General features: G+C 63.0%; 46 protein-coding genes, 1 tRNA gene and 1 other RNA gene. 33 read left to right on the top strand and 15 right to left on the bottom strand.

The window, feature by feature from the left end; genetic code table 11:
• Positions 1-880 (top strand): hydrogenase expression protein (locus tag K9L28_02735; GenBank protein MCF7935247.1); only part of this gene is annotated, 880 nt, incomplete at its 5' end.
• Positions 881-889: 9 nt separating this feature from the next.
• Positions 890-1993, top strand: coding sequence for a Xaa-Pro peptidase family protein (locus K9L28_02730; GenBank protein ID MCF7935246.1), 1104 nt, complete (start codon positions 890-892; stop codon positions 1991-1993).
• Between the two features lie 11 nt (positions 1994-2004).
• On the opposite strand, the gene galE is transcribed toward K9L28_02730, so the two are convergent.
• The gene (gene galE / locus K9L28_02725) at positions 2005-2979 is read right to left on the bottom strand and encodes a UDP-glucose 4-epimerase GalE (protein ID MCF7935245.1); all 975 of its coding nucleotides are present in this window, start codon (positions 2977-2979) and stop codon (positions 2005-2007) included.
• Positions 2980-3115: 136 nt separating this feature from the next.
• On the opposite strand from galE, the gene K9L28_02720 reads away from it, so the two are divergent.
• Entirely contained in the window at positions 3116-3277 is a 162-nt protein-coding gene (locus tag K9L28_02720) for a rubredoxin (protein MCF7935244.1), read from the top strand.
• Between the two features lie 11 nt (positions 3278-3288).
• Here the strand turns inward: K9L28_02720 and K9L28_02715 are convergent, their stop codons facing one another.
• Positions 3289-3813: a hypothetical protein gene (locus tag K9L28_02715; GenBank protein ID MCF7935243.1), complete on the bottom strand. Its 525-nt coding sequence runs from the start codon at positions 3811-3813 to the stop codon at positions 3289-3291.
• Between the two features lie 128 nt (positions 3814-3941).
• Here K9L28_02715 and miaB point away from each other — a divergent pair, with 128 nt between their 5' ends.
• The 11 genes from miaB to fusA all read left to right on the top strand — a co-directional run bounded on the left by miaB (position 3942) and on the right by fusA (position 18256).
• The gene (miaB, locus tag K9L28_02710; GenBank protein MCF7935242.1) at positions 3942-5285 is read left to right on the top strand and encodes a tRNA (N6-isopentenyl adenosine(37)-C2)-methylthiotransferase MiaB; all 1344 of its coding nucleotides are present in this window, start codon (positions 3942-3944) and stop codon (positions 5283-5285) included.
• Positions 5286-5320: 35 nt separating this feature from the next.
• Positions 5321-5977, top strand: a complete 657-nt coding sequence (locus tag K9L28_02705; protein MCF7935241.1) for a ComEA family DNA-binding protein — start codon at positions 5321-5323, stop codon at positions 5975-5977.
• 2 nt (positions 5978-5979) lie between these two features.
• Positions 5980-7389: a ComEC/Rec2 family competence protein gene (locus tag K9L28_02700; protein MCF7935240.1), complete on the top strand. Its 1410-nt coding sequence runs from the start codon at positions 5980-5982 to the stop codon at positions 7387-7389.
• Between the two features lie 39 nt (positions 7390-7428).
• Entirely contained in the window at positions 7429-8196 is a 768-nt protein-coding gene (locus K9L28_02695; protein MCF7935239.1) for a type III pantothenate kinase, read from the top strand.
• Positions 8189-9235, top strand: a complete 1047-nt coding sequence (locus K9L28_02690) for a tRNA-dihydrouridine synthase family protein (GenBank protein ID MCF7935238.1) — start codon at positions 8189-8191, stop codon at positions 9233-9235. The genes K9L28_02695 and K9L28_02690 overlap by 8 nt, the downstream gene beginning before the upstream one ends.
• Positions 9183-10727, top strand: a complete 1545-nt coding sequence (gene lysS, locus K9L28_02685; GenBank protein MCF7935237.1) for a lysine--tRNA ligase — start codon at positions 9183-9185, stop codon at positions 10725-10727. The genes K9L28_02690 and lysS overlap by 53 nt, the downstream gene beginning before the upstream one ends.
• A 6-nt stretch (positions 10728-10733) precedes the next feature.
• On the top strand, positions 10734-12740 hold the full coding sequence (gene ligA, locus K9L28_02680) for an NAD-dependent DNA ligase LigA (protein ID MCF7935236.1): 2007 nt from the start codon (positions 10734-10736) through the stop codon (positions 12738-12740).
• Between the two features lie 35 nt (positions 12741-12775).
• Positions 12776-13072 (top strand): Asp-tRNA(Asn)/Glu-tRNA(Gln) amidotransferase subunit GatC, encoded by a 297-nt coding sequence (gene gatC, locus K9L28_02675; protein ID MCF7935235.1) that lies wholly within the window; start codon positions 12776-12778, stop codon positions 13070-13072.
• Positions 13072-14547, top strand: coding sequence for an Asp-tRNA(Asn)/Glu-tRNA(Gln) amidotransferase subunit GatA (gene gatA, locus K9L28_02670; protein ID MCF7935234.1), 1476 nt, complete (start codon positions 13072-13074; stop codon positions 14545-14547). The genes gatC and gatA overlap by 1 nt, the downstream gene beginning before the upstream one ends.
• Entirely contained in the window at positions 14544-16013 is a 1470-nt protein-coding gene (gene gatB / locus K9L28_02665; protein MCF7935233.1) for an Asp-tRNA(Asn)/Glu-tRNA(Gln) amidotransferase subunit GatB, read from the top strand. The genes gatA and gatB overlap by 4 nt, the downstream gene beginning before the upstream one ends.
• Positions 16014-16171: 158 nt before the next feature.
• Positions 16172-18256 carry an elongation factor G gene (gene fusA, locus K9L28_02660; protein ID MCF7935232.1) on the top strand — a complete coding sequence of 695 codons (2085 nt, stop codon included), beginning with the start codon at positions 16172-16174 and terminating at the stop codon, positions 18254-18256.
• 122 nt (positions 18257-18378) lie between these two features.
• On the opposite strand, the gene K9L28_02655 is transcribed toward fusA, so the two are convergent.
• Genes K9L28_02655 through nuoE form a run of 3 tightly spaced genes read right to left on the bottom strand, consistent with a single transcriptional unit; the run spans position 18379 to position 24036 of the window.
• Positions 18379-21744, bottom strand: coding sequence for an FAD-dependent oxidoreductase (locus tag K9L28_02655; protein ID MCF7935231.1), 3366 nt, complete (start codon positions 21742-21744; stop codon positions 18379-18381).
• Positions 21745-21760: 16 nt separating this feature from the next.
• Positions 21761-23530: a 4Fe-4S binding protein gene (locus K9L28_02650; GenBank protein MCF7935230.1), complete on the bottom strand. Its 1770-nt coding sequence runs from the start codon at positions 23528-23530 to the stop codon at positions 21761-21763.
• A gap of 17 nt (positions 23531-23547) precedes the next feature.
• The gene (gene nuoE, locus K9L28_02645; protein ID MCF7935229.1) at positions 23548-24036 is read right to left on the bottom strand and encodes an NADH-quinone oxidoreductase subunit NuoE; all 489 of its coding nucleotides are present in this window, start codon (positions 24034-24036) and stop codon (positions 23548-23550) included.
• 198 nt (positions 24037-24234) lie between these two features.
• On the opposite strand from nuoE, the gene K9L28_02640 reads away from it, so the two are divergent.
• The 5 genes from K9L28_02640 to K9L28_02620 all read left to right on the top strand — a co-directional run bounded on the left by K9L28_02640 (position 24235) and on the right by K9L28_02620 (position 28134).
• Positions 24235-24486 (top strand): NrdH-redoxin, encoded by a 252-nt coding sequence (locus tag K9L28_02640; GenBank protein ID MCF7935228.1) that lies wholly within the window; start codon positions 24235-24237, stop codon positions 24484-24486.
• Between the two features lie 52 nt (positions 24487-24538).
• Positions 24539-24913 (top strand): dihydroneopterin aldolase, encoded by a 375-nt coding sequence (locus K9L28_02635; protein ID MCF7935227.1) that lies wholly within the window; start codon positions 24539-24541, stop codon positions 24911-24913.
• 9 nt (positions 24914-24922) lie between these two features.
• Positions 24923-26290: a glucose-6-phosphate isomerase gene (locus K9L28_02630; protein MCF7935226.1), complete on the top strand. Its 1368-nt coding sequence runs from the start codon at positions 24923-24925 to the stop codon at positions 26288-26290.
• A 152-nt stretch (positions 26291-26442) separates the two neighbouring features.
• On the top strand, positions 26443-27180 hold the full coding sequence (locus K9L28_02625) for an ATP-binding cassette domain-containing protein (GenBank protein MCF7935225.1): 738 nt from the start codon (positions 26443-26445) through the stop codon (positions 27178-27180).
• 3 nt (positions 27181-27183) lie between these two features.
• Positions 27184-28134, top strand: coding sequence for a SufD family Fe-S cluster assembly protein (locus K9L28_02620; GenBank protein MCF7935224.1), 951 nt, complete (start codon positions 27184-27186; stop codon positions 28132-28134).
• A 60-nt stretch (positions 28135-28194) separates the two neighbouring features.
• On the opposite strand, the gene K9L28_02615 is transcribed toward K9L28_02620, so the two are convergent.
• Positions 28195-28944 carry a tRNA 2-thiocytidine biosynthesis protein TtcA gene (locus tag K9L28_02615; protein ID MCF7935223.1) on the bottom strand — a complete coding sequence of 250 codons (750 nt, stop codon included), beginning with the start codon at positions 28942-28944 and terminating at the stop codon, positions 28195-28197.
• An 89-nt stretch (positions 28945-29033) separates the two neighbouring features.
• On the opposite strand from K9L28_02615, the gene K9L28_02610 reads away from it, so the two are divergent.
• Positions 29034-30176, top strand: coding sequence for a sensor histidine kinase (locus K9L28_02610; protein ID MCF7935222.1), 1143 nt, complete (start codon positions 29034-29036; stop codon positions 30174-30176).
• Positions 30177-30179: 3 nt separating this feature from the next.
• The gene (locus K9L28_02605) at positions 30180-30842 is read left to right on the top strand and encodes a response regulator transcription factor (GenBank protein ID MCF7935221.1); all 663 of its coding nucleotides are present in this window, start codon (positions 30180-30182) and stop codon (positions 30840-30842) included.
• Between the two features lie 108 nt (positions 30843-30950).
• On the opposite strand, the gene fliD is transcribed toward K9L28_02605, so the two are convergent.
• On the bottom strand, positions 30951-33062 hold the full coding sequence (gene fliD, locus K9L28_02600) for a flagellar filament capping protein FliD (GenBank protein MCF7935220.1): 2112 nt from the start codon (positions 33060-33062) through the stop codon (positions 30951-30953).
• 161 nt (positions 33063-33223) lie between these two features.
• Here fliD and K9L28_02595 point away from each other — a divergent pair, with 161 nt between their 5' ends.
• The 5 genes from K9L28_02595 to K9L28_02575 are packed head-to-tail and all read left to right on the top strand — an operon-like array spanning position 33224 to position 36201.
• Positions 33224-33793, top strand: a complete 570-nt coding sequence (locus tag K9L28_02595; protein MCF7935219.1) for an SIS domain-containing protein — start codon at positions 33224-33226, stop codon at positions 33791-33793.
• Positions 33794-33842: 49 nt separating this feature from the next.
• Positions 33843-34448, top strand: coding sequence for a hypothetical protein (locus K9L28_02590; protein ID MCF7935218.1), 606 nt, complete (start codon positions 33843-33845; stop codon positions 34446-34448).
• The gene (locus K9L28_02585; protein ID MCF7935217.1) at positions 34432-35082 is read left to right on the top strand and encodes an HAD family hydrolase; all 651 of its coding nucleotides are present in this window, start codon (positions 34432-34434) and stop codon (positions 35080-35082) included. Before K9L28_02590 ends, K9L28_02585 begins: the two co-directional genes overlap by 17 nt.
• A complete protein-coding gene (locus K9L28_02580) occupies positions 35066-35650 on the top strand; it encodes an isoprenylcysteine carboxylmethyltransferase family protein (GenBank protein ID MCF7935216.1) in 585 nt (194 codons plus the stop codon). The genes K9L28_02585 and K9L28_02580 overlap by 17 nt, the downstream gene beginning before the upstream one ends.
• Complete coding sequence (locus tag K9L28_02575) at positions 35641-36201, top strand: MGMT family protein (GenBank protein MCF7935215.1); 561 nt, start codon at positions 35641-35643, stop codon at positions 36199-36201. Before K9L28_02580 ends, K9L28_02575 begins: the two co-directional genes overlap by 10 nt.
• A gap of 6 nt (positions 36202-36207) precedes the next feature.
• Here K9L28_02575 and K9L28_02570 read toward each other — a convergent pair whose 3' ends face one another.
• From K9L28_02570 to K9L28_02555, 4 genes are read right to left on the bottom strand one after another with little or no spacing between them, the layout of a single operon-like run.
• Positions 36208-37455: an NAD-dependent malic enzyme gene (locus tag K9L28_02570; GenBank protein ID MCF7935214.1), complete on the bottom strand. Its 1248-nt coding sequence runs from the start codon at positions 37453-37455 to the stop codon at positions 36208-36210.
• 18 nt (positions 37456-37473) lie between these two features.
• A complete protein-coding gene (locus K9L28_02565) occupies positions 37474-38667 on the bottom strand; it encodes an aminotransferase class I/II-fold pyridoxal phosphate-dependent enzyme (protein ID MCF7935213.1) in 1194 nt (397 codons plus the stop codon).
• Positions 38668-38723: 56 nt separating this feature from the next.
• Entirely contained in the window at positions 38724-39524 is an 801-nt protein-coding gene (locus K9L28_02560; GenBank protein MCF7935212.1) for an MBL fold metallo-hydrolase, read from the bottom strand.
• Between the two features lie 7 nt (positions 39525-39531).
• A complete protein-coding gene (locus K9L28_02555) occupies positions 39532-40095 on the bottom strand; it encodes an isochorismatase family protein (GenBank protein ID MCF7935211.1) in 564 nt (187 codons plus the stop codon).
• Positions 40096-40275: 180 nt separating this feature from the next.
• Between K9L28_02555 and K9L28_02550 the strand changes: the two genes are divergently transcribed.
• Entirely contained in the window at positions 40276-40878 is a 603-nt protein-coding gene (locus K9L28_02550) for a hypothetical protein (GenBank protein MCF7935210.1), read from the top strand.
• 132 nt (positions 40879-41010) lie between these two features.
• Here the strand turns inward: K9L28_02550 and thiS are convergent, their stop codons facing one another.
• The 4 genes from thiS to K9L28_02530 form a co-directional block, all read right to left on the bottom strand.
• Positions 41011-41208, bottom strand: a complete 198-nt coding sequence (thiS, locus tag K9L28_02545; GenBank protein ID MCF7935209.1) for a sulfur carrier protein ThiS — start codon at positions 41206-41208, stop codon at positions 41011-41013.
• On the bottom strand, positions 41208-43379 hold the full coding sequence (locus K9L28_02540) for an aldehyde:ferredoxin oxidoreductase (GenBank protein ID MCF7935208.1): 2172 nt from the start codon (positions 43377-43379) through the stop codon (positions 41208-41210). Before K9L28_02540 ends, thiS begins: the two co-directional genes overlap by 1 nt.
• A gap of 288 nt (positions 43380-43667) precedes the next feature.
• Positions 43668-46850, bottom strand: a complete 3183-nt coding sequence (gene carB / locus K9L28_02535) for a carbamoyl-phosphate synthase large subunit (protein ID MCF7935207.1) — start codon at positions 46848-46850, stop codon at positions 43668-43670.
• Positions 46843-47886, bottom strand: a complete 1044-nt coding sequence (locus K9L28_02530) for a carbamoyl phosphate synthase small subunit (GenBank protein ID MCF7935206.1) — start codon at positions 47884-47886, stop codon at positions 46843-46845. The genes carB and K9L28_02530 overlap by 8 nt, the downstream gene beginning before the upstream one ends.
• Before the next feature lie 388 nt (positions 47887-48274).
• On the opposite strand from K9L28_02530, the gene K9L28_02525 reads away from it, so the two are divergent.
• The 6 genes from K9L28_02525 to K9L28_02500 form a co-directional block, all read left to right on the top strand.
• Positions 48275-48352: transfer RNA gene (locus K9L28_02525), tRNA-Pro, on the top strand.
• A gap of 123 nt (positions 48353-48475) precedes the next feature.
• Positions 48476-48943 (top strand): SsrA-binding protein SmpB, encoded by a 468-nt coding sequence (gene smpB, locus K9L28_02520; GenBank protein MCF7935205.1) that lies wholly within the window; start codon positions 48476-48478, stop codon positions 48941-48943.
• Between the two features lie 12 nt (positions 48944-48955).
• Positions 48956-49306, top strand: a transfer-messenger RNA (tmRNA) gene (ssrA, locus tag K9L28_02515).
• Positions 49307-49560: 254 nt separating this feature from the next.
• A complete protein-coding gene (locus tag K9L28_02510; protein ID MCF7935204.1) occupies positions 49561-49812 on the top strand; it encodes a hypothetical protein in 252 nt (83 codons plus the stop codon).
• Positions 49809-50228: a DUF2335 domain-containing protein gene (locus K9L28_02505; GenBank protein ID MCF7935203.1), complete on the top strand. Its 420-nt coding sequence runs from the start codon at positions 49809-49811 to the stop codon at positions 50226-50228. The genes K9L28_02510 and K9L28_02505 overlap by 4 nt, the downstream gene beginning before the upstream one ends.
• Before the next feature lie 54 nt (positions 50229-50282).
• Positions 50283-52104: IS1634 family transposase (locus tag K9L28_02500; GenBank protein ID MCF7935202.1), on the top strand; the 1822-nt coding region annotated here is incomplete at its 3' end.

Genomic DNA, 52104 nt, shown 5'->3' with positions numbered 1-52104 from the left:
ATCCGTGATCGCCTGGGAGAAGGGGGGGTACCTGGTGGCCTCCTCGGATCCTGTCGTGGGGGCCCAGGTGGGGGCGGGAGGCCTTCTGGTCCATATCAACGCCAACGATGTGGCGGCAAAGGGGGCCGAACCCGCCTACTTTCTACTGACGCTGATTCTGCCCTCTTCCTGCGGCGAAGCCGCTGTGGAGAGGTTGATGGAGGAGATCCACGGCACCTGCCGGGAGCTGGGGATCGCCATTGTCGGGGGACATACGGAGTTTACCGACCGCTATGAGGCACCGGTCCTTTCGGGGACCCTCTTCGGGAGGGCGGAGCGCTGTCTGCGTGCCGAAGATATCGGGGCGGGCGATGTGCTGATCATGACCAAGCACGCCGGTCTGGAGGGGATGTCCATCCTGGCCCAGGACAGACCGGACCTGCTGCGCGGACTGTTCGGCGAGGACGAACTGCGGCGGCTCCGCGGCTGGAGCGGGGAGCTCTCCATCCTGCCTGAGGCCCGTCTTCTCCGACCCTATGCCTCGTTCATGCACGATCCCACGGAAGGCGGACTGCTGGGCGGTGTGGCCGAGATCGCCTGGTTGCTCGGGGAGCTCCGTCTCACCGTTGACGAGGCAGGGGTCCCCGTGGATGGCCTGACCGCACGGGCCGCTGAACGGCTCTCCTTCAATCCGCTTCAGCTGATCTCCTCGGGGGTGCTTCTGGCTGTGGTGCCCCGACGCAAAGAAGCCCCCGCCCTAGAAGCCCTGGAACAGGCCGGTATCCCCTGGGCCCGGATCGGTGCTGTGGCGCCTCAGTCAGGCGGCGTCTCCCAGTCTCCGCCCAAGGCGATGCACGAAGAGCTGTGGCGGCTTCTGGCCATGCCCAGGGGAAAGGAATGAGTGATGACGATGGTGGACGGACCGATCGAGGAACGGATTGCAGCGGCACGAAAGGCATTGGTGACACGCGGGCTGGATGCCTTGTTCCTGCTCGTCAGGGAAGGGGCGAACTGGGAGAGTGTCTACTATCTCAGCGGGTTCCGCGGGAGCAGCTCGGCTCTGGTGGTCACCGGCGAGGAGGCCCTGCTGATTACGGATGGCCGCTATCTCGCGCAGGCCAAGGAGCAGTCCCCCTGTACCGTGGTGGATCAGGGCAACAGGAGGCTTCTGGCGGTGGTGCAGGGGGAGCTGCTTCGGCGGAAGAGCCTCCAGCGTATCGGATACGAAGCGGAGCGGCTGACCTGTGCCGACTTTGCTCAGCTCCCCGGGGAAGGGGTCGAATGGGTCGATGCCTCGGATGTGGTGCTGGAGCTGCGTCGCCGCAAGGATCCCATGGAGCTTGAGCTGCTCCGGGAAGCGGGACGGATCGCCGGCGAGGCCCTGGCCGCCACGCTTGAGGACGCCCGGCCGGGGATGACCGAGCGCCACTTCGCGGCGTTGCTGGAGTACAACATCGTGCTTGCCGGAGCCGAAGGTGGCTGGGGCGGCCCCTCCTTTATCGTCGCCTCGGGCCCGAGGGGTGCCCTCCCCCATGGAGCACCCACCGAACGGTCGTTACGGGAAGGCGAGTGCGTCACTGTCGATTTCGGGGCGCGCTACAAGGGCTACGTCAGCGATATCACCAGAAACTTCTGTCTCGGTCGCATCGATCCCTGGGCTGAAGAGATCCACGGTCTCCTCAGGGAGGCCCAGCAGCGGGGCATGGATGCCATCGCCGCCGGGAGAAAGGGCAGCGATGTGGACCAGGCGGCCCGCACCTTCCTGGACGAGGCGGGGTACGGCCCGTGTTTCCCCCACGGTCTCGGCCACGGCCTGGGGCTGGAACTGCACGAAGGCCCCCGGCTCTCCAGGGCGGCTCTGGGTGCGCTCCGCTGCAATGACGTTGTTACCGTGGAGCCGGGGATCTACGTGGAGGGAAGAGGCGGTCTGCGCCTCGAAGACGACTGCGTGGTCACCGACCAGGGCTGTGCGGTGCTCTCGTCGAGCATCCCCAGGGAGCTCTTTGTGGTGTGAGCGTGGGAGCGCTATCCGAAGCGCTTCCGGTGCCACCGCCAGGCGCTCCCGATGATGTCCTCCAGGGTGTCGCGGCGGGGTTCCCACCGGAGCTCCCGTTCTGCCGCGTGACGTGAGGCGATGAGCGAAGGGGGATCTCCCGCCCGGCGGGGGCCCCTGTGGACGGGGACGGCGCATTGCGTGACGGATTCCGCAGCGGTGATGATCTCCTGTACGGTGTACCCGTTGCCGCTCCCCAGGTTGAAGGCGCCGAACCCCGGTGTGTCCAGCTGTTGGAGTCGGGTGACGGCGGCGACATGGGCGTCGGCGAGGTCGGTGACGTGGATGTAGTCGCGGATGCAGGTACCGTCTCGGGTGGGGTAGTCGTCGCCGAAGACGGTGATCGATTCTCTCCGTCCCATGGCTGCGTCGAGTACCAGAGGGATGAGATGGCTTTCCGGTACGTGGTGCTCGCCTGTGCGCGCCTCGGGGTCCGCGCCGGCGGCGTTGAAGTAGCGGAGGGCGATGCTCTGGAGACCATAGGCCTGTGCGTAGCGGTGCAGCATGCTTTCGATGAAGTGCTTGGTTTCACCGTAGACATTCTCGGGATGGCGGGGGATATCCTCTGTGATGGGGAGCGTTTCCGGTGTCCCGTAGACAGCGGCGGTGGAGGAGAGCACGAAGCGTCGTACCCCGCTCTGCCGCATGGCCCGAAGAAGCGAGAGCGTTCCGGCCACATTAACGTGATAGTAAAGCTCCGGATCGCGCATGGACTCGCCGACCTGGCTCCGGGCGGCGCAGTGGATGACCGTATCCACGCCGTACCGTTCCATCACGGCCGCCATGGCTGCGGTGTCGCGGATGTCCGCCTCCTCCGTGTCGGCTAGGGCGAGATCCCGATGGCCTGTGGAGAAGTCGTCGGCGATGAGTACCTCCCGGCCGTGTTCCTGGAGAGCGAGGACGATATGACTTCCTACGTATCCGGCTCCGCCGGTGACAAGTAGCATGGCAATCCCCTTTCACGCTGATTGAGTTTTTTGGGCTGTGCATCTATAATGAAGCTGATAACAGGTTTGCCGGGACACAGGGCATATGGCAGCGCTCTGTGAGGTGGCGTTCAAGTCTTGAGAGGAGGTTTTCATCGTGAAGAAATACGTCTGCACTGTCTGCGGTTATGTCTATGATCCTGCAAACGGGGACCCTGATTCCGGTGTCGCGCCGGGCACGGCCTTTGAGGACATTCCTGACGACTGGGTATGCCCTGTCTGCGGCGTGGCGAAGGACATGTTCGAGCCGGCCGAGTAAGGGGCGTTTGCCTACATTGAACGATCTTCCGGCGGGGCCTCTGGTCCCGCTGTTTTTTTGTTCTCGCCGCCGGGAGCGCTCTCCCGGAGCCAGGCTTCTGTCCATCGGATCAGTTGCGCCTTCGTCGCCCCGGGGCTCTCCACCTGGAGTGTGCACGCTTCGGGAAGGCTGAGGGTGATACTGCCGCCGAGGGACGGATGGTGCTGGTAGACGCCGGGACGATCTGCCAGAGCGATGCGCTCGGCTGTCCATCCTGAACCGATGGGGCCGTCGCTTTTCACGCCGGGAAAGATCGGCATATCCCAGGATCCCGGGCCGGAGCCGCAGAGGAGCTCTACATGGATATGCAGGCCGGGGTGTTCGCTGTAGGAGGCCCACTGCCAGCTGCCGACGGAACCCTTGGTGGTTTGCAGTGTCTGTGTGCCGCCCTCATCCATCGTGAAGGTTCCCACCTGTTGCGGGAAGGAGATCCCTTCCGCCGTAGCGGGGAGGACACAGAGAGACAGGAACAGCAAGACCGGAAGAAGCTGTTTCACGGGGACGACCCCTCCATTCGCAGGAAGCTTGGCCTACTATAGCATAGAGGAACCCCTCCTCCGCTCCGGAGAGAGGGCTTCGTGAAATCATGATACAATTCCAATCCGGAACACAGGGAGCTGGTTTGATGGAAGCACGCTTTGCGCTGCGGGTATTCGGCTGCCAGATGAATGTCTACGACGCCGACCGTTTGCGTACCACCCTCTTCCGTGCGGGGTGGCGCGAAGCGGACCCCGGGACGGCAGATGCACTGATCTATGTCACCTGCAGCATCCGCGAGAAGGCGGAACAGAAGGTCTGGAGCGAGCTTGGCCGTCTCAAGGGACGGTGGAGCAGGGACGGTCGGCCGGTAACCGCCGTTGTGGGCTGTATGGCCCAGCGGGTGGGCGGGGAGCTCATGCAGCGCTATCCCTGGGTGCGGATTGTCGCCGGTCCCAGACATCTCGCTGCCCTGCCGGGGGCTCTGGAGCGCTGTGTCCACGGCAGCGGACGGGAGAATCATCTGGATGGCGACCCACGGGCCCTCGATGACCTCCACACGCCTCCGCTCTCCAGGGGCAACCCCTACAAAGCCTATGTCACCATCGCCCACGGTTGCGACAACTTCTGCAGCTACTGTATCGTCCCCTATGTGCGGGGCCGTTTCCAGTCCCGCGAACCCGGGGCGATCCTCGCCGAAATGGAAGAGCTCACAGGTGACGGGGTGCGGGAGATCACCCTGGTGGGACAGAATGTCAACAGCTACGGCGAGGACCGGGAGGATGGCTACCGCTTTGCCCGGCTGCTCCGCGATGCAGCCCGAACCCCCGGACTCCGTCGGCTCCGTTTCGCCACCAATCATCCCAAGGACATGAACGCCGATGTGGTGGCGGTCATGGCTGAGGAACCGGTGGTCTGCCCGGCACTCAATCTGCCTGTCCAGTCGGGGAGCGACCGGATCCTCCGGCGCATGCGCCGCGGCTATACCGTTGCGCAGTATGGACAGGTGGTGGAGATGCTTCGGGAAGCCCTGCCGGAGCTCGGGCTCACCAGCGATCTCATTGTGGGCTTTCCCGGGGAGACGGAGGAGGATTTCCGGGCCTCCATGGCGGTGCTGGAGCGCTCCCGCTTTGATCTGGTGCACACGGCGGCGTTCTCCCCCCGTCCGGGAACCAAAGCGGCGGAACTGGAGGAGACCGTTCCGGAGGAGGTCAAGAAGGCCAGGATGATCGAGGCCCAGCATCTGGAACGGGAGATCGCCCTTTCCATCAGCAAGGGGTACGAGGGGGTTGAGGAAAGGGTGCTCTTCGACGGGTACGCCCCGAAAGGAGAGGGCCTCATCCAGGGCAGGACGCCTACGGACAAGGTGGTCCTTGTCCCGGGAGGAGCGGAGCTGCTGGGGCGGATCGAGAGGGTGCGTATTGAACGCGGAGAACAGTGGTGCCTCCATGGTCGCCTGGCGGACCGGAGCGACGGGCCGCCGGCGACATAGCGGCGAGTCCTGTGACAGAGGGGGTGGCGGACGGAATGTCCAGGGTGCGGGGAATACTGTTTATCGTGGCGGGGGTCGCCTGCTTCCTTGCCGCCTGGGGAATGCTGGGCTACTTCAGCGGCGCCTGGCAGGAGGACGAGGCCGAACGGTCACTGGCCGGACCGGCGTTGCACTATCAGGAGGAGGAAACCGGAGCGGGAGGCGTGCCGGAACCCAGCCGGGAACCCTCGGAGTGGGTGGTCTATGTGACCGGCGGTGTGGAGAATCCGGGGGTCTACCATCTGGAATCCGGGTCCAGGATCTACCAGCTCGTGGCCCGGGCCGGAGGCTTCGCCGCAGAGGCCGATGCGGAGGCCATCAACATGGCGGCGGAGCTGGCCGACGGTGTCCATGTGCATGTGCCCAGAGAGGGTGAAGCCGCTCCCCCTGAGCCGGGAGGTGCCGGGACGGAGACAGTGACCGGCGGAACCCTCCAGGGACAGGAGGACGGGGGTGGCCTCGTACCGGTGAACACCGCGGGACAGAAGGCGCTGGAGACCCTGCCGGGTATCGGACCGGTCACGGCGGCGGCGCTCATCGAGGAACGGGAACAGAACGGCCCCTTTGCGGCTCCGGAGGATCTGCTCAGGGTGCGCGGCATAGGCCCCAAGAAGATGGAAAGCATCGCTCCCCTTGTCTCGTTCGGGCGGTAGACATGCTTACCGAGCTGCCGGCTCTGCCCCTTCTCGCCGGCTGTTGTCTGGCGCTGGCCTTTGCCGGGGAGGGGGTCCCCCTTCTTCCCGCACTCCTTGCGGCGCTCCTTGCCGCCCTTGGTCTGCTCCTGCTCGGTACGGATCGGTTCGATCCCGATTGGTGGCCCGCACTGGGACTGATCGCCCTGTTCATTGTAGGGGGCGCCGTACTGCTTGTGGCGCGGACCGAAGCGCCCGGGCCCCTCCCCGCCCGGGTGGGGGGTGTCGGTACCGTTGTCGAGGAACGCGAATGGGGGGCGGGCCGCGCCCTGGTGGTGGCGCTGGAGGGAACCCGCTACCTCACCACAGTCTTTCCGGTGCAGAGTGTGCCGGAGGGCGAGCGAATCCGCATCGAGGGGAGGATTCGTCCCCTTGAGGAGACACGGAGTGGCTTCTCCCCGCGCCGGTACTGGGGGGCCAGAGGGGTTGCCGGCGAGATCGATGCGGAGAAGATCCGTCCCGCCGGGAAGCGGGCACTGTCGCTGCACAGCTGGCGTTCCCTGCTGCGTCGACGTATCGATCTGGTCCTGCCGCCGCTTGTCCGGGGGCACCTCCTGGCGGTGTTGCTCGGCGTACGCGATCCTGCACTGACCGACTTCAACGCCCGGCTGGGTACGGTCCATCTGCTTGCCGTTTCGGGGTTCCATGTGGGGCTCGTGGCCCTGCTGGGGTATCTCCTTTTTGGGTGGAGCGCCGCCGGCCTTGGCGCCACCTCGCTGCTCCTCTGGGGGTATGTTCTGTTGACGGGTGCAGCCCCCAGTGCGCTGCGGGCCGCCGTGATGCTGCAGCTCTTCCTTGTTGGGGTTCAGCTGGGCAGAGGCTGGACGGTTGCCAATGCCGTGGCGGCGGCAGGTGTGTTGCTGCTTCTGGTTGAACCGTTTCTCTTCTGGAGCGTGGGGTGGCGGCTTTCCATGCTTGCCGCGCTGTCGCTGAGTCTTCTGGCGGGAACGCCGCTTCCCCGGTACGGCAAAACGCTCCTCGTGTCGCCGGTAGCCTGGTCCGCCACGGCGGGGACCATCGCCTCCGTCTTCGGTGCGGTGCCCCTGGCGGGGCTTCTGGTCAACCTGGTGGCGGTGCCGGTGTACACCCTTCTGCTCCCCCTTGCCGTCATCTGCAGTGTGCCCGCCCTTCTGGGGCTGCCTGGCGGAACGGCGGTCGCCGGGGTTGCCGAGCAGGCCTTTGCCTTCTGGATGGGAGGTGCCTCCGCCCTTCCAGTGCTGCTCCCCTGGGAACTCCAGTGCGGAACGCTGCTGCACCTGGTGACGGCCGCAACCCTGGCTCTGCTTCTCGCCGCCAGACTGCGGCTCGGCGGTATCCGTGCGCTTCTGCTGCTGGGTTCCTTTCTCGCTGCAACGGTAGCGGCGACACTCTGACCGAGGGCCCCATCTGCGGGCCCGACTGGAGGGACCGTGATGCTACTTGTGTTGGATGTGGGGAACACCCATACGGTGCTTGGCATCTTCCGCGATCGGGAGGTGGTGGCGCACTGGCGGCTCAGCTCGCAGCAGCGGACAGGCGACGAGCTGTCTGTCTATCTGCTCAACCTCCTGCAGATCGCCGGTGTCACCCGCGGGGAGATCGGGGCTGCGGTGATCTCCAGTGTGGTGCCCCCGCTGGAAGTGGCCTGGCGGGACGGGATCTACGCCTGTCTCGGCATTGCGCCGATCCGGGTCAACGCTTCCTATGTGCCCCTGGAGATACACTACGACTCGCCGGCCGAGGTGGGCGCCGATCGACTGGTCAACGCCTTCGCCGGCAGGGAATGCTACGGTGCGCCGCTGGTGATCGTCGATTTCGGCACCGCCGTTACGCTGGATGTGCTTTCGCCGGAGGGCGCCTATCTCGGCGGCGCCATCGCTCCGGGGCTCAACGTCGGTGTGGAGGCGCTCTTCGGCAAGACCGCACGGCTGCCCAGGGTGGCCCTGGAAACCCCCGAAAAGACCATCGGCACCAACACCATGGGGTCGATCCAGTCGGGGATCCTCTTTGGGTACGCCGGTCTCATCGACGGGCTGGTGCGTCGCATCTGGAAGGAGCTGGGGACAGAGACGCGGGTTGTCGCCACCGGGGGACAGGCCGAGGTGGTGGTGCCCCATACGGAGACGGTGGAACACACCGATCCCTGGTTGACCCTGGAAGGACTCCGGCTGATCTATGCACATGCGGAACGGAATGACTGAGGGCCTCTGCCCGACAACGCCTCCCTGGCGGGGCGGAACGGTAGGCGGGGTAGCTGTGGCCAACCCCTTCTGGCTGGCTCCACTGGCCGGGATCAGTCTCCCTGCCGTGCGGGCCTTCTTCCGGGAGCTCGGCGTCGGCCTCGTCCATACGGAGATGGTGAGCTGTGCCGGTCTGGCCCACGGCAACCGGAAGACCCGGGAGATGCTGCCCGTACCGGGCGAACACCCTGTGGTGCTCCAGCTCTTTTCCGCCGAACCGGAGACGATGGCGGCCGGGGCAGGGCTGGCGCTTGGATGGGGCGAGCGGCCCGATGCGGTGCAGATCAACATGGCTTGCCCGGTCCGGAAGGTGGTCCGCCGCGGCGAAGGCGCTGCGCTGCTGAAGGACCCGGAACGTGCCTTCGCCATGGTGCGTGCGCTCAGGGAAGCCGTTCCGGTACCGGTATGGGTGAAACTGCGGCTTACAGGAGACAATGCCCCCTGTTCCACACTGGCGTTCTGCGAGGGACTGATCGCGAACGGGGCCTCCCATCTCACCGTCCACGGCCGGACGGCGTCGCAGCACTACAGCGGGATCAGCGACCGCCGTGCCGTCTGCCGGATCGCCCGGGCTCTTCCGGGGATGGTGAGCGGAAGCGGCGATATCTTTACCGAAGCGGATGCCTTCGCCCACCTCCGGGAGGGCTGTGTCGCCGTGCTTCTTGCCCGGGGCGTTGTCCGGGATCTCTTCCTCGCCAGGCGGCTTGCCCTCCGGTTGACCGGAGCCCCGGTGCGCCACCCGGCGGTAGAGGAGAGGGCGGCGCTGCTGCAGCGTCTCTACAGGAGGCTTGAGGGCGAAAAGGGCGAACGGGTGGCGATCATCTTGATGAAACGCTTTCTTGGGGGTATGTTCAAAGGGCTGCCCGGTGCGGTCCACCTCCGTCGCAGAATCGGTCCGATGCGGAGCCGCGATGACCTGCATGAGCTTTTGCTACAATGGACGGAATATGTTCACGAAGGGAGCGGACTTGATGGTTGCCCAGGACGGGAACAGCAGTGAAAGACACATGGCCCCGGAGGAGGAGATCCTCCAGCAGCGGATGGAGAAGCTCCGACGCCTCCGGGAGGAAGAGGGATACGACCCCTTCGCCGTCCCCGGGTGGGAACGGGAACACACCCTTGGGTACGTGCTGGAGCACTACGAATCATTGGGAGAAAGCGGCCACGCAGACGAGGAGATCTGCACCGCCGGGCGCGCCATGTCCATCCGGAAGCACGGCAAGGCTTCATTTGTTCATATCGAGGACGAGCGCCACAGGTTGCAGCTCTACTTCCAGCGGGACGCCGTCGGCGAGGAGGCCTACGGGTTTTTCAAGAAATGGGTGGATGTCGGCGATTTCCTCGGTATCAGAGGAACACCCTTCCGGACCAGGCGCGGCGAACTGTCGCTTCAGGTCACATCATACAGCTTGCTCTCCAAGGCGTTGCGACCCCTTCCCGAGAAGTGGCACGGCCTCAAGGATACGGAGGTCCGCTACCGACAGCGCTACGTGGACCTCATCGCCAATCCCCGGGTGCGGGAGGTCTTCCGGGCCCGGAGCCGGATCACCCAGGCCTTCCGCAGGGTGCTGGACGCCCACGACAGCCTGGAGGTGGAAACGCCCATTCTCTCTCCCATTGCCGGCGGCGCCAACGCCCGTCCCTTTATCACCTACCACAACGCCCTCGGCACGGATCTCTACATGCGTATCGCCACGGAGCTCCACCTCAAGAGGCTGATCGTGGGCATGCTGGGGCGGGTCTACGAGATCGGCCGGCTTTTCCGGAACGAAGGTGTGGACACCATGCACAATCCGGAATTCACCTCCATGGAGGTCTACTGGGCCTACGCCGACTACAACGACATGATGGAACTCTGCGAGGAGCTCGTCGTGGCCGCCGCAGACGCCGTGGGAACGCGGAAGGTCTCCTACCAGGGGGTGGATCTCTCCTTCGAGCCGCCCTTCAGGCGGGCCACCATGGTTGAGCTGGTGGAGCAGCACACCGGCGTGGATTTCCGTACCCTCGGCGACGACGAGGAGGCCCGTAGCATCGCCAGGGAGCACGGCATCGAGATCGAGGGCGACGAAACCCGGTTCGGTCTCCTCGCCGAGTTCTTCGAGGAGTTTGTGGAACACCATCTGGTGCAGCCCACCTTCGTGCTCAAGCACCCCGTGGAGATCTCGCCGCTGGCCAAACGCGATCCCGAGGATCCCGAGTTCACCGACCGCTTCGAACTCTTTGTCTATGGTTCGGAGGTGGCCAACGCCTTCAGCGAGCTCAACGACCCCCTGGACCAGAAGGAACGCTTCCTGGCACAGCAGCGCAGGAAGGAAGCAGGCGACGACACCTCCCATCCCTACGACGAGGACTACGTAACCGCCCTGGAGTACGGACTGCCGCCCACCGGCGGTATGGGAATCGGCATGGACAGGCTGACCATGTTTCTCACCGACTCCCGTTCCATTCGGGATGTGATCCTCTTTCCCACCATGAAGCCGAGGGATCTGTAGGCAGCCATGGCGCCGCGGGAGAAGGAACGCCGCGCCCGGGCACTGCGGGAGGAACTCAAGGAGCACGCCTACCGCTACTACGTGCTGGACGCGCCGACCATCGACGACGACAGATATGATGCCATGCTCCGGGAGCTTGCCGATCTTGAAGCGGCCTACCCCGAGCTGCGGACCGCCGATTCGCCGACACAGCGGGTCGGGGGGGCGCCCCGGGAGGCCTTTGTCAAGGTCCGGCACGCCATCCCCATGCTCAGCCTCGACAACGTCTTCAACGATGGAGAGGTGCGGCACTTCGTGGAGCGGGTGCGGCGCGAGCTCCACCGCGATGACGTGGTCTTTGTCTGCGAACCGAAGATCGACGGGCTGGCGGTGTCGCTCCTCTACGAGGACGGCGTATTTGTTCGCGGCGCCACCCGCGGCGACGGCACCACCGGCGAGGAGGTCACCCGGAATCTCAAGACCCTGCGCAGCCTGCCGCTTTCGTTGCGCACCCCCCTTTCCGGGACGCTGGAGGTCCGGGGCGAGGTGTTCATGACCCGCAGGGATTTCGCCGCCCTGAACGAAGCGCGGGAGGAGCGGGAAGAGCAGCCCTTTGCCAATCCGCGGAATGCCGCGGCCGGGGCAGTCCGGCAGCTTGACCCCGCCATCACGGCTCAGCGGCGGCTGCAGCTCGCCACCTACCATGTGGTCCATCCCGAATACCGGGGACTCGCACGTCAGAGCGAGCTGCTCCAGTGGCTCCGGGATGCGGGGTTGCCCACCCAGGGAGAGGAGCGGTGCGCCGACGATGTCGAGGCTGTCCTCGGGTATATCGAGGAGATGCGAGGGCGGCGTTTCACCCTGCCCTATGTGACCGACGGGGTGGTGATCAAGGTAGACGCTCTTCCCGATTGGGGGCGCCTTGGGACAACAGCGAAATCACCCCGCTGGTCGGTGGCCTTCAAATACCCCCCGGAGGAGAAGCGCAGCACGGTGCGGGAGATCTTCGTCTCCGTCGGACGGACCGGAAGTCTGACACCGGTGGCCCGTCTCGAACCGGTCCACCTCGCCGGAAGCACCGTCCGGCGGGCCAGTCTGCACAACCGTGACGAACTGGAGCGCAAGGATGTCCGTATCGGCGACACGGTGGTTGTCCGCAAGGCCGGCGACATCATTCCCGAGATCGTCTGTTCTCTTTCCGAAGAGCGGAAGGGTGACGAAGAGCCCTTCGTATTTCCCGATCACTGTCCCGTCTGCGGGGCCGAGGCGGTACGCATCCCCGGCGAGGTGGCGGTCCGCTGTCCGAACCGCTCCTGTCCGGCGCAGCTGAAGGAGGGGGTCTTCCACTTCGCCTCCCGGGGCGGGATGAACATCATCGGTCTCGGCGAGAAGATCGTCAACCAGCTGGTGGAGAAGGATATGGTCCGGGACTTCGCCGACCTCTACCATCTGACGCCGGAGGAGCTCCAGGGGCTGGAGCGCATGGGAGCCGTCTCTTCGGAGAAGCTGGTCGGGCAGATCGAAGTGTCGAAGGAGCGTTCTCTGGACCACCTTCTCTACGCACTGGGGATCCGGTACGTGGGGGCCAAGATCGCCGCCACCCTGGCCGGGCATTTCCGGGGCATGGAGGCCCTCCGGGGCGCCTCGGAGGAGGATCTCCTCGATGTGGAAGGCATCGGTCCACGGATCGCGGTGTCCCTGCGGGCGTTCTTCGAGGACGGGCAGAACCTGCAGACCATCAGGCGGCTGAAGGAGGCTGGCGTGGCCATGTCACTGCCGGAGGAGCACGGCGCAGAGGAGCGCTCCCTGGAGGGAATGCGGTTTGTCCTCACCGGAGAATTGCAGAGCCACACCAGGCGGGAGGCCCAGGAGCGCATCGAGGCCCTGGGCGGCAGGGTGATCGGTAGCGTGAGCTCCCGTACCGACTACGTGGTGGCCGGCGAGAAGCCGGGGAGCAAGATGACGAAAGCACAGGAACTGGGCGTCGCCGTTCTGGATGAACAGGCCTTTCTGCATTTGTTGGGAGAGGCCTGAGCAAGAGCGAAGAGCCCTTTTTGGGAGGTGCAGTGATGGATGTATCAGCCGAAGATGTGCGGCATGTAGCGCGGTTGATCCGTATGGAGGTAGGCGACGACGAGATCGAGCCGCTCCGGCGGCACTTCAGCTCCATACTGGAACATTTTCAAACCTTGCAGGAGGTGGATCTGCAGGCGGTCCACCCCTTCGCGCTGGACCGGTCCGCGGCTTCCCCGATGCGGGAGGATGAGCCGCAGAGGTGGCCGGAGAGGGACCGTGCCCTCCAGGAAGCCCCAATGCGGGACGGGGATTTCTTCAAGGTGCCCCGCATCGTGAAGGAGGAAGACTGATGGAGTTCTGGGAGTTGCCCGCCTGGAGGATTGTCGAGCAGGTGTGTCGCGGCGAAAGCTCTGTCGCCGAGGTGGTGGACGCCGCCATTGCGCGGATGGAACGCCTCGAGCCTGAGCTCAATGCTGTCGTCACCCCGATGGCCGCATCGGCACGCACGCAGGCCGCAAGGCTGGACAGTGAATACGCCGCAGGACGGGAGCCCGGTCCGCTGGCAGGCGTCCCTGTCCTTGTCAAGGACAACATGTGTACCGAAGGGGTCCCAACCTCCTGTGGGAGCAAGATGCTCGCAGAGTGGCGTCCACCCTACGACGCCACGGTGGTGGAGCTGCTCCGGAGTGCCGATGCCGTGGTGATCGGCAAGACCAACATGGACGAGTTCGCCATGGGAAGCTCGACGGAAAACTCCGCCTTCGGCCCCACCTCGAACCCTCACGACACCACACGGGTCCCCGGCGGCAGCTCCGGGGGAAGCGCCGCCGGCGTGGCCGCCGGGTACGTGCCGCTGGCGCTGGGGAGCGATACGGGGGGATCGATCCGCCAGCCCGCCGCCTACTGTGGCATCCAGGGGCTGAAGCCCACCTACGGCCTGGTCAGTCGCTGGGGTCTGGTCGCCTTCGCTTCGTCGCTGGATCAGATCGGTCCTTTGGCCCGGGATGTCGGCGATCTGGCGCTGGCCATGGATGTGATCGCCAAACCCGACGCCAGGGACGCCACCTGCCGCGGCATGGAACGCCCCCGCTATCTCGACGCCCTGGAGGAGGATTCTCTCCACGGACGGCGGATCGGACTGGTTCAGGAATTCGAGGGCTACGATGTTGACCCCGAGCTGAAACGTTCGGTGGCGCATACGGCGGGCCTCTGCGAGAAGGCCGGCGCGGAGCTGGTTTCCATCTCCCTGCCCAGGACGATCACCTACGGTCTGGCCAGCTACTACATCATCGCCCCTGCCGAAGCGAGCTCCAACCTCGCACGCTACGACGGGGTGCGCTACGGCATGCGCCGGGACGCCGACTCGCTGATCGAACAGTACTACACCACCCGTCGGGAGGGATTCGGTCCGGAGGTCAAGCGCCGGATTCTCACCGGCACCTATGTGCTCAGCTCGGGCTACTACGACGCCTACTACCTGACGGCCCAGAAGGTCCGCCAGGTGATCCTCGCCGAACTCGAGGAGGCCTTCCGGGGTGTGGACGCCATCCTCATGCCGACCTGCCCGTCGCTGCCCGTGAAAAAAGGCGAACTGCTCGACGATCCCATCAGCATGTACATGCTCGATGTCTTCACCCTTCCGGTGAACCTGGCGGGCCTTCCGGGGCTCTCGCTCTATTCGGGCATGTCCGAAGGCGGACTCCCTCTGGGGGTGCAGTTGGTGGGAAGCCACTGGAGCGAGATGACGCTATTGGGCATCGCGTCGGTACTGCAGTCCAGCTTCGGGGTGCCCTCCATCACCCCGAAGGGGGGTGAGCGGGCATGACAGCGCGGCACGAACCCGTTATCGGGCTGGAGATCCATATCCAGCTGGCCACGAAGACCAAGCTCTTCTGCAGCTGTTCCACCGACTATATCGGCGCCACGCCGAACAGCAATGTCTGCCCCCTCTGCCTGGGCCTCCCGGGCACGCTGCCCGTTCCCAACGGGCAAGCCGTGATGTACGCCGTCAGAACGGCCCTGGCCCTGGGATGCACCATCAACGAGCGGACCATCTTCCACCGCAAGAACTACTTCTACCCCGATCTGCCCAAGGCCTACCAGATCAGCCAGTACGATCTGCCCCTGGCCGAACACGGTGCCATTGTGCTCACCGACAGCGATGGGAGCGAGCGCCGGATCAGGATCAAGCGACTGCATCTCGAGGAGGACGCCGGGAAACTCGTCCACAGTGCCGCCGACGGACGGCTTGCCGGGTCCGGTTCCTCCCTGGTGGATTACAATCGTTCGGGCGTTCCTCTGGCGGAGATCGTCTCCGAGCCTGATATCGCTTCCCCAAGGGAGGCCAGGGAGTACGTACTGCAGCTCAGGCGTCTGGTGCGCTACCTCGGCGTCTGTGACGGCGACCTGGAGTCCGGTTCGCTCAGGGTGGATGCCAATGTCTCCGTACGGACGCCCGACGGTCCGCTGGGCACCAGAACGGAAATCAAGAACATGAACTCCCTCCGTGCCCTGGAACTGGGCCTGCACTACGAGGTGGAACGACAGGGGCATATCCTCGACGACGGTGGTCATGTCGTGCAGGAGACCCGGCACTGGGATGACGGCGCAGGTGTCACCCGTTCCTCCCGGGGGAAGGAGGAAGCCCATGACTATCGCTATTTCCCCGAACCCGATCTGCCGCCCATCGTTGTGACGGCGGCAGAACAGGAGTCCGCGCGGGCAGAGCTCCCCGAACTCCCCTGGGAGCGGGTGCAGCGGTATATCGACAGGGAAGGACTGAGTCGGGAGGAAGCGGAGGCCCTGTCCGAAAGCAGAGAGGTGGCGGAGTACGCCGACGCGCTCATGGCCGGCGGCGTGCCCGCCGAGCGGGCCGGCAAGTGGGTCAAAACGGAGATCCTCCGGGTTCTGAACGAGCAGGACATCGGCATGGCTCAGTTCCCCGTTCCCGCAGACCAGCTGGCCCTGTTGCTCAAGAAGGTGGAGGCCAGGGAGCTGTCCACCACAGCGGCTCGGGACGTCTTCACAGCCATGTGCAAGGAGCAGGTAGGTTGTGACGAGGCCATCGAGAAGGCTGGCGTCGCGACGGGGAGCGTGGAAGGCGAAAGACTCCGGGGTATTGTGGAGAAGATCCTGAGCGAACACCCCGATGTGCTGGAGGAGATCCGGTCCGGCAAGGACAAAAAGGGCAAAAAACAGAGGTTTCTGCAGGGCCAGGTGATGCGGGAAACCCGGGGCCAGGCGGACCCCGGGGCCATAGCGGAGCAGTTGAAAGAGCTGCTCGACCAATGATCAGCAGGGCGGCACCTGTGTTGCGTTGACGCTTCGCTGGCGACTCGCGTAGGATATTCGAGGATTGGAACAGGCGAGAGCACACCAGGGGATGGAGGCGCTCCTAAGGGAAACAAGGAATCCTATCTATATAATTGTTCAGGAGGAGGTACATCTTTATGGGGACGAGAAAACCTGAAGATATCCGGACTGTCGCGTTGGTAGGACACGGAGGGGCGGGAAAGACCGCCCTCTCCGAGGCCATTCTCTTTGATACCGACCAGACCACCCGGATGGGCAGTATCGAAAGCGGCAACACCGTTATGGACTTCGACACCGAAGAGCACAAGCGGCAGATCTCGATCAACTCCGCCGTGGCCACGATCCCCTACCGGGAGAAGACGCTCTTCATCCTCGATACGCCGGGCTATGCCGACTTCATCGGCGACATGCGCTCCTCCATGCGCGTCGCGGACAGCGTGGTCACCCTGGTCAGCGCGGTGGACGGCGTGGAGGTCCAGACGGAGAAGGCCTGGGAGTTCAGCGAGGATTTCCGGGTTCCCGTGGCCTTCTTTGTCAGCAAGATGAACCGCGAGAACGCCGATTTCGACGGTGTTGTCGGCCAGATCCAGGAGTATTTCACCGACAAGGCGGTGCCCTTCTTTCTCCCCATAGGCAGCGAGGCCTCCTTCAAGGGGCTTGTGGATATACTCGCCGGCAAGGCCTATTTTTACGGGGCCGACGGAAGCAGGGAGATGACCGAAGGGGAGATCCCCGCCGAACAGGCCGAACAGGCCCAGAGCGCCCGGGAGACCCTTGTCGAGCGGATTGTCGAGTCCGATGACGAGCTGATGATGCGCTACCTCGAGGGTGAAGAGATCGGTATGGAGGAGCTCCGGCCCGCGCTCCTGCAGGCGATTATCGGCCGGGAACTCCATCCGGTCATCCCCGGCGACAGCACCCACAACGTCGGTGTCTACCAGCTGCTGCAAACCATTGTGGATATCCTTCCCTCTCCGGTAGATATGCCGCCGCGGAAGGTCCTGGACGAAGCGGGGGAGGAGGTGGAGTGTTCCGCCGATCCCTCCGGCGACTTCCTGGCCCTCTGTTTCAAGATCATGGTGGATCCCTACGTGGGGAAACTCTCCTTTATCCGGGTCCTTTCCGGCACCACCACCAGCGACGAGAATATCTACAATGTCAACAAGGAAGAGGACGAGCGGGTCAGCTCCTTCCGTCAGATGCTGGGGAAGGAGAGCAGCGAGGTCAAGGAGATCGTTCCCGGAGACATCGTGGCCATTCCCAAACTGCACAGCACAGCCGTGGGCGATACCATGGCGAAGAAGGGGACCAAGCTCCAGGCCCGGCCCATCGACTTCCCCAAACCGGTCTTCAGTCTGGCCGTGTTCCCCAAGAGTCGGGGCGACGAGGACAAGCTGGCCAACTCGGTCCACCGACTCATCGAGGAGGATCCCACCCTCTCCTACGAGAAGAACCCCGAAACCAGGGACAACGTTCTCTCCGGCATGGGCGACCAGCACCTGGACGTGATGCTTGCCCATATCAAAGAACGCTACGGGGTGGATCTCGACACCCGCACGCCGCGGGTTCCCTACCGGGAGACCATTCGGAAAACAGCCAAGGCCCAGGGCCGATACAAGAAGCAGAGCGGCGGCCGGGGGCAGTACGGCGACGTTCATATCGAATTCGCCCCCAAAGAGCGGGGCGAAGGGTTCGAGTTTGTCGACAAGATTGTCGGCGGGGTGGTTCCCAAGACCTATATTCCTGCTGTCGAAAAGGGGCTCAGGGAAGCCTTTACGGAAGGTCTCCTTGCGGGCTATCCGGTGGTGGACATCCAGGCAACGCTCTTCTACGGTTCCTACCACGACGTGGATTCCTCGGAGATGGCCTTTAAGATCGCTGCCTCCATGGCCTACAAGGAAGCCATGAAGAGCACCTCGCCGGTGCTGCTGGAGCCGATCATGAACATCGAGGTGCTTGTCCCCGAGGATTACCTCGGCGATGTCATGGGGGATCTCAACAGCCGCAGAGGGCGTATCATGGGCATCGACGCCCGGGGGAGCCTGCAGGTGGTCAAGGCACAGGCCCCACTGGCCGAGCTCTTCCGCTACGCCATCATTCTCCGTTCCATGACCTCCGGCCGGGGGAACTTCACCATGGAGTACTCCCACTACGAAGAGGTCCCCGAGGAGATCACCAGGAAGGTGATCGAGGCGCGGCAGGCCGAGAAGGAAGAGGGATAATCCGCAAGGGCTGACAGGCAGAGACATTGTGTCGGTGAATACAGGAAGGTGGCGGGGTCCCCGCCACCTTCCTGCTGCGTTATGGGATTGCGGTGTGCGCTGCCGGTAGCGCGTGTCGGGTATTAGTGGGTGCAGATCGGCGTTGCCGCCGGAAGCTCCAGCCCCAGTCGTCGGGCAAGAGCCGACATGATCCAGCAGAGTCCTACGGCCTCGCCCGGTGTGGCCAGCGCACGCCGTTGCGGCACATGTTCGCCGGAGAGCGTGGTGATGCTGCCGTCCCGTTCCATCCAGTGGGCGATGGGCAGGATGTAGTCGGCGGTGTCGGCGGATTCCGTCTCCCTGTGGTAGGCAAGGGCATAGGTGTCAAGCCCCCGCAGCTCTTCAACGGTGACGCCGGCCTGGAGCGGGTCCATCCCGAAGGCGAGCAGCCTGGTGACAGAGCCCTTCTTGATTCCTTCCAGGAGGGAGGCCACACTGTCGTTGGCGATATTCCGTTCCACGGCGCCCAGGGCGTTGGAGGTGACATAGAGCGGCATCAGATGTTTCTGCTTGATGGCGTCCAGCATGTGGACAATGTCCTCCGAACCCTTCCGGAGTGCGGCCCACTCCTCGCTGACCAGGGTCACGACCTTCCCGGCTCCCACGAGCAGCTCTGCAGCGCCGATCAGTTCGCCTGAATCCAGACCGGTGGTGGTGGATGTCTTTCCCGGCGTATAGTCCGCCAGTGCACCGGGTAGAGGCAGGTCGGCCTCCGAGAGCACAGCGGCGTGGAGCCCCTTGAGGAAGGTCTCGTAGCTTCCTTCCAGCGGATTGAGGAAGAGTGTGTTCCCGCGGTTCAGCATTCCCGGGTCGCTGCCCACGTAGATCACCTTGGTGTGGCTGTGGCGCATGGCCTTCCGGAGCCAGGAGCTCAGCACCGGCTGGCGTACATCGGTGCGGGTGCCGAAGAGCAGCACCACCTCGGCGGAAGTGATGTCGTCGTACATGGTTCTGCCCAGGGGCGTGCCCCAGCGTTCTTCCATGGCCTTCCGCAGCGGAGCCGCCTCGTCGGTCCCGTAGACGGCACAGGATGCCCCCGGGAGCACCTCGTCGGTCAGCCTTCCGATGCCGGCGAGCACCTCGTTGGTCAGCGATGGGTGCACCAGTATCCCCGTTTTGTCGGAGTCCGGGCTCTCTTTGAGGGTTTCCGCCAGGCTGTCAAGGGTTTCCTTCCAGCTGGTTTCTCTTCCGTTGATGCGTGGTGCCGTGAGGCGTGATTCCCGGTCTTCCTGGTAGTCGAACCGCCCCAGGGCGCAGCTGTTGCCCGCACTGACCGAGGTGGGGTCGTCCAGATCGGTGGTGATCCGGACCACCCGTTCGTGGGAGCTGTCCAGATTGAGCTCCAGTTGACACCCTACCGGGCAGCTGGAGCAGTGGGTGGTGACGATGTCGGGGGTTTCGCTGTGGGGCCAGCGCTCGGCGCGCTTCTCGGTGAGGGCCCCCACCGGGCAGAGCTGCACGCAGAGTCCGCACTGGGTACAGTCGGAGTTGTCGATGTCCTTGAAGTACTCGGGATCCACCGAGCTCTCGAAGCCCCGTTTGGAGAAGTCGATGGCGTGGAAGCCCGCCAGCTCGTCGCAGGCCCGGACACACCGGCCGCAGAGGATGCATTTGTCCATGTTCCGGATGTAGTACTGGTTGACCTCTTCGGTCTTGGAGATATGGTCACCGGCCACCCGGTCGGGGTCCACCTTGTACTCGATCCCGTAGCGGCGGAGCTTGCACTCGAAGAGATCCGGACAGCCGCACTCCATACAGCGCCCGGCATCTCTGAGCACCTGTTCCTCGGTGAGACCGCGGTTGTACTCCGCGAAGGCCCGGTCTGCCTGCAGCCGCACCTCGGCAGGGTCGTGGGTTGCATGCTCCCGGGGGATGCGCTCCTCGTCCTTGAAGTCCTCCTCGGTGAGCTCCCTGGTGACATCGTACTCGAAGGGGCGTTCCGGCTTGCCGGTGGTGAGATAGTGGTGGATCGACTCGGCTGCCCAGTGGCCGCCGCCGATGGCCCCCACGGCGATGTCCGGACCGGTCTGCATGTCGCCGCAGACGAAGACCCCGGTGAGCGGTGTGGCGTAGTCGTCGTCAACCACCATGTTCTTCCCGTCGTGGAGCGTATCCGGCAATCCGCCGAACTCCACCCGCTGTCCGATGGCCGCGATCACCTTGTCCACCTCGAGCATGAACTTCTCGCCGGTGGGGACGGGCCGGCGCCGGCCCGATGCGTCGGGCTCGCCGAGCTCCATGGTTTCGCACTCCATCTGCAGGCATGAGGAACCCTCCTGGATGCCGCAGGGATTGGAAAGGAAGAGGAATTCAATGCCTTCTTCCACAGCCTCCTGGTATTCGATCTCCTCGGCGGGCATCTCGTCGTGGGTGCGTCGGTAGACCACGCTTACCTTCTCCGCGCCCAGTCGTTTGGCGCAGCGGCAGGCGTCCATCGCCGTGTTGCCGCCGCCCACCACGGCTACCCGCCTGCCGGGGTCCACCTGTTCGCCGGTGTTGACCCGGTAGAGGAACTCGATGCCGCCCTCCACGCCGGACAGATCCTTGCCGGGGCAGCGGAGCGGTGTGGAGGTCCAGCAGCCCATGGCCAGAAGCACCGCCTCGTGGCGGTCCCGGAGTTCCTCCATGCTGATGTCCTCTCCCAGTCCCGTGCCGGTGTGGACCCGTACACCGTGGGCCATCAGCCATTCGATCTCGGTGTCCAGTATTTCCTGGGGAAGCCGGTAGTCGGGGATGCCGTAGCGCATCATCCCGCCGAGCTTCTCCTCCCGCTCGTAGAGGTGGACCTCATAGCCCCTGAGGCGGAGGTAGTAGGCCGCTGAAAGCCCTGCAGGGCCGCCGCCGACCACACCCACCGAGCGGCTGTCGTCGCAGATCTCCGGGATTGCGCCCAGGTCGCCGGAGGCGATGCAGCTGTCGCCGATGAAGCGCTTGATCTCCCTGATGGAGACCGCCTCGTGGTCTACCAGATTCCGGCGGCATTCCTCCTCGCAGGGAGCGGGGCAGACCCGTCCGATGGAAGCGGGGAGGGTGATGTTGTTGTGGAGCGTATCCAGGGCCTCGTGGTATTTGCCCTGGGCGGCGAGATTCACATAGCCCTGCACATCGCCCCGGGCCGGGCAGGCCAGGGTGCAGGGAGGGCGGCAGTCGCCCACGTGGTCGGAGAAGAGCAGTTCCAGGCCGAGCTTTCTGGTGTTGCGGACCCGATCCGTATTGGTGTGGACCACCATGTCGGGCCGGATGGTGGCGGCGCAGGCCCGGACCAGGGATTTGGCTCCCTCCACCTCCACCAGGCAGATGGAGCAGCCCCCGTGGAGCGAAAGGTGGGGATCGTAGCAAAGCGCGGGGATCTCCACGCCGCACTCTTCGCAGAGGTCGAGAAGCCGCTGCCCGGGATAGCCCAGGACCTCCCGACCGTTGAGGATGACGCGTACTGTTCGGTCCTTCATGATTCCTTGAACCTCCCTAATCCACGGAGATAGCGTCTACGGGACATGTTTCGATACACTGTCCGCACCGGACGCAGGTGTCGTCGTCGATGACGTGGGCCTTCTTTGGCGCGCCGCTGATGGCGCCGACCGGGCAGATCCGGGCGCACTTGGTGCAGCCGATGCACTTCTCGGGGTCGATGGTATAGTGGATCAACGGCATGCATACCTTGGCGGGGCACTTCTTTTCGTTGATATGGGTTTCGTATTCCTCGCGGAAATACTTGGTGGTGGTCAACACAGGGTTCGGCGCCGTCTGACCGAGGCCGCAGAGCGAGCCGTCCTGGATTTCGCGGCAGAGTTCCTGGAGCAGGTCCAGATCCTCCGGTTTGCCCTCTCCTGCGGTGATCCGCGTCAGCGTTTCCAGCATTCTTCGGGTGCCGATCCGGCAGAAGGGGCACTTCCCGCAGGATTCCTCCTGTGTGAAGGAGAGGAAGAACTTGGCCACATCGACGATGCAGGTGGATTCGTCCATGACGATCATCCCGCCGGAGCCCATGATGGCTCCCGTTGCGTTGATGGATTCGTAGTCCACCGGCGTGTCCAGAAGCGATTCGGGGAGGCAGCCGCCTGAGGGACCGCCCAGCTGAACGGCCTTGAATTTCTTGTCACCGGGGATCCCGCCGCCGACCTTGAAGATGACATCCCGCAGAGGCATCCCCATGGGGACCTCTACGAGGCCGCCCTTGCGGATCTTGCCGGCCAGGGCGAAGACCTTGGTGCCCCGGCTTCGGCCGATGCCGTACTGGCTGAAGCTCTCGGCGCCGTGGAGGATGATCCACGCAACGTTGCCCAGGGTCTCTACGTTATTGATATTGGTGGGTTTCCCGAAGATGCCGCTCTGGGCGGGGAAGGGCGGTCGGGGACGCGGCATGCCGCGTTTCCCTTCGATGGAGGCCATCAGCGCCGTCTCCTCGCCGCAGACGAAGGCGCCGGCGCCCTCCTTGATCTCGATATCGAAGGCAAACCCTGTGCCGAGGATGTTGTTGCCCAGGTACCCCCGTTCCCGTGCTTGGTGGAGCGCCGTTTTCAGGTGACGGATCGCCAGCGGATACTCGGCGCGGCAGTAGATGTACCCTTTGGAGGCACCGATCCCGTAGGCGGCGATGGCCATCCCTTCGATGATATTGTGGGGGTCCCCCTCCAGGACGGAGCGGTCCATGAACGCGCCGGGGTCGCCTTCGTCGGCATTACAGACGATGTATTTGGGTTCGCCCGATGCCTTGCGGGCGAAAGACCATTTCAGCCCCGTGGGGAAGCCGGCCCCGCCGCGGCCGCGGAGGCCGCTTTCCAGCACTTCCTGCACAACACCGTAGGGGGTCATCCTGGTGAGTGCCTTCTCCAGCCCTTTATAGCCGTTCCGGGCGAGGTATTCGTCGATGATCTCCGGGTCGATCAGCCCGCAGTTCCGTAGAACGATCCGGACCTGTTCGCCCAGCATCTCGTTTTCAACCGCCTGCTCAACGGTAGAAAAAATGGCCCGCTCGTGGATAGGGGCCCCCTTCTCGATGTGTTCCGATACGATCCGCTGTGCCAGCTCCGAATCGACCTCGCCGTAGATCACCCGTTCGTTGTCCTGCTCCACTTCCACCAGGGGTTCGTGGAAGCAGAGGCCGATGCAGCCGACTCTTTTCAGCTCGACCCTGGGGTTGTCGGCCAGCAACGCGTTGAGCTCGTCATAGACCGGAGTGGCTCCGGCGGCGATGCCACAGCTGGCAAGGCCGACCTTGACGGTTGTACGTGCCATTGACTCAGTCCCTCCCGTTACCCGCGTTTGCGGTAGTCTTCCAGTACTTCTACGGCCTTGTCCGGTGTCAGACGGCCGTGAACCTGGTCGCCGACCATCATCACCGGCGCGAGGCTGCAACAGCCAAGGCACGCTACGTACTGCAACGTGAACATTCCATCGTCGGTGGTTGCACCTTCTTTGACGCCCAGATAGCGTTGGAGCTGTTCTCCGATCAGCAGGGAACCCTGTACGTGGCAGGCCGTTCCGCGGCAGAGACGGACCACGTACTTCCCCTCAGGCTGGAATCGGAACATGGAGTAGAACGTCGCTACGCCGAAGAGCTGGGCTGCAGGAATGTCCAGGTTCCGGGCGACATAGGAGACAGCATTCTCCGGAAGGTAGCCGAAACAGTCCTGAACCTCTGCAAGAAGTGGAATCGTGGCCCCTTTCTTGTCCCTGTAGCGCTCGATTATTGCGTCGAGGTGCTCAGAAAGCTGTTCCGGGGCCGGGGCAGGTGCTTTCATGGAGGTCACTCCCCTTCATCTTTATGCTATACTCGAGGAAAAAGCAAACTTTGCGACCACTGGAGAGGGATCTGCAAAGTCGGCAAGGGCATTATACCGTATCTGCAGGAAATGTGAACGCCGTCGCATGGAAGATTCTGAGATAACAGTGCAAGTTTATTTTTCTCACACTATTCACTACAGCTGAGGGAGGGAGCGATGGTGGCAGTCAAGGTCTATTCCACGTCGGCCTGCCCGTGGTGTCGGAAGGCCAAGGAGTACCTTGCGTCGCAGAATGTCGAGTACGAGGATGTCGACGTGGGGGCGGATCGCGAAGCGGCAATGGAGATGGTGCGCAACACCCGACAGATGGGTGTGCCGGTGATCGCCGTCGGCGACCGGTACATTGTCGGCTTCGACAAGCCTGCCATTGATGCGGCACTGCGCGAGGAAGGGCTCGGAAAGGAATAATCCCAGCCCTGCGGAGATCCGAACAGACGAAGGATATATGGGAGTGATTGCGATGCGAAATGTTTTACGGTTGCGTGGTATGCAGTTCCACGCCTTCCACGGCTCGCTCGAGGTAGAGCGGGAGCTCGGGCAGGTCCTGGATCTCTCTCTGGAGGTCTCCTACGACCTCCCTGTGGAGCAGCTGGATGACCCCGATGCGGCCCCGAACTATGCAGCCGTTTACGAGTTGACCAAAGAGGTCGTGATGAACACCAAATTCTATACCATGGAAGCCCTGGGATTTGCGATCGCCCGCCGGCTCTTCCGGAAACACCGGCAGCTGGAGACGGTGACGGCCACACTCAGCCGGGGACAGCTCTATGTGCCGGGTGTCCTCTCCGATGCGGAGGTCGCACTCACCGTGAGCCGTGCCGATGTTGCGGAGTAGGAGACAGTCATGACGGATCCGATACTCTCCCTCTCCGTCGGCGGTGCCCTGGAGGCCTTGCCCCAGCCGGTCACCAACGACGAGAAGGCCTGCCGGGAGGCGGAGCGCTGGCTCCGCAGGGGGGCGCAGGAGAGACAAAGCGGTTTTGGATGGCTCCATCTCCCCTATGGCGATGCTGGTGAGATCCGGCGGACAGGGGAGTGGCTCTCCGGATTCGACAGCATTGTGCAAGCCGGCATCGGGGGGTCTTCCCTGGGAACGCTCACCCTCATCAATGCACTGCTCCATCCCCCAGGCGGCGGCTTCCCCCGGAAGGAGGGGGGACGCCCGGCCTTCTTCATGGCCGACAATGTGGACCCCCTGGAAAACCACCGGATCTGGAACGCCCTGGATCCCCATTCCACGGCTCTGATCGTGGTCAGCAAATCGGGGAGCACGGCGGAGACCATGGCCAACTTCCTCTGGTTTTTCCGGCGCCTCTGCGATGCCCTGGGCGAAGAGGAGGCCCTGAAGCGTGTGGTGGTGATCACCGATCCCGAAGAGGGCTCACTCCGTTCCTTTGTGCGCGAGATAGGGGCGGCGAACCTGCCGCTGCCGCCCGATGTGGGGGGCCGTTTTTCGGTGCTTTCCGATGTGGGTCTCCTCGCCGCGTCGGCGTTGGATATCGATGTCGCCTCCCTGCTGGCCGGAGCCCGCCGGATGGATGAACGGCTCCGGGCCGCCGACAGCATCGGGGAGAACCCCGGCTGGATGCTGGCGGCTCTGCACCACCGGCACGCCCTGGCGGGACGGAACATGGCGGTCATCTTCCCCTACGGTGACGGGTTGAAGGATTTCGCCGAGTGGTTCGCCCAGCTCTGGGGCGAGAGCCTTGGCAAGGAAGGCAGGGGGAGCACCCCCGTCAAGGCGCTGGGGGCGGTGGACCAGCACTCCCAGGTTCAGCTCTACACCGCCGGCCCCGACGACAAGCTGTACACGGTGCTGGCGCAGCGGCGGATCGAGGAGGATCAGGCGATAGCCCCGTCGCCCTACGCCAGTCTGCAGGGGCTTGCATACCTGAGCGGGACCTCCTGTGGGGAGATGCTCCATGTGGAGGCCCAGGCGACGGCCGCCTCGCTGCGGCAGGCGGGGAGACCGGTGATCTGGATAGAGCTGGAGCGGCTGGATGCCGAGACGCTCGGCGCCCTCCTCTTTCTCTACGAATACACCACGGCGGTGACGGGCTATCTCATGGGTGTGAATCCCTTTGATCAACCGGGCGTGGAGCAGGGGAAGCACTATATCTACGGACTCCTGGGCAGAGACGGATACCGGGATGCTGCCCGGGGTGTGCGGGGACATATGGAGGAGATGGATAGCCGGCGGTTTGAGGTGTGATGTCCGTTGGGAAACGCAAAACGCCGTAACGGGTTGTCTCTTCCCCCAGCGTTGCCCCTGCACGCTGGGGGAAGCTCTGTTGACCGGGAGCCGGAAGGGGTCTATAATTTAAAATGATTTTAGAAACGAAGCAATCCCGGGAGGGATGCGATATGCGAGAGGATCTTCTGTTTGTCGACGAGGTAACGGTATACCGGGAGGAGACCAGGGTGCTTGACAAGGTGAGCCTGGAGATCCATCCGGGAGAGGTGACAGGTGTTTTGGGAAGAAATGGCGCCGGCAAGTCGAGTCTTGCCTACGCACTGATGGGCCTGGGCCGCTTTGCGCCTCAGTCCGGGGGCATCTACTTCCGCGGCGAGGAGATTACCGGCATGAACATCACTGAGCGCGCCAGAAGGGGGATCTCCCTGGCCTGGCAGCATCCGGCCCGATACGAGGGGATCTCCGTCAAGGATTACCTGAAGCTTTCGGCCGCCAGTGTCTCCGAGGCCATGATGGAGGACGCCCTGCAACGGGTGCAGCTGGAACCCCGCTATCTGGAACGGATGATGGACCGGGGGCTCTCCGGTGGAGAACGCAAACGGATCGAGCTGGCCTCGGTCTATCTCATGAAACCCGTGCTGGCTATTCTGGATGAACCCGACTCGGGGGTCGACCTGCTGGCTCTGGGGGAGATCATGCGTCTCTTTCGGCATCTCACGGAGAACGGCAGCAGCGTGCTGATCATCACCCACCGCGAGGATGTGTCGGAAGGCTGTGACCGTTCGTACCTGATGTGCGCCGGCGAGATCGTACTGGAAGGGAGTCCCGAGGCGGTGAAGCGGTACTTCATGAACCAGTGCACCCCCTGCCGGGATCTCGACCCGCACCATGCAGCGAAGGAGGTGTAGCCCATGGCGGCAACGACAGATGAATACAAGGCTCTGGTAGACATCGCGAGCCAGACGGGGAGCGAGAGGAATGCCTTCGGTGCGGCCGACACCGCCTATGTGGTGGTGCACGCCAATCAGGTTCTCGGTCAGGGGGAGGTGCCCGGACTGACCATTGAAGCCCGGGAGACCGAGGATGGCATCGAGGCCTATATCGATGTGGCCGATGGAGCGCAGATCGAAAAGCAGGTCCATCTCTGTTTCGGACATCTGGGCAAAGACGGGAGGCAGGTGATCACCAGCCATATCCGCATCGGCCGGAACGCCAGTGCCGGCTTCCTCTCCCACTGCATCTTTCCCAATGCCGTCAAGCTGGTGCACGAGATGGAAGGCGACATCACCCTCGCCGAGGGAGCCCGCTTTGCCTACAACGAGGTGCATGTCCACGGCAAGGAAGGCGAGATCGAGGTGCGCCCCAAAACGCGGGTGACACTGGGCGACGGGGCGCTCTACTCCGGTGATTTCTCCCTTGTCGAGGGGCGTGTGGGTGATCTGGAGATCGACATGGATGTCGACGCTTTCGGCGCGAAGAGCCGGGTGGAATTGACCTCCAAGGTCTATGGGAAGAAGGACGACAGCTGTCTTGTCCGTGATGTCATCCAGCTGCGAGGCCCTGGAAGCAGTGCGCTGATCAAGGCGCGAACGGTTCTCCGCGATGAGAGCAGCGGGAAATTCCTCGGAATGATCGACGGCGCGGCCCCCGGGGCCCGTGGCCATGTGGACTGTACCGAGGTAGTCCAAGGACAGGCCCAGGCGGAGGCCTCGCCGGTGGTCAAGGTCACCCATCCGGAAGCGGAGGTGACCCACGAAGCCGCCATCGGGAGGATCGCCGACGACAAGATCGAGGGACTCATGGCGAAGGGCCTGGACGAGGAGGAGGCCGTGGACGTCATCGTCTCCGGGTTGTTGCGGTAAAACGCACGTCGGAAAAGCATAGATGGAGGTTGCAGGCCGTCCCGCCGGGACGGCCTGCAACTATTTGCCCTTGGCCGCCCACCGGTCGGCGGGATCGATGGAGCAGAGTGCGTGGAGGACCTTGCTCTTGAAATCGGGGATCTCCCGGGTAATATGGGCGACGAGATCCTTGGCGAATGTCCGCCGGGTGTTCGCCTCGTAGGGACATGACGGGGCCACGGCGGTCAACCCCAATGCTTCCGACTGCTGGGCGATACGCCGTTCCTCGAGAAAGACAAGCGGGCGGATCACAGTGATGTCGGCCCTGGAGTGCCGGAGTTTGGGCTGAAAACTCTTGAACCGCCCCGAGGAGAGCAGATTGAGCTGCGCTGTCTCCACAGCGTCATCCAGATGGTGGCCCAGCGCCAGTACGTTGCAGCCCTTGTCCCGGGTCGCGGCGGCGAGAATGCCCCGCCGCATGTGGGCGCAGAGGCTGCAGGGAGAGCGCTCCTCCCGGTGCTTTATAATCGAGAAGACATCCTGGTGGATCACGTGATAGGGGATCTCCAGGGAGCGGCAGAGCGCCGCAAGGGACTCCGTGCGGAATAGCGGATCGCCTGGATTGACGGTACAGGCCTCCAGCTGGAAGGAAACGGGGCTGGTATGTCTGAGATGGGCGAGAACAGCGAGGAGGACCAGGCTGTCTTTGCCCCCGGACAGTCCGACCAGCACTCGGTCTCCCTCATGGAGCATATTGAATTGGGTGACCGCTTTCCCCGCCTTGGAGCGGATTCTCCGTATCAGAGGAAGGATCTGGGAGGATTCTGCCATGGAATCACCGTTCTCCCTGTGCCGAATTATAAGTCTTGCGACCTATGCTGTATAATGTGCCTGTGTGTCGACGATCTGGGGGGCCAGGCATGGAATTCAGTTCTCTTGGCGAACAGTTGCAACAGATTGTAGCAGATGTGCAGAACTCCCTCGACTATAGCATAGAGAGCGTCTCGGAGATCCACGAGGAAACGGGGAAACGACACGAAGAAGCGACGAGAGTCCTCAAGGAGATCGACCAGGAGCTTGCCGATGTGATCGAGGCCACCGACGAGACGGTGCGTGCCTACCGTACGGCGCGGAAGCGGTTGCTGGATGCCTCCAAAGGAGGCAAGGAGCGGGAGCAACAGGCTGCCTACGCAGAGGCGGAGCGGATCATGCGGGTGCGTGGCCAGTTTGAGGAGCGGGAGCGGCAGCTCCGACGGCGGAGGGACGAGCTGCAGCGCGATCTGCGCCGCATCGAGAGTGTCCTCGCTCGCAGCAGGGATCTGATCCAGAAGGTGCGCGTGGCCCGCGAGGTGGTGACCTCCAAAATCGGCGACATCCAGGAGAGCAGTTCCGGGGTGGATTCCCGGTTGCTTCTCTTTGCGGTGGAGTTTATGGAGCGCGACAGACACCGTATCGGACGGGATCTCCATGATGGCCCGGTGCAGCAGTTTTCGAGCCTCACCCTGGATATGGATCTCGTCGAAACGAAACTCCAGCGGGGTGATGTGCAGTCCGTGCGGGGAGAGCTCCCCCGGATGCGGGCCACCCTGCAGAACGGCCTTGCCGATATGCGCCGCTTTCTCTGGCAGATGAACCCTGTCGGACTGGATGAAGGTCTCTTTCAGGCAATACGGCGCTATGCCGAGCAGATGAAACGCACCGACGGTTCGGGGCCCACCTTTTCGCTCCGGCTGGAGGGCCAGGAATCGCGCCTGCCCAAGGCGGTGGTGTCGAATGTCTTTCGAATCATTCAGGAGGCGGTGGCCAATGCCGTGGTGCACGGCAGGGCCGATGAGATCGTGGTGTGGGTGAGTATTGGAGAGGAGCTGCTCCGTCTGAAGATCATCGACGATGGAGTGGGCTTTGAAATCGAGAAGGCCATGAACGAGGCGGGGGAACGGGGCTCCTATGGATTGAGAAATATGAGGGAGCGGGCGCACCTTGCCAAGGGAACGCTGCAGGTGGAGAGCAAATACGGATTCGGCACCAAGTTGAGTGTGGAATTGCCGCTGCTGGAGGTGTAGGGAATGGTGAAGATACGGGTGGTTCTGGCGGATGATCACCGCCTGTTCCGTGACGGCCTGAAGAAGTTGCTGGAGCTGGAAGCCGATATCGAGGTCGTCGGGGAGGCCGGTGACGGATTCGAAACCATCAAGGTTGTGCAGAAGACGGATCCCGATATCCTGCTTCTCGATGTGAGCATGCCCAACATGAATGGTATCCAGGTAGTGAAGGAGCTGAAGGCTCGCCGGGATCTCAAGTTCATAGCCATAACAGCCTACAGCGACGAGGAGCATCTCTCTTCTCTCTCCGCTGTAGGTGTCCAGGGCTATATCCTCAAGGCTTCCGGAATGATCGAGCTGCTTTCGGCCATCCGTTCCGTAGCCCGGGGCGAGCCCTATGTGGACCGCCAGGTAGCCGGCAGGCTGTTGACCTCCTTCCACAAACGGAAGGAAGAGGCCGATCTCTTTGTCGAGCTGACGCCCAAGGAGAAGGAGGTCCTCTACTGGCTCGCCCAGGGGATGAGCAACGCCGATATCTCCAGCAAGATGGTGCTCTCCGAAAAGACCGTCAAAAACCACGTCAGCCATGTGCTGAAGAAGCTGGAGCTCCGTGACCGAACCCAGGCCGCCGTACTGGCCTGGAAGGTAGGACTGCCCCAGGTCTCCCCGGAGGCGCTGCAGAGGTAGCCGCCAGGCACCGGTCCGCCGAGAACAGGGCATGAGAAAACGCCCGGGTGCCTCCGTGTGATGCGGAGTCGCCCGGGCGTTTTGTGCCGTGTTGCGGAGATGCGCGGCCTATCCCGAACTGGATGCGGATTGGGCCATGCCACTCATCATGCCGGTGGTGCTGGCCAGATATTTGTACTGTTCATTGATAGAGGCCAGGGCCTGCTCCATCTGGGAGAACTGCTCCCAGAGACCGCGCTCCTTGACGGCCATCCGGTTCTCGAAATCGGCGATCCGCTCGTCGATGTCGTCGATCCGGTTTTCGATGAACTTGATTTCGCTGGGGACCCGGCCCTTCGGGGCCGTCTCGCTGCCTATCTCGATGGGGGCGCTGTCCACCATGAAGCCCAGGTAGGTGTCCAGGTTGCCCATGGCTGTGGTCATCAGCTCCGTCACGTAGGCGGAGGACTGGTCGGGGGCGATATGGTGCTCCGTGTCGTCGGGGTCGGAGACATCGATCCCCAGCTGGGAGAGCACGCCGTCGGTGTCTGTGAAGGAGATGGCGTTCTCCTCGCCGGTTTCATCGCTCCGGATGACCAGCCGGTTGTCGATGATGGAGGCATTGACCGCCAGATCCTCGCCGGTGGTGCTGTCGGTGGCCTGATTGATCCGGTCCACCAGGGTGGAGAGCGAATCGTCGGAAGCGGCCGTCACCGCGCCGCTCTGGGTGCCGACGCCGATGTAGAAGGTGCCGCCGGAGAACTCGGCGCCGCTGAGCGGCTGGATCTCACCGGTGGTGTCGGAGAACTGGTCGGTCATCCACTGGTCGTGGAGGGCCGTGCCGCCTGGGGTCATGGCCTCCATGAATTTGTCGGAGTCGAACTCCAGCTTGCCGCTCTTGCCGTAGTCCGTGGAGACGGTGGTGATGCCGATGGACGACAGCGTCCGGAATGGGCCGGCCAGCTCCACAGGGTTGGAGAGCCTCTGCCGGAGCTGCGATTTGGTCTGCCAGAGGATCGGTTCCCCCCGCAGGAGCCCCAGCCGTTTCTCGTAGTCCTCCTCGGGGTTGTCCACCCGCTCTTCGGAGACCCGGATGTTGATCCACTCCATGGTCTCGTTGTACTTCTCCACGAAGCTCTGGATGCCCTTCACGGCGCCTTCCAGGTCCTGAGTGATGTCCATCCGGACCTCGCCCGCGCCCTGGATGTTGAGGGTGACGCCGTCGATCAGATCGTCGATCTCGTTGCTGGAGCGGCTGATGTTGGTGACGTCGTTGACCGTCAGATCGGCGTCCTGGGCCTCGATGATCTGGTCGCCCCCGGCGTCGAGCCCGAGGTCGCTGACCAGTGTACCGGAGGAATCCTCCAGATAGAAGACGTTGTCATAGGTTTCGTAGGAACTGGCGTACTCGACGACATAGGTGGCGCCCTCTGGAGGAGCATCGGCGGCGCTCCAGGTGATCTTTCCCGTACTCTCGTCAAAGGTGAAGTCGCCGTCGGCTTCGGTGTAGGTGGTGTCGCCGTAGCTGATCTCGCTGATATCCGGTGTGGAGGCGGCCGGATCGATCGTGTCGCCTCCCGCCTTGAGCGGTACGTAGTCGTAGCCCTCGCCGGACCGGACCAGCGCGTCGGTGTCACGGGAGACGCTGCCGAGGCCGGTCTGGGAGCTCGTCAGCACCAGCCGGCCGTCGATGATCTCGGCGTCCACCGCCAGCGGCGATCCCCCGGGTCCGCGGGCCTGGTTGATGCTGTTGCGGATCTCCTGGAGCGAGTCCGAGGTGGCCACATCGATCTCCGCCCACTGGGCGCCCACGTGGATACGGAGCGTGCCGCTTTCTTCCAGGGGGTCGCTTGAGGAAGGAAACTGGGTTCCGATGCGCTTTTTGGCGATGGCTTCCTGGTTGACCTGGATGTCCCACTGTCCGATGGCCGCCCCGGGCTCCGCTTCGGCGGTCATGATGGCGTTGCTGTCGGTGCCCGCCGGGCTGAGGGTGGTGAACTCGGCCTGCTTCGTGTTGTAGGTCCCTTCCCGTTTCAGGGTGCTCAGCGTGCTCCGCAGGTTGTCCAGCGACTGGTCAAACTCCTGGAAGAGACTCTTTTCCAGCTGCAGTTCCTCTTTTTCGTCTTCCCACTGCTCCTTCGGTGCGCGGGCGGCATTCATGATCTCGTCGATCATGTCGCCCCACTGTATACCGCTGCTGATTCCAGGCATCTGGAACATCGGTTCGTCGTACCCGGACATGGCTGTCCCCCCTTGTGTTCCCAACGTAGCAACATACCAGGAGGTCTCAATCGAGAAAACCTCCGCTCCCTGTATCGGAGTGGGGCGCCTTCTGCTTGAACGCGGGACGACGACCTGCGGCATGGTACAATGACCGAGGTCACGCAGGTGGAGGGGCGGCTATGGAAGCGACGGTACGGAAGATCCTGAACGAGGCGGCGGCTGTCTACAGGGAGTCGGCCGGTTCGGCGGCGCCAAGGCTTGCTGTTGCGGCAAAGCGGCTGATTGCCGTGCTTGAAGCGGGGGGAACGGTATTCTTCTGCGGAAACGGCGGCTCCGCGGCGGACGCGCAGCATCTGGCCGCCGAACTGGAGGGGCGTTTCGCCAGAGCCAGACGGGCACTGGCCGGGCTGGCTCTGGGGACCAACGCGAGCACCGTAACAGCTGTGGCCAACGACATGGGATTCCACCGGCTCTTTGCCAGGGAGCTCGAAGCACTGGCCGGGGATGGCGATGCCCTGGTGGCCCTCTCTACGAGCGGGGACAGCCCAAACGTCCTGGCGGCGCTTGAAACGGCCCGGCGGCAGGGGGTGGCCACCATCGGCCTTACCGGGAGAACCGGCGGCGCTATGGCGCCCCTGTGCGATATCCTGCTCCAGGCTCCCTCAGAGAAGACCCCCCGGATTCAAGAGGTGCACATTCTCTGGGGACACACCCTCTGTGCGTTGATTGAAGACGCGCTGTGCGGGTAGCCCCCGGGGATTGCGCTGCCGTTGCGTATGGAATGAAGGAGGGAAACCCTTGCGAATACTGGTAGATCATGAGGAATGGGTTGTGCCGGAGGGTGTGGACCCGGCCGACAAGGAACAGCTCTGGAGGGCGCTCAACAGCGACCTGAAGAGGAAGCAGTGTGTCCCCGTGGAGGTAACGCTCGATGGGGAGGCCATGGAACCCGACGTCTTTCTTTCGGCCACAGGAGGCCAGGAGCTGTCGGTGAAGACCCGGAACGTCCGGGAGCTGATCCAGGATTCCCTGGCAAGCAGCAAGGCCTATCTGGAACCGCTTCAGAAGGGCTTTGACGAGATCGCCGATCATTTCGAAGCCGAGGAGCAGGAAGAGGGACTCAAAAAGCTCCAGCAGGCCACCGAAGGGGTGAGCTGGGTGCTCCAGGTGCTGGAGAATACCCAGAAGCTCCTCGGTATCGACGACAGCGAGGTGCTCGACGGCGAGTTCGCACCCACCAGGAAGAAGCTCGCTGCAGTCCTTCAGGAGGCGGTGCCCGCTCTGGAGGAAGGGAAGTTCTTCGAGCTCTCCTTCCGCCTCAGAGAGGAGGTCAAGCCCTCGATAGGACACCTCGGTCCCTATATCGATGCGCTCATGGAGATGAGCAGTGGAAAGGTCCAGTAGACGACCCGCCGTATTTCTCGATCGGGACGGCACGATCATCGAGGATGTGCTGTACCTGGATACCCTCGACAACCTCACGGTGTTCCCCGGCGCCGCCCGGGCTCTGGCCTCCCTCAGGCAGGCGGGGTATGCGCTGGTGCTGGTCACCAACCAGAGCGGAATCGGCCGGGGGTTCTTCTCCGAAGGCTTTGTCGGTGAAACCCACCGGGAGCTGCGGCGCCGCTTCCGCGAGGGAGGCGTGGAGTGGGAGGCCATGCTCCACTGTCCCCACCCGCCGTCACGGAAACCCTTCCTTTCCCCTCCCCGCAGGCGGAAGCCCGAACCAGGCATGCCCCTGGAGGCCGCCGCCCGACATCCCGTCACCCTCCGGGGCAGCTGGGTTGTCGGCGACGGCGTCCCGGACATGCTGCTGGCCCGTCGTCTCGGCCTCCCCTCCGTACTTGTGGCGACCGGTAAGGGTGCCGTCACCCATCGGCGTTTGCGTTCCAGGATGCGGCCCGTGCCCTATCCGATGCTTGTCGCCCGCCATCTCGGGGAGGCCGCCCGACTGATTCTCAGGCGCCGGCGGTATGACAGCCGGTGCAATGCCAAGGCCAGAAGGGCTGGGGGGGCGGACGATGCATGGGGGCGGTAGGGAATCCCTGGGCCGAAAGGCCTTCAAGCTTCGGGGAGGGGTGTGGACCCTCTGTTTCCTCCTTTTGCTGGTGCTGGCGCGTCCGACGGTGATCTCGCTCCTTGCGGGGCTGCCGTTAGTCTGCGCGGGACAGGGACTGCGTTTCTGGGCCGCCGCTGTCATCGGTGTCTACCGGGGCGAGGAGCTGAAAGCGCCGCAGCTGGTCACCTGGGGTCCCTACGCACTGGTGCGGAACCCGCTCTATCTCGGCAACGGTCTGATCGGCCTCGGCTGGGCGGTGATGTCGGCCACCATGATCGGGATGGTCTGCTTCGCTCTGGTCTTTCTGGTGCTCTACGGTCTTTTGATCATCCCCGAAGAGGAACGCTTTCTCGGCCGCCGCTTCGGAGAGGTCTACCACGCCTACGCCGCGGAGACGCCGGCCCTCATTCCTTCCTTCCGGCGGTTTGGAACGGCGTTGCAGGGGGCTGTTGTCCAGGGTGTGCTCTGGACCAGCGAGCGCCACTCTCTCTATGTTACCGTGCTGGGAACGCTTCTGTTCGTTGCAAGATGGGGGGTATGGTCGTGAACCACCGGGAGGCGGTGCCTGTCCTGAATGGTTCCGGATGCTCCATCCTGTATCTACCGGAAGGGAAGCCCTGCTCAGCCGCGACAGTGGAGGGTGAGGTGGGCCGGTGGCGGCTCTGGTGGTCCGAGAAGGGGCTTCATGCCGTGGAGGCCCTGTCCCGGGCGGAGGATAGGGGCGAAAGCGATGACCTGCCGCTTCCGGGGTGGCTGGAAAGGGCCTGGCGGCGGGTCTGGGCCGGCGAACTCCCCGGGGCGGTGCTGCTGGCGACGAAGCCGGTGAAACCCTTTACCGCAGCGGTCTACCGCGAGGCCCTGCAGATCCCCTTTGGGAGAACAGAAAGCTACAAAGGGCTTGCCGAAGCTGCCGGGTCGCCCCGCGCCGCCCGGGCCGTCGGGGCTGTCATGCGCGCCAACCCCTGGCCGCTCTTTGTCCCCTGTCACCGGGTGATCGGAACGAAGGGCGACCTCCGGGGCTACGGCGGGCCCAGAGGTACGCCCCTCAAACAGCGTCTGCTTGACTACGAGCGGTCACGTTCTCCAGTGCAGCAATGAAGGGCCTCAGATCCGCGACATGGTGGCGCCGTAGATCCGCTGCCAGGTCTGGTCGTACACGACGCCTTCCTTGAGCGGCCTGGTCGCGACGCCGTCGGCCACGGCTGCCTGGGCGACGGCCTCCGCCACGCGGGGCGCCACCTCGTCGCAGAAGAGATCGGGCATGATATGCTGCGGAGAGAGTCGTCTCCGGTCCACCAGGCTTGCCAGCGAGGTGGCGGCGGCGAGGAACATGTGCTCCGTGAGCGTCGTGGCGCGTATGTCCAGTGCTCCCCGCAGGATCGGCGGCGAGGAGTGGAGATTGGGGATCGGATTGGCCGATTCCTCGAAACCGCCGGTCCCGACGATCTCGGCGCCGCCGGCGATGGCCTCCTCGGGGATGATTTCGGGATCGGGGAGCGCCAGTGCGAACACGATCGGCCGCTCCGCCATGGAGGATACCATCTCCTGGGTGACGATTCCCCCTCTTGAGAGCCCGATAAAGATGTCGGCGCCTTTCATGGCCTCCTTCAGATGTCCCTTCCGCTGTTCCGGATTGAGCCGCTTGGAGAGGTCCTCCTGGATGTGGTTCATCCGCATGTTTTCCTCGTCGAGGATCCCGTTGGCGTTCACCATGATGATGTTCCTGGCCCCGGCGGCGATCAGCAGCTCCGCTGTGGCGATCCCCGCCGCGCCGGCACCGCTCAGGGCGATGGTTGTCTCCTCGAGATTCTTTCCCACGATTTCCAGAGCGTTCTTCAGTGCGGCGAGGGTGACCACCGCCGTGCCGTGCTGGTCGTCGCAGAAAACGGGGATATCGATCCGGCTCTGCAGCTCCCGAACCAGGGTGAAGGTATTGGGGCTGGAGACGTCCTCCACGTTGATGGCTCCGAAGTTCGGTGCGATGGTACGCCCTACCAGCGCCATGTTATCGGGGTCGTTGCAGTCCAGGCAGAGCGGGAGCGCGTTGATGTCCCCAAAGAGCTTGAAGAGCAGACACTTGCCTTCAATGACGGGAAGTGCGGCCAGGGGGCCCACGTCGCCGAGCCCAAAGATGGCGCTTCCGTCGGAGATCACGGCGATTCGGTTGCTCCGCCCGGTATACTCGAAGCTCTGCTCCGGGTCTTTCTGGATCTCCTCGGCGGCGACGATGCTTCCAGGTACGTAGGCGAGGGCGATGTCCTCCTCGGTGTTGGCGTTGATCGTCGGATAGGCCTGGATCTTTCCGCGTGCCTTCCTGTGGAGTTCCAGGGCACGCATCCTGTTCATGATCATAGGGTCACCTCCATAGGCTTACCGTGCTTGCGAGCGTTCCCTCTCCCAGCTCGAGAGCGCCCTTCCGATACGTCTTGCTGCTTGACGGAGTGTGGGGATCTCCTCGACGAGGGCGATCCGCACATAGCCCCTGCCGCTGGGACCGAACCCGCTCCCCGGGGTGACGGCGACCCCGGCCTCCCGGATGCAGAAGGAGGTGAAGGCCACGTCGTCGCCGCTTCCCGGCACCCTGGCCCAGATGAACATGCTTCCTTCCGGCGGTTCGATCTCCCATCCCTCTTCCGAGGCCGCCGCGATGAAGGCGTCCCGCCTGTCCTGATAGAGCTGCCTGACCCCTGCGATGACCTCATCGCGTTTCGGATTGGTCAGGGCCGCTACAGCGGCCTCCTGAGCCGGTCGGAAGAGTCCGTAGTCCATGTTTCCCTTGAGCTGCTTCAGGGCGCCCACCACTGCCGGGTTGCCGACCATAAAGCCCACCCGCATCCCGGCGAGGTTGAAGGTCTTGGAGAAGGAGTTGAACTCCACAGCCCACTCCCTGGCGCCCTCCACCTGGAGCACGCTTGGGGCACGCCGACCGTCGTAGGTGAGCTCGCAGTAGGCGTTGTCGTAGACCAGCAGAAGGTCGTGTTCCCGGCAGAAGGCCACCGCACGTTCCAGCACCTCCGGAGGGGCCACCTTGCCCAGAGGATTGTTGGGGTAGTTGAGCAGCAGAAAGCGGGCCTTCCGGGCCGACTCCGCGTCGATGGCGTCGAAATCGGGCATGAAGCCCGTTGACTCCAGCAGAGAGAAGGGGATGCCCTCTCCATCCACCACGGTGGGCATGTAGTGGTAGATAGGGTACCCAGGATCGGGGAGCAGGCAGCTGTCGCCGTGTTCCATCAGGGCCAGCGGGAGATGGGAGAGCCCCTCCTGGGTTCCCCACAGGGGCAGCACCTCGCTGTCCGGATCCAGCCGTACGCCGAAACGGTCGCTGTACCAGTCGGCGATGGCCCGGGGGAGCGCCTGGTGGATAAAGGGATACTTGTAGTTGCCCTCGCGGCGGCAGGCGGTGACCAGCTCGTCGAGGATATGCGACGCCGGCATCCTGTTGGGGCTGCCGATACCGAGATGAACGAGGTCGTCCCGGGTTTCCGCCGCCTCGCGGACCCAGCTGTCCACCTGGGCGAAGATGCCGGTCTTTCCTTCACGAGCTCTCTTGGCGATATAGGGCATTTCCATCCTCCTTTGATGGGTTGCTTTGTCGCTGTTTCCTCTGTGGCCGGGTCCCTCTATTGTACCCGGCGGTGGCTTTCGAGATCCACCACCATTCCATCGGCGGCGGCGAGCACCTCCCGTCCTTCTTTCCGGAAACGCCGCACCAGCTCGTCGGGGTTGTCCCGCAGGGCGCCGCGGCCGAAGTGGGTCGCGATGGCGAGTCGTGGAGCGGCCTCCTCGAGGATCGGGCCGAGATCGTCGAAGGAGAGATGGTCGTAGCCCGGTTTCTGTTTGGAGAAGGTGACATTCACGATAAGCGTGGTGCAGCCCGCAAAGAGCGCAGGCAGTCCCGGGAAGAAGCGGGTGTCGCTGATCAGCCCCAGTCGCGTTCCGTGGGCGAGATCGAAGATCAGTCCGTAGCATTCCACGCCGTGATGGATGAGCAGATGGGGCGTTACCGTTGTGTCCCGCCGGAGCGTGACGGGCTGGGTGTTCTCCCAGGTCAGCAGGCGACGGATGCGCCTCTGCAGATAGGCGAAAAGAATCGGTTCGCTTTCGTCGAGGGCGTCCCCGGGCAGCACGGCTGCCCCCTGATTCTTGAAACCGCCGCCGGTCATGGCTTCGGCGATGACGTTGACATCCGTACTGTGGTCCAGATGTCGATGCGTCAGCAGGAGGGCGTTGATTGCTTCGAGGGCGAGCTGTGGTCTGGCTCTGTGGATCTGCACAAGCGCTCCGGGTCCCGGGTCGATCACCGCTGCGGACCCCCGGGACTGCAGCCAGAGCCCCCCGGAGGCACGTTCCTGGTGGAGCATCGTGAAGCGTCCGCCGGAGGTGCCCAGGAACCGGAGAAATTGGAGCGGATAGTCTGTCACGTTTTTGTTATGCCCTTTCCTTGATCATGGCGAGCACCTCTTTGAATTCCGGTGTCCCCGCCTTTCCGAGAAGCTGGTAGACCACCGATTCGAGGGGGAGAACGGCGGCCCCCGCGCTCAGCATGCCGTCGGCGGCGTATTCGGCGTACTCCCAGTTCCTGCTTCGGATCGCTTCGGCCACCACGGCTACCGTGTACCCTTCCTGCAGCAGCTGCATAACCGTATTGTACACGCAGATATGGGTTTCAATCCCGCAGACAATGACCTGGTTGCGCTCGAAGTCCGCCAGTTCCTCCAGGAAGCCGGGCTCGTCGCAGCAGGAGAAGTGGATCTTCTCGAAGGTGTGCTCCGTCACTCCCTGGATTTTGGCAAGGTCTGCATCGATCGCTCCCAATCCCTTGGGATAGTGTTCCGTGGCGAGCACGGGGACACCCAGGGTGGAACAGCATTTGAGCAGAACCTCCGTTTCCTCGATGAGCTCCTCTCTGGCCGGCAGAGCGTTGAGGAGCTTGGCCTGCATGTCGATCATCAGGAGAATACTGCTGTTGGCGCGGAGTACGGACGGTTGCATCGGGACCACTCCTTGTCTGTATGGTGTTCAGGCTTGGCGGCTCTTCCTGAACATGACATTCAGAATAGTACAGGGAGGATGTGCTTTTTGTCCAATGTCCGTAGTCTCAACGGTAGCTGGAGACGAGGCAGGTGTGGTATCCTGCATGTGGAACACCTACGGGTGAGGGAGGGATACAGCATGAGCCACAGGATGAACGGAAAGAACCGCAACGACGGCCGCGATGAGGAGCAGCTGACGGTGGGGCAGGTGCTCCGGGCGATGGAAGGTCCCGAATGTCCTCCCTATATACGATCTCTCGTTGCGCAGGTTCAGGAATGGATGATCACCAATACGGTACAGGATGGGTTCCTCTCGGAGGACGAGCTTCCCGGCATGGGTGAGCGCCGTTTCCAGGGCGATCCCGAGTCGCTGTTGGGCAAGATAGATTGGGTCACATCCTACGCGGATCTGTTGCCTCCTTCGGAGGGGATTGGCCAGAGGGAGGCGGTGGTCCTGGCTCTTGGGCCGATGGACGTCGACGAAGGGCTGCGGATGGCTGTCGACCATGCGGCGCTCTTTTCGCAGGGGAGATGCAAGAAGGTCTGGCTGCTCTGCGACAACTGGATCGCCGGCGACGTCATGCGCTACCAGCGGCATCTGCTGGAACTGGCCCGGCGCGGGGTTGAGATCCGGGCGCTGCTCGTCACGCCATGGGGATGGACGGAGATCCCCTGCAGCGCCGCTCCGGGAGCAAAGGGCTATCTTCCCTGGCAGCAGGAGTGGAAGGACGGCCACGCCTGAGGTCTTTTTCTGCCTCACGTCGCGGGCGCCGCTCCGAAGGGTGACCGTTGCCGGATGTTTGAGAAACAGCGAAAACGAGGCCGGGGGATCATCCCCCGGCCTCGTTGATTGCTGCGCTGTCTGGTGCGGTTCTTACCCTCCGCTGATGGAGTGGATCACCTGTACCTTCGCTCCGTCCGGGACCTCCGTATGAGGGAAGTCGTCCCGGTGGACGGGTTCGTCGTCGATCCACACCCCCACCAGGGGGAAGGTATACTCCTTTTCTTTCAGGACGTCCTTGACGGTCATGCCGGGACGCCACTCCATGGGCTCCGTGTTCACGGTGATCATCAGTCCTCGAACTTGTCCTCCGGATTCGCTTTGGCTTTGACAACCTCAACGACCTCGGGGAGGTCCATGCCGAGCTCCTGCAGCTTCTCGAGGGTGGGGATGCCGTTTCTGTCCCAGCCGCGGCGTTTGTAGACGGCGTCCTTGAGCTTCTCCCACTCCTTGTGGCGGTGCTCCTGAAGCTTCTCGATCTTCTTCTCCACACTCAGGCCTTCGGGATCGATGCCGGCCTTTTCGAGCTCCTCGTCGTAGTACTTGGCACGGGCCATCCATTCCTCGTAGAAGACGGGTCCCAGGGCGCGGTCGGGGATATTGTGGTCCGCCCGTGTCCCCCTGCCCATACGGAGCTGGAAGACGCGCTGGTAGTTGTACACCCGCTCGGCCTGCCTGATCATCTCGTCCTTGTCGAAGTCCCGTCCGGTCACGGCTTTGAAGATGCGGACGTAGTTGTCAACGTGCTCGGGTACCTTGGCGGCATCCTGGGGCGGGTATTTCGTCTTGTTGTCCGCCGGTTCGATGTCGTTCCAGGGCAGCTTGCAGAGGCCCACCAGGGAGAACCAGGTCCGGAAGTTGGGGAAGTAATGCAGCGCCTCGGCTTTGTCATCGAAGGTGGGGAGCTGTTTGTTGACCCGGTCCATGAAGATCAGCCAGGCCTCGTCGTGCTGGGGGCCCTTCAGCGTCAGGAAGAAGCCGCCCCACTGGGCCACCGATTCCTTGCAGACGTACTCGGAGACCTCCACGCCCTGGCCCTGCATGGCGAACTTCTCCACGATCTCGCGGGGCGCGCCGTACTTCTCGATGACAGTCTCGCTGAAGTGCTTGATTCCCTTGGCGGCTTCCTTGGCGAACTCGTCTTTTCCTTCGCCCATGCGGTGGATGAGCTCCATGAGGTCGTCCATCTGGCCGAAGTTGAGATTGAGGCCGTTTGTGATCTCCTTGTTGAGGAAGCCCTTCTCGTAGCACTCGCAGACGAAGGCCAGTCCCGTACCGAGGGAGATGGTGTCCATGCCGTAATGGTCGGCGTAGAAGTTGGCCTCGATGGTCCAGAAGGGGTCGAAGATGCCGATGTTGGAGCCCAGGCCTGCGGCGGTCTCGTACTCGGGACCGTCCACCAGAACCTCCTTGCCCTTCCAGGGGCCGGTCTGGAGCTTGAAGTGGTCCACGCCGTGGGCGCAGGCCAGCGTGCAGCCGATCCAGCATCCGTCGGGGATGTTCTGGGTGAAGAGCCGCTTGTAGTGGTCGGTGCTCATCCTCCAGGCGTCGGGATGCTGGCCGTACTTGTAGTTATTGGTGGGGAGCAGGTGGTAGGTGTTCATGATCTGGTTGAGGTGCGTGGTCCCCACTTTGCGCATCTGGTTCATCTTGTTGTCCAGCGTGAAGATCTCCTTGTTGATCTTGGCGCCGGGTTTCTGGAGTTCCTGGGGATCCTCGGGGCCGGTGCTCTGACCGGTCCAGTTGCGCTTCCGGACCACCAGGGCGGCGATCTTCTTGTCCCGGAAGACCGTTCCGCCGCCACCGCGGCCGGCCTGCTTGAGGCGGAAGTCCTTGCGTTTCACGTCGTAGAAGCTGGTGTTCAGGCAGCCCCAGTAGCTGTGGTTGGCGGCCTGTCCGGCGGAGATGACCGAGACGAAGCGCAGTTCGTTTTCGTTGCCGGCGAAGTATTCGTGGAGCGGTTTGGTGACGGTATAGGCATTGACATCGTCACCGAAGGGCGATTCGTAGATCTGAACCTTACCGTTGTCGCCGTCGATGAAGACGACGATGTCCCGGTCGGATTTCCCCTGCAGCTCCAGCGCGTCGTAGCCGGCGAACTTGAGGAGCGGGGCGAAGTGGCCGCCGGAGTTGCTGTCGTAGACCTGGTTGGAAAGCGGAGAGATGAACGCGGCGTAGTACTTGCCCGTTCCCGGATACTGGGTGATCCCGCAGAGCGGACCGCCGGAGATGACGATCTCGTTTTCCGGGCTGTCCCACTTGGTGTTCTCGTTGACGGCGTCCCAGAGCAGCCTGAGATCGAAACCCCGGCCGCCGACGAATTTCTCTTTCATTTCATCGGTGACGGGCTTTTCCTCCATACGCTGGTCGCCGACATTGAGGTAGAGCGTTTTGCCCGTATAGCCTCTGTCTGCATCGACCGCTTCGTAGTCCCATTCCTTGAGCAGTTTCATCTTGTCGATCACACTTGTCCCCCCTAAGAAGTATCGAACGGATGTTTGTACAACCGTTTGCCCTGCGCAAAAATGCGCACCCATACTGTCCTTTCTGTGCCTGGGTACAACAAAAGGGGACCCACTTGTCGGGTCCCCTTCTTTGCAAAACACGGCGGGCGACAGGATCGCTCCTGCCACCTATCGCCCGCAGCCCCTCGGAGAGGCGCTACAGGTCGAAGGTCTACTGTATGCACTTGTCGGTACCTGTATTGTAATGGCTTTCCCGGGGCTTGACAACAACAGAACAAGGATTACTCATGCCGCTTTTGGTCCACACCTTCCGTTCCGTTTGGAAAGGGCCGGGAACACGGCCCGCGCCACCTCCATGGAGGTGATGCAGGGAACCCCCCACTCGGCGGCGAGTCGGCGGAGGCGGAATCCCGCTGTAGAGCTGTCGTTGCCCTGCCTGGGGATGTTGACCACCAGGCCGATCTCCCCGTTCCGTATACAGCCGGCGACCGCCGTGCCGTCTTCCAGGGTTTTCGTCGCTTCCAGACCCCACTGTTCGAGCAGCGCCGCCGTCCCCGCTGTAGCGTAGACCTCCCAGCCATAGTCCAGAGCCGACGAAGCCAGCGGCAGGACATCCTGCTTGCTTTCTTCCGAGGCGGAGAAAAGCACGCCGTTGATCGCGGAGCGTTTCCAGCCGGCGCCCTCCAAAGCATCGGCCAGCGCGTCGCCCATGGAGGAGGCTACCCCCAGGGATTCGCCGGTGGAGCGCATCTCGGGCCCTGCGGCAACCTCTACGCCTTCCAGACGTGCCGTGGAGAAGACGGGCACCTTTACGGCACAGTTTCCGCATTCCACCGGGCCGGTCTCCTGTGTCAGCCGGCGCAGCGGTTCGTCCATGGCGACGCGGACCGCCAGCTCCACCATCGGTACGCCGGTCACCTTGGAGATGATCGGCACCGTCCGGCTCGCCCGGGGGTTGGCCTCGATGACATACACCGTCCCCTCGTTGACAATGAACTGCACATTGAGGAGCCCCTTGAGGCCGAGCCGTTCCGAGATGGCCCTGACGTAGGCGATCATGGTGCTGTGCAGCGCCTTATGGGAGAGTGCGGGGAGCATGGCGATGCTGTCGCCGGAGTGCACCCCCGCCGGATCCAGATGTTCGATGATGGCCGGGACGTGGATGTCCGCTCCGTCGCAGACCGCGTCGATCTCGAATTCCACCCCCTTCAGAAAGGAGTCCAGCAGCACCGGATGGTCTTCACTGGCCTCTACGGCTTCGGTGAGATAGCCTTCCAGCTCGGCCGGCGAACGGACCACGCGCATCGCCCGTCCGCCGATGACGTAGCTCGGCCGTACCATCAGCGGGAATCCGAGCCGTTCCGCCTTGTCCAGAGCTTCGTCGGCTGCAGTGGCTGTATCGCTTGCGGGCTGTGGGATACCAAGATCGTCAAGCAGCCGGGCGAACTGCTTCCTGTCCTCGGCGATATCGACCACAGCGGCGCTGTTGCCGAGAAGCGGCACACCGCTTGTGTCGAGCGCCCTGGCCACCTTCAGTGCCGTCTGTCCCCCGAAGGAACCGAACACACCCAGGGGGTGCTCCCGTTCCACGATATCCATCACATCCTCGTAGGTGACAGGTTCTGCGTAGAGGACAGGGGTGATGTCGAAATCCGTACTGACCGTGGAGGGGTTGTTGTTCACCATGATCGGCCGGTATCCGATCTTCTGGAGCGCTTCCACAGCCTTGACACAGCAGTAGTCGAACTCCAGCCCCTGTCCCATACGGATCGGTCCGGAACCGAGGACCACTACGCTCTCCCCGTCATGGCGGTCTGCGCTCTCTCCCGTTTCCCCGGGCGCGTGGAGGAGGTGGGTGCCGTAGAGATAGCCGGTGGCCGACGGGTACTCCGCCGCGCAGGTGTCCACAGGCTGGAATGTGGGGATGCCGTGTTTCTTTCGCTCTGTCCGGATGTCGTCTTCGGTGACACCCTTCAGAGCGGCCATGGCCGCATCGCCGACGCCCAGTGCCTTGCCTTCCCTGAAGCGTGTTGGTGAAGGTGGTCCGTCCGACCAGCGGTGTTCCCATTCCGTCAGTTTGGCCAGCTGCCGGAGGAAGTAGGGCTGGATGCCCGTCCACCCGCGGATCTCCATAGGGCTGTAGCCCCGCCGGAGGAGCTCCGTCACGTAGAGCAGACGCTTGTGTGAAGGCGTGGCCGCTCCCTCCTCGATCTCCCTGGCCGGGACACTGGAGAGCCTGTCGGTGAGGCGCAGGGGGAGTTCCAGGGAGCGGAAGGCCTTCTGGAGCGCTTCCACAACGGTTGTCCCCATGGCCATCACCTCGCCGGTGGCCTTCATGCTCGTCCCCAGCCTGGTGGAAGCGCGGGGAAACTTGTCGAAGGGCCAGCGGGGGATCTTGACCACCACATAGTCCAGCGCCGGTTCGGCCAGCGCGCTGGAAACGCCGGTGACCGGGTTGGTGAGCTCCGTCAGGCCACGGCCCAGAGCGATCTTGGTGGCGATCCGGGCGATGGGGTAGCCTGTGGCCTTGCTCGCCAGTGCGCTGGAACGGCTGGCCCGGGGGTTCACCTCGATCACATGGTAGCTGCCGCCGTCGGGGTGGAGGGCGAACTGGACATTACAGGCGCCGCGGATGTCCAGATGGTTGACGATATCCAGCGCCGCCTGGCGTAACCTGTGGTTCTGGCGGTCCGTCAGCGTGAGATTCGGCGCCACCACCACACTGTCTCCGGTATGGACACCCATGGGGTCGATGTTTTCCATGGTGCAGACGCAGAGGGCGTTTCCCGAGCCGTCCCGGATCATCTCGTATTCCACCTCCCGCCATCCGTTGAGACAGCGTTCCACCAAAACCTGGCGGGTCGGCGATACGGCCAGTCCGTGCTCCGCGAGCGTCCGCAGCTCTTCCGGAGAGGAGGCGGTGCCGCCGCCGTGGCCGCCCAGCGTGAAATCGGGGCGTACCACCACGGGATAGCCTGTTTCCGCCGCGAAGGCGATGGCCTCCTCTGTATTGTTGACGTAGGTGCTTTCCACCACAGGCTGCCCTGCCTGCTGCATGGCGGTCCGGAAGGCAAGCCGTCCTTCGGCGTTCCGCACGGATTCCGCACCGGTTCCGAGGATTCGCACGCCATGCTCTTCCCATAGGCCCTTTTCTTCCAGAGAAACCAGGAGGTTCAGTGCATGCTGGCCGCCCATCGTGGCGATCACCCCGTCGGGTTCTTCCCGCTGCAGGATATCAACGACCGCCTCCTCCGTAGGGGGACGGAAGTAGACGGCGTCGGCGGAACTCCGGTCGGTCTGTATGGTGGCGGGATTGCAGTTGTGGACGATGACCCGCACCCCCTCCTCCCGGAGTACCCGGCAGGCCTGGCTCCCCGAGTAGTCGAACTCCGCACCCTGACCGATCTGGATCGGTCCCGAGCCGATGACCAGCACCGACGAAATCGTGGCCGGGTCTGCCTTACACATAGGAACCCTCCCTTTCCGAGATGGATGCCAGGAAATCGTCAAGGATACAGCGGCCCTCCGTGGGCCCCGGAGACGCTTCGGGATGGAACTGCACACCCCGTGCCCGGTAGGCGGGGTGGACCACACCTTCCACGGTGTTGTCGGAAAGATGCCGGTGGGAGACGGACAGGCCCGTTCCGGCGAGCGAGTCGGCGACCACCTCGTATCCGTGGTTCTGACTGGTGACAACACCCCGGCCGGAGGCGCAGTCTACCACCGGATGGTTGGCGCCGCGGTGGCCGAAGGGGAGCTTCCTGGAGTCGGCGCCGCAGGCCAGCGCCAGCAGCTGGTGTCCCAGACAGATGCCCAGGAGAGGGCGTGCCCCGAGAAGGCCTTTGACCGTTTCCCGTTCTTCCCGGAGAAAGCGGGGATCGCCTGGGCCGTTGGAAAGCAGGATCCCGTCGGGATCACAGGCCAGCACCCCTTCCGGCGTGACAGTGTGGGGGAAGCGGACGACCTCCACGCTGCGATCTGAGAGATACCGGAGGATGCCCTCCTTGATCCCGTAGTCGATGACGGCCAAACGGCAGCCTGATCCCGGATAGCGTTGGACCTCGGCGCAGCTGGTCTCTGCCACGTAGGGGTTGCCTTCGGGACATGGATGGTTTGCTGTTGCGGTGCCCCCTGTCGACCCGCCGGCGATCCTGGCCCGGACCGTGCCGCCTTCACGGATATGTTCCACAACCCTCCGGGTCGGCACGTTCTCCAGAACCGGGATGCCCCAATCGGCGAGCCACTGCTTGAAAGCTGTGTCGTCACAGGTGCCCGTCACCACGCCGCGTACCCAGGGTCTCCCTGATTCCAGATTGCTGTCCACCGGATAGGTCCCCGTCAGGGGGAAGGCGAAGACCAGGATCTGCCCGCAGTAGGATGGGTCGGTGACACTCTGGGGATACCCCACAGGCGATGTGGAAAAGACCAGCTCCCCGGTGACCCCGGTCGGTCCGGTGATCGCTCCGCTCCACTGCGCTCCGTTCGCTGTCTGCAGATAAGCCATCGGCATGACTCCTTTCGTCTCTATGAAGGCATAAAAAAAGACCGCCTCTGCGGTCTGCAGGATCTGTCGGTAGCGCCGGTACAATCCTGCGGCGTTACCAGGTGGGACTGTACAGCCTTGTGGATATGCAGAACCGCCCGAAGGGGGCACCGTTGCTGTGCTCCCCAGAGATTGCAGATTGAAGGCTCTGTCTCATTCGGAAACTCTGGTTTCCTATGTCCATAAAAGTAAACCTCCCTTGACATTCGGGGTGATTATACCAGAATTCGGTCTGTGGTCAACTACTGAATCCAGGTTTAGTGAGTCTTTCGGGGAAGCCACAATCGGCCCCACCAACCTGAGCTTGTGATTGACGTACCGCGGAGAGGTTGCTACAATACAACGCGCTCGGGGCGTAGCGCAGGCTGGTTAGCGCGCCTGGTTCGGGACTAGGAGGTCGGAGGTTCAAATCCTCTCGCCCCGACCAAAGACAAAAGAAAGCAAACCCCGCTCTATTGGGGTTTGTTTTTCTATGTTCGGACAGGGCAGGTGCACTGACAAATATTGACGTACCCCACCGGGAAGCGTACAATACGCATTGGAGATCACTATGGGACAGCGACTGGTAGCCAAAAACAGAAAAGCCCGGCATGAGTACAGCATACTGGAGAGCTTCGAGGCTGGACTGGTACTGACAGGTACCGAGATCAAGTCCATCCGCGACGGGCGGGTCAACCTGAAGGATGGATACGCACGGGTCGTGGACAACGAGCTCTGGCTCAGAAACATCCATATATCTCCCTACAAGGAAGGCACCTACTACAACCACGAACCATTGCGAGACAGAAAGCTCCTGGTCCATCGGGAACAGATACGACGCCTCATCGGAAAGCTTCAGGAGCGGGGATTGACGTTGATTCCTCTGTCCCTGTACGTCAAGCAGAACAAGTGGGCCAAGGTGGAACTGGGGCTCGCCAAGGGAAAAACCCGCCACGACAAGCGGGAAGACATCGCCTCGCGGGACGCGAAACGCCAGATGGATCGGGCGGTAAAGCGCCGTATGAAAGGCGAGGAATAGACAGTTGGCCATGGGGGCGACTGGTTTCGACGGCAGAAGGAGGATCTGGAAGAGCAGGTCGGGGTGCCGCAACCCCGTAACAAGCGGCATCACAAATAGTTGCCAACGACAACTACGCACTGGCTGCATAGTTTGATGTAGCCCGCTCCCTCCCGCCGCACCACTCGGTGGGAGTGTGAGTGTCACAAAAGGTGGTTGCTCCGGGAAGCCCTGCTCCTGGCTTTCCGGTTAAGATCAGGGAGCTTGGGTTGGGCAATCCCGTTCCCGGGAGTGCCGGACCGACACCAAAGCGGGAACTAAGCCTGTAGAGCTTCCACGATCGGCCTCTGTCGGACCGGGGTTCGATTCCCCGCGCCTCCACCAGGAATCCCCGATGTTTCAGGGCAGAAGCCACGAAGCCTTGAAACATCGGGATTTTTTGTTCACTCCCTTGGCACAGTTGATGTAAAGTCCTGTTTATCCGGGTTGACCTTTTCAGTGGTGGACGGATTATCTGGATGGAACTCAAGAACGATAGCGGAAAGCTCTGAACCCATCCCGCTGTTGAGGTGCCATCAAATAACCTTCAGAGATTTCTTTGACCTGCTATACTGAATGCAGAGGAAGGAGGGCCCGGAATGACAAGGAAACGCCAGAAAGAGATTCTTGAGAGCAGTCTTGTCAGCATCTTCTCAATAACAGGGCAACCAACAATGAGAAGTATAGAGAGCCGGATCAGGCGCATGAGGAAGATGCCTTCAACCAAGGACTTCTCCTCTTCAAAAAGTTTTCGAGAAACAGGAAGAATATTGAAGCGCATTATGGACGACACAGTCATCAACCAAAGCGAACACCCAATAAAGAGTGGGCAAAAGGCAAGAATTAAATGATTCATGATAAAACTGAGGGTGATGATAAGTCCTGCAAGAAGCACAGTGGTAAGGAGTTTCTTGCCGATAGTTGTGGGAATAACGAAGATGAAGAAAATGGGCAGAATGCTCTTCTACTTTCAAGTTTACACCAAGGGCCGCTTCCGCATCCAAGCAAGCTAAGAGATTACAATGACATAATATCGAATGGTGCAGAGCGTATTATGCAAATGGCTGAAAATGAGCAAGAGGCGAATATTGACTTGGAGCGTAGAAAACTCCTGATAATCGAAGAGCAGAACAAAAGGGACGGGCAATTTGGCAAAAGGGGGCAGCTTTGTGCCACGGCGATTGTTCCCGACTTCCGCGCTACTTCCCTCGCGAATCCCTGGGGATCCAGTGTTTCCAGGGGTTTATTTTTTGGCGACAACTTGTAGTGCCTAAAAATATTCCCTATTGACTTTTTCCGACTCCCGTGCTACACTCTCTTCATGTACGTCAGAACGAAATCCACACCCAACAGTCCCAAAAAGGCGGTTCAGATCATCGAAAGCAGGCGCGTGGACGGCAAGCCCCGCCAGAAGATCGTGCGTCATCTGGGGACCGCCGCCACCGACGAGCAGATCGCCGAACTCACCCGCCTCGGGGAGGCCATCATCCGCGAGATGGAAAACCCCGGACAGCTGAATCTGGAGGGAAAGAGCTACACCGAGCATCCCCACCTCAGTGATGTGGAGGCCCCTGTTCCTGAAGGAACGCAGGTCGATGTGAGCAAACTTCGGGACCGGGAACACATCGTCGAGGGACCGAAGGAGATTCTCGGTGCCATGTACCGCTTTCTGGGACTGGATTTCATCTTCGGCAACAGCGACAAAGGGCGGGGCAAGACGAACATGCTGGAAGGCTGCGCCATCGGCCGTGTGGTCGCCCCGGCCAGCAAATCCGCCACCGCCCGTTTCCTCAAGGAGAAGATGCATATCTCCGCATCGGAGGACCGGATCTACCGGATGATGGACAATCTTGCCGACAAGGAGAAACTGGTGAAAGAGATCATCGCCGACAAGACCCGTCGGATGAGCGGAGGGAGGATCGCCCTCATGCTCTACGACGTCACCACCCTCTATTTCGAGAGTTTCAGGGAAGACGACCTCCGCCAGACAGGCTTCAGCAAGGACAACAAGGTCAAAGAGACCCAGGTCGTGCTGGCGCTGGCCACAGACGGCGAGGGGCTGCCCCTCTGGTACGAACTCTTCCCGGGCAAGACCGCCGAGAGCAAGACCCTGCTCGCCGCCCTGGACTCCTTCGCCGCGCTCTTCAAGCCCGACCAGACCATCCTCGTCGCCGACAGAGGGCTGTCCAACAGGATCAATATCGCGGAGATCGCCTCCCGCGGGTTCTACTACATCTTCGGCGCCAAGCTGAAAGGGATGAAGCGGTCCGTCCGCGAGGAGATCCTGGACCGCTCCGACTACATCCCCGGCATCGATCCCGCCGATCCGGAGGGAACACGGAACAATGGAGAGCACCGCGATCGCCGCGGCGGCAACGAGGGGAACACCACGTCCGCCGAAGTGGAAGACCTGTCGGAAAGAGACAGCAGCGCAGCAGGCGAGAGCGACGGGGGAGCGTCGAAGGGATCGGAAACGGAAGACGCCCCGGCGCCCACCTTCATGATCAAGACCATGGAACGGCAGCAGGAAGGCGACACCCTGGTTCTCTCCTGGAGCGCCGCCCGCGCCCGCAAGGACTGTCGGGAGCGGGAAAAGCAGGTCGAGCGGGCGGAAGCTCAGCTTGGCGGCAAGGAGAGCATCCCCTCCGACAGGCTCGTCAAAAACAGCGCCACCCGCCGGTACATGAAAGCCAGGGACAGAAAGAGCAGAGGGGAGTACGTCCTGGATACGGACAAGATCGAACAGGAGCGCCGCTGGGACGGCATCCACGGCCTGGTCACCAACCTCCCCGGCATCAATGCCGACACCGCACACAGGGTCCTCGGACGGTACCACGAACTCTGGCACATCGAGGAATCCTTCCGCGTACAGAAACACAGCCTGCAGATCCGTCCCATCTACCACTGGACCGAAAAACGCATCCGGTCCCACGTCAGCATCTGCTACATCGCCTTCGCCATGTACCGGTTCCTCCAGCACCAGGTCCGGATCCAGCAGAACGAAAACCTCTCGGTGGAACAGATACGCAAGACATTGCTGGACGTCCAGTCGGCGGTCATCGAGGATACGGCGACCGGCAAGAAGTACCGCTTCCCCGGCACCCTCTCGCCGGAAGCGAAGCGGATCTACAAAGCCCTTGGGG

It is taken from the genome of Synergistales bacterium (genome assembly GCA_021736445.1).
GTDB lineage: Bacteria > Synergistota > Synergistia > Synergistales > Aminiphilaceae > JAIPGA01.
Note: the sequence above shows the minus strand (reverse complement) of the source record. Positions and strands in the feature narration are given on the sequence as shown.

Coding starts and splice junctions, on each gene's coding strand:
- K9L28_02635 (MCF7935227.1), top strand. CDS start 24,539: ATGCGAAATGTTTTACGGTTGCGTGGTATGCAGTTCCACGCCTTCCAC.
- K9L28_02575 (MCF7935215.1), top strand. CDS start 35,641: ATGGTCGTGAACCACCGGGAGGCGGTGCCTGTCCTGAATGGTTCCGGA.
- K9L28_02615 (MCF7935223.1), bottom strand. CDS start 28,944: ATGGCAGAATCCTCCCAGATCCTTCCTCTGATACGGAGAATCCGCTCC.
- K9L28_02630 (MCF7935226.1), top strand. CDS start 24,923: ATGACGGATCCGATACTCTCCCTCTCCGTCGGCGGTGCCCTGGAGGCC.
- K9L28_02705 (MCF7935241.1), top strand. CDS start 5,321: ATGTCCAGGGTGCGGGGAATACTGTTTATCGTGGCGGGGGTCGCCTGC.
- gatB (MCF7935233.1), top strand. CDS start 14,544: ATGACAGCGCGGCACGAACCCGTTATCGGGCTGGAGATCCATATCCAG.
- fliD (MCF7935220.1), bottom strand. CDS start 33,062: ATGTCCGGGTACGACGAACCGATGTTCCAGATGCCTGGAATCAGCAGC.
- fusA (MCF7935232.1), top strand. CDS start 16,172: ATGGGGACGAGAAAACCTGAAGATATCCGGACTGTCGCGTTGGTAGGA.
- K9L28_02640 (MCF7935228.1), top strand. CDS start 24,235: ATGGTGGCAGTCAAGGTCTATTCCACGTCGGCCTGCCCGTGGTGTCGG.
- lysS (MCF7935237.1), top strand. CDS start 9,183: ATGTTCACGAAGGGAGCGGACTTGATGGTTGCCCAGGACGGGAACAGC.
- K9L28_02690 (MCF7935238.1), top strand. CDS start 8,189: ATGACTGAGGGCCTCTGCCCGACAACGCCTCCCTGGCGGGGCGGAACG.
- K9L28_02610 (MCF7935222.1), top strand. CDS start 29,034: ATGGAATTCAGTTCTCTTGGCGAACAGTTGCAACAGATTGTAGCAGAT.
- K9L28_02620 (MCF7935224.1), top strand. CDS start 27,184: ATGGCGGCAACGACAGATGAATACAAGGCTCTGGTAGACATCGCGAGC.
- K9L28_02595 (MCF7935219.1), top strand. CDS start 33,224: ATGGAAGCGACGGTACGGAAGATCCTGAACGAGGCGGCGGCTGTCTAC.
- smpB (MCF7935205.1), top strand. CDS start 48,476: ATGGGACAGCGACTGGTAGCCAAAAACAGAAAAGCCCGGCATGAGTAC.
- K9L28_02650 (MCF7935230.1), bottom strand. CDS start 23,530: ATGGCACGTACAACCGTCAAGGTCGGCCTTGCCAGCTGTGGCATCGCC.
- carB (MCF7935207.1), bottom strand. CDS start 46,850: ATGTGTAAGGCAGACCCGGCCACGATTTCGTCGGTGCTGGTCATCGGC.
- K9L28_02655 (MCF7935231.1), bottom strand. CDS start 21,744: ATGAAGGACCGAACAGTACGCGTCATCCTCAACGGTCGGGAGGTCCTG.
- K9L28_02580 (MCF7935216.1), top strand. CDS start 35,066: ATGCATGGGGGCGGTAGGGAATCCCTGGGCCGAAAGGCCTTCAAGCTT.
- K9L28_02730 (MCF7935246.1), top strand. CDS start 890: ATGGTGGACGGACCGATCGAGGAACGGATTGCAGCGGCACGAAAGGCA.
- galE (MCF7935245.1), bottom strand. CDS start 2,979: ATGCTACTTGTCACCGGCGGAGCCGGATACGTAGGAAGTCATATCGTC.
- miaB (MCF7935242.1), top strand. CDS start 3,942: ATGGAAGCACGCTTTGCGCTGCGGGTATTCGGCTGCCAGATGAATGTC.
- K9L28_02550 (MCF7935210.1), top strand. CDS start 40,276: ATGAGCCACAGGATGAACGGAAAGAACCGCAACGACGGCCGCGATGAG.
- K9L28_02505 (MCF7935203.1), top strand. CDS start 49,809: ATGATTCATGATAAAACTGAGGGTGATGATAAGTCCTGCAAGAAGCAC.
- K9L28_02605 (MCF7935221.1), top strand. CDS start 30,180: ATGGTGAAGATACGGGTGGTTCTGGCGGATGATCACCGCCTGTTCCGT.
- nuoE (MCF7935229.1), bottom strand. CDS start 24,036: ATGAAAGCACCTGCCCCGGCCCCGGAACAGCTTTCTGAGCACCTCGAC.
- K9L28_02695 (MCF7935239.1), top strand. CDS start 7,429: ATGCTACTTGTGTTGGATGTGGGGAACACCCATACGGTGCTTGGCATC.
- thiS (MCF7935209.1), bottom strand. CDS start 41,208: ATGATCACCGTGAACACGGAGCCCATGGAGTGGCGTCCCGGCATGACC.
- K9L28_02625 (MCF7935225.1), top strand. CDS start 26,443: ATGCGAGAGGATCTTCTGTTTGTCGACGAGGTAACGGTATACCGGGAG.
- K9L28_02570 (MCF7935214.1), bottom strand. CDS start 37,455: ATGATCATGAACAGGATGCGTGCCCTGGAACTCCACAGGAAGGCACGC.
- gatC (MCF7935235.1), top strand. CDS start 12,776: ATGGATGTATCAGCCGAAGATGTGCGGCATGTAGCGCGGTTGATCCGT.
- K9L28_02510 (MCF7935204.1), top strand. CDS start 49,561: ATGACAAGGAAACGCCAGAAAGAGATTCTTGAGAGCAGTCTTGTCAGC.
- gatA (MCF7935234.1), top strand. CDS start 13,072: ATGGAGTTCTGGGAGTTGCCCGCCTGGAGGATTGTCGAGCAGGTGTGT.
- K9L28_02555 (MCF7935211.1), bottom strand. CDS start 40,095: ATGCAACCGTCCGTACTCCGCGCCAACAGCAGTATTCTCCTGATGATC.
- ligA (MCF7935236.1), top strand. CDS start 10,734: ATGGCGCCGCGGGAGAAGGAACGCCGCGCCCGGGCACTGCGGGAGGAA.
- K9L28_02565 (MCF7935213.1), bottom strand. CDS start 38,667: ATGCCCTATATCGCCAAGAGAGCTCGTGAAGGAAAGACCGGCATCTTC.
- K9L28_02700 (MCF7935240.1), top strand. CDS start 5,980: ATGCTTACCGAGCTGCCGGCTCTGCCCCTTCTCGCCGGCTGTTGTCTG.
- K9L28_02530 (MCF7935206.1), bottom strand. CDS start 47,886: ATGGCTTATCTGCAGACAGCGAACGGAGCGCAGTGGAGCGGAGCGATC.